The organism is Pectinatus cerevisiiphilus, assembly GCF_004341685.1.
Lineage (GTDB): Bacteria > Bacillota > Negativicutes > Selenomonadales > Selenomonadaceae > Pectinatus > Pectinatus cerevisiiphilus.
In genome coordinates, this window is the sequence record NZ_SMAA01000006.1 from 115,343 (window position 1) to 173,013 (window position 57,671).

The following is a 57,671-nucleotide window of genomic DNA, read 5'->3' on the forward strand; positions in this document are numbered from 1 at the left end:
TTTAGCGGAAAGAAAAAATTATTGGCTGTTTTAGGAACTATGGTAGTAAGCACTATGCTCTTCGCAGGCTGCGGAAGCAGCGATAATCAAGCGGCTTCGAGCGGAGGTGATAAGGCTGCTAGTACACTTGAAGGCAAGGTATCAGCTTCTGGTTCTACGGCATTACTGCCAATGTTAAAACCGGCACAGGAAGCTTTTGAACAAAAGAATGAAAAAGTTACTGTAAACATTGCTGGCGGCGGTTCTTTCACAGGCATGAACCAAGTAGCTGAAGGTGCAGTTGATATAGGAAATTCAGATGTCGACTTACCTGATGAATATAAAGATAAAGGTCTCGTAGACCATAAAGTGGCTGTTGCCCCGTTTGTTCTTATCACAAGCCCTGATAATAAAGTTGCTAATTTGTCTATACAGCAGGCTGCTGACATATTTACCGGTAAAATCACTAACTGGAAAGAAGTCGGCGGGGATGACCAAGCTATTACCATTATCCATCGTGCTAAATCTTCTGGTTCACGTGCTATTATTACAGCTACTATCCTCAAGGGACAGGAATTTACCGATAATGCATCTATTCAGGATTCAAACGGTGCCGTATTAAAAGGTGTAGCAACAACACCTGGTTCTATTGGTTACGTAGATGCAGCTTACGCAGATAAAACCGTAAAAACATTTTCTCTCGATGGCGTTCCTTTCTCTGCACAGGCAGTTATTGATGGCAAATATCCAGTTTTTGGTTATGAACATATGTATACAAAGGGAGAACCTAAAGATGCTGTAAAAGCATTTATTGATTATGTGATGAGTGATGAATTCCAGAATTCACAAGTAGAAAAATTAGGATTCATTCCTGTTAGTAAAATGCAAAAATAATTTATAAGGATAAAAAATATGGAAAAAGGGTTTAATCATCAACGAAAATTAATATATGATCGATATGTGCGGTATTTATTTATCGCTTGTGCAGCATTGATGACCATAATAATTTTTTCCATTATATTTTTTGTCGGTAAACAAGGGCTGATGACTTTTCATGATGTCAGCCCTATTGAATTTTTCTTAACCGATAAATGGGCTCCTTCTATGAATAAATATGGAGCCTTAAGTTTTATATTAGGGTCGGTGGCAGTGACAATGCTGGCTATAATCATAGGAACGCCTATAGGTCTTCTCGGTGCCATTTTTATGTCTAAGATAGCGCCGCAGCGATTGCGGTCTTTAATGCGCCCCGCAGTTGATCTTTATGTGGCTATTCCTTCTGTAGTTTATGGTTATATAGGACTTACCGTGATGATTCCGTTCATACGAAACTTTTTTTCTGTAAGTATGGGATATGGTGTTTTCGTCACGGCAGTAATATTGGCAATCATGATTTTACCGACAATAATCAGTATTAGTGAGGATGCCTTGAACGGTGTGCCCAAAACACTTGAAGAAGCATCGTTAGCTTTGGGCGCCACGTATTGGCAAACCTTGTACAAAGTCGTTGTTCCCTCGGCTGCACCGGGGATATTGACAGCGATAGTTTTGGCAATGGCGAGGGCTATAGGGGAAACAATGGCTGTCCAGATGGTCATAGGCAACACACCACTTTTACCCCTCAGCTTATTTTCACCGACAGCAACTTTAACCAGTGATATTGTCATTGAAATGGGTAATACTCCTTTTGGTTCTGTATGGGGTAATGCGTTGTTCTTGATGGCACTCGTTCTGCTGGTCGTATCATTATTGATGATACTGCTGATAAAACGCATCGGTGCCAGGAGGTATGCATAATGAACGCCAAAGTTGTAAATAAAATGGCTATATGTATATTATGGCTGACAGGTTTCTTTATTTTATTGTTATTATTTACATTTCTCGGGTATATTTTATACAAAGGGTTACCAGTGCTTTCTGCTCACTTTATATCAAGCAAGTCGAGTGATATATCAGCAGGCGGCGGAGTTGGCGGCCAATTTTTCAATTCATTTTATCTGCTTTTCCTATCGCTTCTAATATCGGTGCCGATAGCAGTTGGTGCAGGTATATATTTGGCTGAATACGCAAAGAATAATTTGCTGACAAAGATCATCAGATTGAGTACAGAAAGCTTGGCTACTGTTCCCTCCATCGTATTGGGGCTATTTGGGATGATTATATTTGTCAATAAAATGGGATTGGGTTTTAGTATATTAAGTGGTACGTTTACATTGGTTCTTTTAAATTTACCTCTTTTGGTACGCGTTACAGAAGAATCTATTAAATTAGTACCTAAATCATATCGGGAAGCGAGTCTAGCAATGGGAGCGACGAAATGGCAGACTATTTCTAAGGTGGTTCTGCCATCCGCATTAGCAGGAATCATTACGGGCATCATATTGACAGCAGGACGTGCGCTGGGTGAAACAGCTATTTTGATATTTACCGCAGGTACTACTGTTTCAAGGCATATGTTTGACACTGATGTCATGGCAGCAGGAGAGACTTTAGCAGTTCATATGTGGTATTTGATGTCGGTCGGCCTAGTTCCTGATAGGGATGTCATCGCTAATGGAATCGGCGCACTACTCATAATAGTTATCCTGCTTTTCAATTTGATATTGACTATTCCGCTTAGAATTATTCAAAAACGCACAGGTATTATTAAGTAAATGAGTTTAATGGGTAAAAATTTAGATGGCTGGACTTAAAGGCTGGGCAAGATATTATAAAAGAGCTGGTGTACATCAATAAAATGTGCACCAGCTCTTTTGTAATATCTATACAGTTTGTACGGTATTAAACTTCTGTTACGAATTCAGTAAAGTTATGGGTATCTTTTTCTGCGCCACATTGTACTCCAGTTACATAATCAAACATCTTCTGGGCAAATGGGCCGATTTGATTGTCATTGATGACCATATCTTCACCCTTATAGCCTAAAACACCTACAGGGGAAATTACGGCCGCTGTACCGGAACCAAATACTTCTTCAAGGACTCCTTTTTTGTACGCGTCTTTTATTTCATCTATGGAGATACGACGTTCCGAAACAGGATAGCCCCATTCCTTAGCTACCTGAAGCACTGTACGGCGAGTAATGCCGCTAAGGATACTGCCATCAAGTTCAGGGGTTACTATTTCACCGTTTATCTTAAAGAGAATATTCATGGAACCGACTTCTTCGATGTATTTCCGTTCTACACCGTCCAACCAAAGTGTCTGGTCATAACCTTTTTGATGGGCAACAAGGCCAGCATGTAAGCTTGCCGCATAATTGGCAGGAGTCTTTGCTTCACCAAGTCCGCCCTTAGTTGCCCTTACATAAGTATCTTCTACCATGATGTTTACAGGAGCAAAACCGTGCGCATAATAAGCAGCAACAGGGGATAAAATTATATACATTTTATATGATTTGCCGACGCTCACGCCCAAGAACCCATCATCGGCATAAATGAACGGACGAATATAAAGACTTTGGCCGCGCTTGTTAGGAACCCAGTCCTTTTCAATCGTTATTAATTGTCTAAGTGCATTATGTACAAGCTCAATATCGACTGGGGGAATATCAAGTATACGTGCAGAATTATTTAAACGCTTGAGATGGTCTAGCGGACGAAAAATAACAACTTTATTTCCCTGCCGAAAAGCTTTCATCCCTTCGAAAATTGCCTGCCCGTAATGAATTGTAGCATTAGCTGGACTTATGGAAATATTATTATATGGTATGATTTGCGGATCATGCCAACCTTTTCCTGTAGTATAAGTCATTTCGAACATATGATCTGTAAAATGTGTACCAAAACCAATTTTGGATACGTCCGGTTTTTCTTTTAAAGTAGGGGCTTTCACAAATTTAACAGTAGTCAATATAATTATCTCCTATCATTGTAGAATGAATACATTATACACCCCCCGCTTTTTAAACGCAAGGCAAAAATTTACAAAGTTACATTCGCATAAATAAAGTAAATAACATTATGTGGTATGATATCTAAAATTTATGAGCAATATCTGATAGTATGAAACAGTAAATAAAAAGACACTATGGTTGAAAATGCCTTAGTGTCTTTTCCATGATGTTCTTAAGCGCGTTCGATATAATTACCAGTACGGGTATCTATACGGAGCTTGTCACCGTCATTGACGAAAAGGGGAACACGCACTTCATAGCCTGTTTCAGTTTTTGCCATTTTGGTAGCACCGGTGGCAGTGTCACCTTTAACACTTGGTTCACATTCTACAACGTTCAACACTACGGAATTAGGTAAAGAAATACCAATGATTTTACCTTTATAGGTCTGAAGGCTGATATCCATGTTTTCCTTTAAGAAGTTGAGGGCATTACCAAGTTGTTCTTTACTGAGTTCAGTCTGTTCAAAAGTTTCATTATCCATAAAAGTGTACATTCCGTCACTTTCATATAGATATTGCATTTGATTGGTTTCAAGATGAGCGGCTGGCAATTTTTCATTAGGGTTAAAGGTACGTTCGACCACGGCGCCAGTCTGTATGTTTTTTATTTTTGTACGTACAAAAGCTGCACCTTTTCCTGGTTTGACATGTTGGAAATCGACAATCTGCCATACGCCGTTGTCTATCTCCAGAGTAAGACCTGTGCGAAAATCACTACTTGAAATCATTAAAAATAAACCTCCAAATTAATATTTTGTATTTATTTTATCCACATAAGATACTCTTATCAAAAGGATATTGATAAATAATATCTAGCCGCTTATGCTTCACGCATGTCATATTAACCAGCCAGCCTATTGTATAGCTGCTGAAGCTCTTGGATAACTTTTTCCTTAGATGTAAAATTAATGTAAATCTTTTTTTATTAAAGTTCTATTAGTTCCTTACGGCTTTTTGTCAGAGGTGTGGCACCATTTTCATCAACTAAAGTAGTATCTTCTATGCGCACACCACCAAAATCAGGAACATATATTCCTGGTTCAACAGTTACAAGCATATGCTGCTTTATGATTATATCCTGTGCCATGGGTGAAAGACGGGGTAATTCATGTATTTCCAGTCCGACGCCATGTCCTAAGCCGTGGCCATAATTATTACCATAGCCCATATCTTTTATGAATTTACGCGAAGGGGCATCTATTGTCTTGCCATCGGTATTCGGTTTAATGCTTGCGATGCCTAAAAGCTGCGCTTTGGCAACAATAGCGTAAAGTTCCTTTTGTTTTTCTGAGGCCTTACCTACACAAACAGTGCGGGTAATATCCGAATGATATCCCTTGTAAACAGCACCAAAATCCATTGTAACAAATTCTCCGTCAACAATCAACTTTTCTGTTGCTGTTCCGTGTGGAAGACTGCCTCTTTTTCCCGAAGCCACAATAGTAGTAAACGCAGGTCTTTCACTACCAAGCTTGCGCATGGTATGTTCTAACTCAGCGGCTACATCTATTTCAGAAAGACCGGGTTTAATGTATGCAAGAATATGTTCAAAAGCCTTGTCACTTATGGCAACAGCTTTCTTGATAAGTTCTATTTCTGCTTTTTCCTTTTGGATACGTAATCCATCTAAATTGAGCGGTACGGAAAAATTGACGTTTGGCAGCATTTGGCGTAAAGCGGCATAGGAAGCATACATGAGCGCATTCGTTTCAAAGGCCAAATTTTTTGCCTTTTCTGCTTCAATTAACTCACTAATTTTAGTGAGCAGCCCTTTTTTCTGCTCAACAAGGGGGAATTTGCTTTGCTGCGCGGCCTGTTCCAGATAACGCGAATCGGTGATAAGGTATTCTTTATCTGGAGTTATTACAAGTGCCGAATCATCACCGTAAAAACCGCTGAAATAATGAACATTTTCATTTTTATTTATAACGATGGCATCTGCGTGTTTTTGTGCAAGCAGCTGTCTTAAGCGGAAAAGTCTGTTATTTTCCATTGCTTTCGGCTCCTTTTAATGTAGTAATAATATAATGCAGGGCTGCCGTATAGCTGCCTGCCCCCAAACCGCAGATCTGTCCTACAACAACTGGTGCAATTACCGAATTGTTGCGAAATTCTTCCCGTTTATGGATATTTGATAAATGCACTTCAATTACAGGTGTCTGTACGGAAGCGATAGCATCGCGCAGAGCAATACTGTAATGTGTAAAGGCTCCCGCGTTTAAGATAATATAAGCATAAGCCGACGATTGTTGGATTGCTTCTATTAAGTCGCCTTCATAATTACTTTGCTTAAAGCTGATATCAATACCGGCTTCATCAGCATCTTTTTGTAACAGGCAATTTATATCGTCTAATGTCATTGAGCCGTATATTTCTGGTTCACGTGTGCCTAAAAGATTGAGATTAGGTCCATGCAGAACAAGAATTTTTTTCATTATAAACCACTATCCATTTGTGTATTTTAAGCTACTCTTAATATTTTATATCAAAACCGTTGTCACCGTCTACAATATTTATAGATTTTGTATCTATTCTGGCAACTTTTATAAATACATTTCCCTTTTTTATTTCGGCGAAGAGACTATCCAGTTTTGGTGCATCACCTTGGACTTCCATAGTTACACTACCATCACTCATGTTTTTAACCCAACCAGATAAACCGTATTTTTTCGCGGCAGACTGGACAAAATAACGAAATCCCACACCTTGTACACGGCCATAAGCCTGAGCAAAAAGTCTTTTCATAAAAATTCCTCCTTAATCATAAGAAATTCTACATTATTGGATTTTATTAAAACATTATATGATATCACGCCGCAGTATAGAATATGGTTCTACTGGATGCTCCATCTGCATTTTTATTATTTGCTGTGGATGTGGGGCAGTTTCTATAATTTCGCCGTCTTCGTCTATCATTTTGCCTATTTGCTGGTAGTATGATGGCATATTCGGCTGAAATACTTCGATCTGCTGTCCTGTCTTCATATTATTACGCTGCTCTATTGTGGCAAATCCCGTACGGGAGTTGTAATCTAAAACTACTCCTACAAAATCAGCCGTTTGGGTGTAGGCTGAGGTGTCATATACGTGGCTGTCAGCTCCCGGTGTACCAAAGAGAAATCCTGTAGTGTATTTTCTATGCGATATTTTCCCTAAGTCGCTGCGCCATTTTTCCTGCAAGGTATGCCAGAGGTTTGGTTTTTGGTAATAAGTATCAATAGCTTCCCTATAGGCTTTAACGACACCTGCCACATAATAGACGCTCTTCATGCGGCCTTCGATTTTCAGGCTGTTTACACCGCTTTCGATTACACTGTCCAAATATGGCAAGAGACACATATCCTTTGAGTTGAAAATGTAACTACCCCTGCTGTCCTCTTCTATTGGGTAATATTCACCAGGTCTTTTTTCTTCAACGAGAGAATATTTCCAACGGCATGCTTGTGCACAAGCACCTCGGTTAGAATCGCGGCCAGTCATATAATTACTCATGACGCAACGTCCCGAATAGGAGATACACATGGCACCGTGTACAAACATTTCCAGCTCGACGTCTGTTTTATTGCGGATAGCCTTTGTCTCTTTAAGGGAAAGTTCCCGAGCCAACACTACCCTTTGTGCCCCCATAGAAGCCCATGCATTCACTGCCGCCCAATTTGTCGAGTTGGCCTGCGTGCTTATATGTAATGGGACATTAGGGATTGTTTGGCGTGCTATGGCAAATATGCCCGGGTCAGAGATGAGGATGCCGTCTACGGTTAACTGCTCAAGACTGCGCAAGTAATCGGGGAGATCGTCTAAATCATCATTGTGGGCGAAAATATTGACTGTCACATAAACTTTTTTCCCTCTGCTATGGGCAAATTCCACACCTGCTTGCATTTCCTGTATTGAAAAATTACCGCCGTAAGAGCGCAGGCCAAATTTCTTGCCTCCCAGGTAGACAGCGTCAGCACCATATAAAATAGCCATTTTTAGTTTCTCTAAATTTCCTGCTGGAGCCAATAATTCAACCTTTTTATTCATTTTAAAACTGTTTTTCGGAAACAGCCAATCCATCTCCTTCATAGTAGATTTTAGTAGACCATTGTTTGCTTTCACTTATTTCTTTGATATATTCCCGTAGTCTTTTAACTATTGTTTTATAACGGCGTGGTGGTTTTTCCGGACTTTCTACGTAACCGCGGAAAAGCACATTGTCTGAAACAATAAGTCCATGAGTGGAAATCAATGGTAAAACTGCATGTAAATACCGGGGGTATTGTCCTTTGGCCGCGTCAATAAAAACAAAATCAAATTGACCTGACAATGTTTTTAATGTTTCGGCAGCATCGCCGTTTAGTAGGTGTATATTATTCTGGTAAGGCGATCTGGCCCAAAAAGATTTTGCAGTCTTTATTCTTTCTTCATCTATTTCTAACGTAGTAATGCACGTATCAGAGCAGCTGTTATCTGCCAAAAGCAATGCGGAGTAACCAATGGCTGTCCCTATTTCCAGAATGCGGCTTGGTTTTTTTTCAGCGGCAATCCGACATAAAATTTTGGCCGCTTGGTCACGTATGATAGGGACATGATGTTTCTCAGCATATTCACGCATTTCGCGTAATAAATTTTCCACTTTAAAATCCAATCTGAAATTATTCTATATTATTAATTGTATCAAGATGTTCTGTATATGTCCGGTTATAGTGATTGTGGCCTTGGTTGTCAGCTACAAAGTATAGATAATCGTTTGCCTGCGGATACAAAACAGCTTTTATGGAGGCAAGACCGGGATTATCTACGGCGCTTGGCGGAAGACCATAGTGTATATAAGTATTATAAGGAGAATCTATTTTAGTGTCATCTATAGATATGTTTTCTTTACGTTTACGCATCGCGTACTGAATGGTTGTATCTGATTGCAAGGGCATATTTATATCCAGCCGGTTAAAGAAAACCTGCGCGATAATAGGTCTATCTTCATCAAATTTCGCTTCAGCTTCGACTAGTGATGCCAAGACAATAAGATCGTGGATGGATAAATCCTTTTCTTTTGCCTGTTCACGAAGGTCGTTGTTGAGTTTTTTATCAAATTCACCGGTCATTGTATCTATTATTTTTTTGGCTGGAGAACCCTTGACGAATTCATATGTATCAGGGAAAAGATAGCCTTCTAATTTATATTTTACATTTGGGTCATTATTTTGCATATATTCATAGGGAATATATTTTTGTGCTAAATTTAAAAAATCATGTTTGGTTGTGACCTGTTTTTTTTCAAGGAGGTCAGCTATTTGTTCTACTGTATATCCTTCTGGAATAGTTACTTTGACAATAATATTCTGTGGGCCTTTAAGCAGTTCATCCATTACTTCATCGTTGCTCATGGCAGGATGCAGTACATATTCGCCACCCTTTAGCTCTTTGTCGAGGCCTCTCAATTTGGCGAGTAATTCAAAAAATGTGTCGTGGTATATTATGTCTTTATCTTTTAGTAACTTTGCTATTTCAGCGGTCTGCATACCAGGTTTAATCTCTATGACTATTGGACGGTTATCCTTCGGGGCAATGGAGTGAAAGCCAATAAACACAGCAACTAAAAATAAAAAAAGACTACCCATTATGTACTTTACGGGAATATTAAATAGTTTGTTGTTCTTTATAGTAGAAAAAAGACTGGATAGTTTATTGTCTTTTAGAAAAGAGAAGTTGAAGAAATTGTTGGTTTTAAAATTAAAGAAACTGTTGTTTTTTATAAAAGAAGGGTCAAAATATTTTATATTTTTTATATATGAAAAAATTTTTTGACTGTATTTTTTTATAACTTGCAGGGCATAAGACAAAATCATCCCTCCGTACAAATTAAAGTTACCATTTATTTATGACTAATGGCTATATTATGCTATATAAAACCTTTTTATGCAAATCTTTTATTTTATGCTATAACCGCAATATTAAACATCTTTTCTATATTCATGCGGAATAGTTTCAATAAATCTGCTTCTGGTATTCTTTTTCCCATGTTCACTTATACGGCTCCAGCTTAAATAAAGATTGTTTTTCGCACGGGTTACAGCTACATAAAAGAGTCTTTTTTCTTCTTCCAGGCTGCCCTCTTTTAAAGCTAAGTATGATGGGAATATACCATCCTGCATACCTGCAAGGAAAACATAAGCAAATTCTGACCCTTTAGCTTGATGGACGGTAATTATAGGGATTCGATCAACGGCGGAAATTATGCGATCCATTTCATTGTTGGATAATGCTGTAGTTTTAAGCAGTTTGGCAAGTGCATCCCGCGGATTGGTGCTGGAATCATCATTATATTTGGCTATAAGGTAAAATTCCCTGATACGATTAATTCTTTCTGGCTGCTTATTATAAAATTCTTTTATTTTTGTTACATTCATTATCTTCGCAATAAGCTCATATGGCCTGAGCAGAAAACTATTTTCAATTAGTTCATTTATTTTCACAGCCATCCAGCGAAATTGGTCAATATGTTTTTCTATATATTTTTTCCGTGTTGTCGCTGTAGGTATGATATCTTTTTCTATTATATATTTCAATAAAGCGGCAGTAGCCATAACATCATCCAAAGCATTATGGGTAGGTTTTTCTTCTATAGAGAAATAGTCACTTAAAAAGGAAAGTTTGTGGTTTTGTAAATTAGGATAGAAACGTCTAAACATATCCAGGGTATCATAGCTTGTAGAAAAAGCCGGACCTGGCAGACCCATTCTGGCTGACTGGCTGCGAAGAATACTTATATCATAGCTTACGTTATGGCCGACGATTACAGCTCCAGCAGAGAATTTTCTGAAGGCGGCAAGTACTTTTTCGGGTGCTTCACCGTTTTTTGCCAAGTATTCGTCAGAAAAGCCATGTACATAATAGGATGTGCCTACCTTTTTTTGGGGTTTGAGCAGATGGACAAATTTTTCCTTCATCTTTCCAGTCTGGTCAAGTTTTATTGCGGCGATTTGGATTATTTCATCTTCACTAGTATCTGTGCCTGTACTTTCGACATCAAAGACAATAATTTCTTCTTTTTCTACAGCTTGTAGAAGAAGATGGAATGGATCAGCAGCATCTTCCTGATATGTTCGTTTGTCAATGAAATCAGTCAGGCTGATACCGGCTTTTCTGTATTCGCTGGACTGGATTGCGGATACGGTTTGTGCGCCAATGCCGGCCGCAAATTTTTTTAAAATTCTTTTTAGGCTGCAACTGTCATATTTGTTTAATAATAATTTTAGAAAGGCTGTAACATCTTTTATTTCCTGCCGCCTAAAAAATTTAAATTCATCAACTAATATAAAATCAATCTTTTCTTCAGTAGGCAAATTTTTATTTAGTTCGTTAAAATAATAGCTTAAGCGTTCATTATATTTATTGCTGCGTGTTAATATGCAAATATTTGATAAAGGCTTAGCATTTAACTGTTTTATTTTACTAAAGATCCAGGCAGATTCTTCTTTGGCATTTATTGCTTCTTTTATCGCTATCTTTGTACCTGCATTTTCGTTGACGGCTTTTATTGTGCTTTTATATATTTCCTCTACGCTTTGCCCAAATAAATTTTTCAAGCAGTCGTACGAGGCCTGCAATAAGGTTTTGGTAGCACGGTAGTTTTCGTCAAAGGCGATGGTGACAGGTGCATAGTCCCGCTTATATTTAAGCAGGATGGAATGGGGAGCAGAACCTCTCCATTCATAAATTGTTTGGAAATAATCGCCACAGAGTAAAATATTATTGCCGGTAAATAATTGTGAGAGTATTTCATATTCAAGCTGGCTCGTATCCTGCATTTCGTCTATATTAATGTATTTGTATTTTTGGCGCCATATCTTTTTTATTTGTTCGTTTTGGAAAAATTCATATGTTTTGACGATTAGATCAGTAAAATCCAAGCCATGCATATCGGCCAATTGGTCATTGTATTTTTCTACTATAGTGGCACCATTGGTGCGCATAATCTTTTTTAATTTTTCGTCAGGACAATATTGTGCAGTCACACAGATATTACTTATTTTGGCTGTTTTCTCAGCAAAAAGACGCGTTAAGACATTTTTATAGTCCTTAGCGGCATTGTCTGTAAAATAATCATAAATCGCCCTGTATTGCTTGACTAAATCAATAAAATACTGCAAAGCTTTACTGGCAGATATGTTGTAGACATTTATATCGCGGACGATTTCTAAGCAATCGGTTTCGTCAAAAATAGTAAAATCCGAAAATAAATCTGAATTTTTTTTAGCTTCAGCTTTAATTATATCATAACAGAAACTGTGGAAAGTCTTTATTTTTATACGCAAGGCCTCTTTACCAAGCAGTTTGGTTATACGATCCTTAATTTCACTGCAAGCTTTATTGGTAAAGGTAAGGCAGAGAATTTCTTCGGGCAAGGCTTTCTTTTTATCTATGATGGCAGCTATTCTGTATATGAGGGTGTTGGTTTTTCCTGTACCGGCTGAAGCACTCAGCAATATATTGCGGCTCAGTTCATTTACTACTTGCATTTGTTTGGCGTTTAACACACTGGTATCCATGTAGTCTCCTCTAGGCCTGTCCCTTTGTGGTCGGCAGATTATTTATTATGCAGCTGTGGTTTATTAATTGCACTTCTGGATTTTGTGAAAGCATTTTTATTTATCTAAAGGATAATTATTAGAACAATTAATATAATAATTATAAAACCAAATTTTCATATCGTAAACTGTATTGGAAATCAGCATACAAATAATACCTGTCCTTAAGTGATAAAAAGTGATGCTGTTTATTTCCTTCTACAAAACAAAGAAAGCGAGTGCGGTTGTCTGCAAAGAATGTTTAGAGCATTTTTTTGCAAAAAAATATTCCCAGACTAAACAAATCTGGGAATACGCGTAAATTTTATTTATTCATATTGTAGTTAGAGACTGGGACCGGTACTGAGAATATCATCGGCCATTTCTCCTTTGAATTTCTTGACATTTTTAGCAAATAGTCCTACTAATTTCGCAGCTTGTTTTTTGTAGGCAGCCTTATCTGACCAAGTGTTCGCAGGTTCCAAGACATCTGATGGCACATTAGGACAATAATCTGGTACTGCTACCTTAAAGATAGGATCACTTGTCCATGTCACATTATCAAGCTGGCCTTCTAAGGCTGCTGTAATCATGGCACGTGTGTATTTCAATTTCATTCTGGAACCGATGCCGTATGGACCACCTGTCCAACCGGTATTTACTAAATAAACTTTGGTATCATACTTTTTGATTTTTTGTTCGAGCAGTCTGGCGTATTTTAGTGGGGACAATGGCAGGAATGGTTCACCAAAACCAATGGAGAAAGTAGCTTGTGGTTCGACAATGCCACGTTCTGTACCGGCCACTTTGCTGGTGTAACCCGAAAGGAAATGATACATCGCCTGTTTAGGATTAAGTTTGGAGATAGGTGGTAGTACTCCGAAAGCGTCAGCTGTCAGGAAAATAATGGCTGTAGGATGTCCCGCTATACTTGGATGGATCGCATTAGGAATATATTCCAGCGGATAGGCAACACGGGTATTTTCAGTATACTTTGTGTCGTCGTAATCTTCTTTACGTGTTTTCGGTTCAAGCACCACATTTTCCAAGACGGCACCGTATTTTATAGCGTTGTATATTTCCGGTTCAGTTTCTTCTGACAAATGTATGCATTTAGCATAGCAGCCGCCTTCAATATTGAAAATACCATGTTCACTCCAGCCATGTTCATCATCACCGATTAAACTGCGGTTCGGATCTGCCGACAAGGTTGTTTTTCCTGTTCCACTTAAGCCGAAAAAGATGGCCGTTTTGCCGTCTTTGCCAACATTGGCTGAACAATGCATGGAAAGTATTCCTTTTTGCGGTAAAATAAAGTTCATCACTGAGAAAATTGATTTTTTCATTTCGCCAGAATATTTTGTTCCGCCAATCAGTACCATTTTATAATCAAAATTTATTATAATAAATGCTTCTGAATGAACAGCATCTTTAAGTGGGTTGGCTTTTACACTGGGACAGCAAATCAGGGTAAAGTCTTCAGGTGTAACAGGCGGTTCTTTGGGTCTAATAAATAATTCTTTAAGGAAAAGATGTTGGGCAGCAGATTCTGTTATGCATTTTACTTGAAGTTTGTGTTCTGGGTCAGCGCCTACATAATTATCACTGACATAAAGCTTATGATTTTTGGCGAAGCTTTTCATTTTAGAATACAAATGCTGAAAAGTTTCTTCCGTGCATGGTACGTTATTAGACCAGCTTACAAGGTTATGGACAGAGGGCGTGTCTACGATAAATCTATCTTTAGGAGATCTGCCCGTATACTTTCCGGTATAGATGCAAAGAGCACCGCTCTTCGCTAATATTGCTTCCTTATTTGTTAGTGCTTCTTCATATAGTTCTGGGATACTAAGGTCGTGTAATATCATACGTGCACCAGATAAGATATCCGCAGCCGAAAATTTTTTGTTTTCCATAGGTATAGTCAACTTCTTTCATTAATATGGTATATGTTTCTTCGACTTTTCTTTATATCTATAACTTCTATTTTAAATTTTTATTTCCTGCTAATTTTTTGAATAATTTAGATTAATTTATAGTAACTATTATTATATAGATAGTAATTATTTGTTAGCTCTTTATTCTTTTGTGCAGTCAATAAATGGCTATATTTCCCTAGAATTGACTTTACAATAGTATTTTTATATAATGAATTATATTTGTGTGATTATACAATTTTGGAGGTAGAAAAATTTGAAATACATGAGCGGCAATGAGTTGCGGGAAAAATTCTTGCAATATTTTGCACAAAGAGGTCATTTGCGTTTACCTAGTTTCTCTTTGATACCTGAAAATGATCCTTCTTTGTTAATGATTGGAGCAGGTATGGCTCCATTTAAACCATTTTTTACAGGCAAGATGAAACCACCTCATACGCGCATAACCACTAGTCAGCGCTGTGTCCGGACTGGTGATATAGAAAATGTTGGACGCACTGCCCGTCATCAGACTTATTTTGAAATGCTGGGAAACTTTTCTTTTGGTGATTATTTTAAGAAAGAAGTTATACCGTGGGCTTGGGAATTTCTTACTAAAGAACTTGAGTTACCCGCTGATAAATTGTGGGTGAGTATTTATCCGAAGGATGAAGAAGCTTATAAAATTTGGACAGAAAAAACATCTGTAAATCCTGACCATATTGTTAGAATGGAAGACAATTTTTGGGAAATAGGTACTGGCCCCTGCGGACCTGATTCTGAAATTTATATAGATCTCGGGGAGGAACGTGGCTGTGGTAAACCCGACTGCGCTCCCGGTTGCGACTGTGACCGTTATTTAGAAATATGGAATCTTGTTTTTACCCAGTATGATCGTACTGAAAGCGGTGAATACCGTCCTTTAGTAAAAAAAAATATTGATACAGGCGCAGGTCTGGAACGTTTGGCATCTGTAATTCAAGAAAAACCGACTAATTTTGAAACTGACTTGTTATATCCTATCATTGAATATGCTTCTCGTATTTCGGGTGTAGAATATAATAAGGATAAGAAGACCGATATTTCTTTAAAGGTTATAGCAGATCATGCCCGTAGTATCGCTGTTATGGTCATGGACGGCATCTTGCCTTCAAATGAAGGCAGGGGTTATGTTTTGCGCCGTATTCTGCGGCGGGCTGTGCGGCATGGGCGCATGCTCGGCATTGAAAAAGCTTTTTTGGCAGATGCTGTAGATGTAGTAGCAGAAATTTACAGAGGGGTTTATGATGGTCTCACTGAACGCAAGGATTATATAAAAAAAGTAATTAATATCGAAGAAGAAAGATTTCATCAGACACTTACCCAAGGGATGTCTTTGCTCGATGAAGAAATCCAGCAACTTTCCGCCGCAGGAAAGACAGTACTTGATGGGGAAATAGGTTTTAAACTTTATGATACCTATGGTTTTCCTTATGAATTAACTGATGAAATACTGCATGAAAATGATTTTTCCCTTGATAAAGATGGTTTTGACAAAGCTATGGAAGCGCAAAGGGAACGCGCACGGCAGGCTCGTCAGGAAAATAAGCGTGTAGATATACCTGACTTACGTGAATTAGATGTAGAAAAACTTTCCTGTGATTGTGCAGCCAAAAGTGCTAAGATAGTTTGCATTTGGAAAAATGCACAGGTGACTGATAATCTGCAAGACGGTGATGAAGCAGGCATAATTCTTGATGTCACTCCTTTTTATGCCGAAGGCGGTGGACAAGTCGGCGATTGTGGCGAACTTATTGGTGAAATGGGTAAAGCACATGTCAGCAACACAAAGAAATTACCAAATGGGACAGTGTACCATATTGCATATGTGACCGAAGGAATATTGCATGTTGGAGATACCGTAAAAATCAATATTGACGTAGAGAAAAAACTGGCTTCAGCCCGTAATCATACAGCAACACATTTATTGCAGGCAGCATTGAAGAAAGTTGTTGGCAAACAAGTCAACCAGGCTGGTTCTTCGGTAACACCAGAACATTTGCGTTTTGATTTTTCCAATTTTGAACCTGTTTCCCAAAAACAGCTGGCAGAAGTGGAACAAATCGTCAATGATGAAATATTAAAGGCGCTGCCCGTAAAGATCAGCCATATGAAACAGGAAGAAGCGAAAAAACAAGGCGCAATGGCTTTGTTTGGAGAAAAGTATGGCGATGTTGTACGCGTAGTCACCGTTCCTGATTTCAGTATGGAACTTTGTGGTGGCAGCCATGTTGATAATATAGGGCAAATCGGACTGTTTAAAATCATTGCTGAAAGTGGTGTAGCTGCTGGAATACGGCGTATTGAAGCACTTACGGGTAAAGTAGCTTATGCATACGTGAACGGACAGTTAAAAACTTTAGATGAAGCGGCCGTATTATTAAAAACAGAACCAGCGAGCTTAGTAAATAAAATCGGAAATGTCCTTGACGAAAATAAGGAACTTAAACATCAGCTCCATGAAATAAAAGAAATGCGGACTAAATTGGATTCGCAGAAACTTTTAATGGCAGTCAAGCAGCATGGTGATGTAAATGTAATTACAGGAAAGGCTACAGCAGACACTATGGAAGAGCTGCGCAGTATAGCAGATGTTACATGTGATAAGCTGGAAGATGGTGTTGTTATCCTGGCGGCCATTACAAAGGATAATAAGGTCAGTCTCGTTATAAAAGCTTCAAAGGATGCCGTGAAAAAAGGTATCCATGCAGGAAAAATAATTAAAGAAAGCGCCCAAGTGTTGGGTGGTAATGGCGGTGGACGGCCTAATATGGCGCAAGCCGGCGGTAAGTTTGCAGATAAGCTGCCTGAAGCATTTGATAAAGCCTTAGCAGTATTAGATGCACAGATTAAAAAATAGCGCCGTAGCTTTTTCCTTGAAAGGAATGTGATTTTATATGTCCAAGATGGAAGAAACGATGATGTTCAAATTTGGCGTTGATAAGAATCAAGCCGAAACAGTAATCAAAGAGGTCTGTTCTGCTATGCAGGAAAAAGGATATAACCCGATAAACCAATTAGTCGGTTATTTATTATCTGGTGATCCCGCATATGTGACCAGCCATAAAGATGCTAGAAGCAAGATTCGTGGTATGGAACGGGATGAGCTTTTAGCTGAGCTGGTAAGATTTTATTTAAATAAAAACAAGCCGTAAAAGCGGGAGGATACTATGCGTATCATAGGCCTTGATGTCGGAGATAAAACAATAGGCATAGCTGTCAGTGATGCTTTGATGTTCACTGCACAGGGAATTGAAACAATAAGGCGTGAATCATGGGAAAATGACCTGCGACGCTTACAAGAACTCATAGCAGAGTATGAGATTGAAAGGATAGTCGTGGGACTGCCCCGAAACATGAATGGTACAGAGGGCGAAAGATGCGACATAGTAAGAGAGTTTGCCAAACATCTAAAAGAATCTGTTACTGACAAAGAAATAGTATTTTGGGATGAACGCCTTTCTACAGTAGCTGCAGAACGTTATCTTATTGCGGCTGACGTGAGCAGGGCAAAACGTCGTAAAGTAATTGATAAAATGGCTGCTGTCTTTATATTGCAGGGTTACCTCGACAGTAATCCGCATAAGTTATGATTATAAAAGAGACAGGCTAAATGGTGTTTCCATTTAGCTTGTCTCTTTTATTAGAAGTTATTAAAAACACCTGTAAATCTTTTAATGAAAAGATTTACAGGTGTTTTTTAGTACTAAAATACGATCATTGATCCGTATTTATCTTAGCAGGTTTTGTAAGCAGCTGCTTATTTATCAAAGATATTTTTCAAAGCCTGTTTATTTACATCACGGTTGAGCTGTGCAAGATAAGTAGTCAGTTTGATATTTTTTGGACATACTTGAACACAGTTCTGACTGTTACCGCAGCTTGTGATACCGCCTTTTTCCATTAAGGAATTAAGGCGTTTTTCTTTGTCAAATTTACCAAACGGATGAAGGTTGAACAGATATGCCTGTACAGTTGGTGCAGGGCCGATGAAGTCGGATTGCGGTCCAACATTAGGGCATGCTTCAAGACAGCATCCACAAGTCATACAATGTGCTATTTCATAAGCTGTAGCAGCAGTATAAGGATTTTGGATAGGCGCAGTATTTACTTCCCAGCTTCCGTCGATTTCGATCCAACCCTGTATACGTTTGAGGCTTTCAAACATAACAGAACGGTCAATCTGTAAGTCACGTATTACTGGAAATGTACGGGCAGGAGCAAGATGAATCGGTTGAGGAACATGGTCAACCAGTGTAGCACATGCTTGTCTAGCTTTGCCGTTTATTACCATCATGCAGGCACCGCAAACTTTTTCCAAGCAATTGCATTCCCAAACTACTGGAGTAGTCTTTTTACCGTCTTTGGTTACCGGGTTTTTTTGGATTTCCATTAAAGCCGCGACAACATTTAATGCAGGACGGTATGGTACTAAAAATTCTTCAGTATAAGGTTTGCTGTCAGGACTGTCCTGACGTTCTATAATAAAATGTACTGTTTTCTGTTCTGACATTGTTATTATTTACCTCCCTTAGCAACATCGTAACGACGCGGACGCGGTTTTATCAAGGAGTGGTCAAATTCCCTATAAGTGATTTTCGGTTCATGTGTTTCTGGATCATAAGAAGCAATAGTAGTCTTAAGGAATTTTTCGTCATCACGATTAGGAAATTCTGGTTTATAATGAGCACCGCGGCTTTCATCACGCATACGTGCAGCCTTACAAATAACCATAGCATAAAGAATCATGTTGCGCAGTTGACGAACGAACATGGCTTCTTGGTTAGCCCAATGGCCTTTGTCGTTTACGCCGATGTCACTCCAGCGGGCAAGAATCTTTTTCAATTCACCCATGCAGAAATCAAGTTCTTTGTTGACACGAACAATTGTACAATATCTGTTCATCAAATCGCCTAATTCATGATGCAGCTTATGGGCATTTTCTTTACCATTCATATTGATGATATTTTCAAATTCGTCTACACATTCCTGTTTAGCAGCAGCTAATTGTTCATCAGTTAATTCATCACCGATGTCATCGCTTTCAGACCAGCGAATAGCTTCAGGACCGGAAATGGTACCTGAATATGCAGCTGAAAGAAGTGAATTAGCACCCAAACGGTTTGCACCATGATACTGGTAATCACATTCGCCAGAAGCAAGAAGTGCCGGAATGCTTGTATTATGTTTTGTATCTACCCAGATACCACCCATTGAATAATGGACTGACGGATAAATCTGCATAGGAACTTTACGAGGATCATCGCCAACAAATTCTGAATACATTTCCAGGATACCACCGAGTTTACGTTCGAGGTATTCTGCTGGGATATGGGACAAATCAAGATATACTCTGTTTTCGCCGTTTATGCCCAAGCCCTGATTTACGCAGACATCATAGATGGCACGTGCTGCGATATCACGAGGTACCAGGTTACCATATGCCGGATACATTGTTTCAAGGAAGTACCAAGGTTTACCGTCTTTATATGTCCAAATACGGCCACCTTCGCCACGGCAGGCTTCTGACATAAGACGATTCTTATCAGAACCAGGAATAGCAGTAGGATGGATCTGAATGAATTCACTGTTGCCGATTTCTGCACCCTGCTGATAAACAGCGGATACTGCTGAACCATTGCAAATTGTAGATGCTGTGCAACGACCAAAAATAACACCAGGGCCACCTGTTGCCAAAATGACAGCATCAGCACGAAAAGCTTCAATTTCCATAGAATTCATATTCTGGGCAACAATACCACGACAAACTTTTTTATCATTTTTTATAATTTTAATGAATTCCCAGAATTCATATTTATTTACTTTACCTTTAACTTCCCATTTACGAACTTGTTCATCAAGCGCATAAAGAAGCTGCTGGCCTGTTGTTGAGCCGGCAAATACGGTACGTTTATTTTTTTGTCCACCAAAATTACGAAGATCAAGGGCACCTTCAGCAGTACGGGTAAAAGGAACACCCATACGGTCAAACATTTTTATAAGTTTAGGCGCTGTTTCGCACATGCCTTTTACAGCTGTTTGATCGGCTAAAAAGTCACCGCCGTATACTGTATCATCAAAATGTTCCCAAGTAGTATCGTTTTGGCCTTTTGTATTCATGCAAGCATTAATACCACCCTGTGCGCACAAGGAATGTGAACGCTTTACAGGACAATACGAAAATAATTTTACTTCTCCGCCTGCTTCGCAAATTTTAATAGTTGCCATAAGACCGGATAATCCGCCGCCGACAACAATTATATTCTTTTTACTCACGTAGCTTCTCTCCTTATTTTTAATAAAAACTTAATCAATGCATTTTATATGATGCCATGAATGCAATGGTTGCAAGAGACAATAACACGCATACAAGCATCATTACTCTACCGATAAATGTTTGAATACGCGGACCTTTAGCGATGCCCCATGTCATGCATAAGGTAGTAACACCGTTGCAAAAATGGAATATAGCAGCAATCATGCCAACAAGATAGAGGATAAACCATCCCATATTGTTAAACATTTGATCAAGTAAAGCGTAAGAAATCGGTGTGCCACCGCCTTTAGTGAAAATACGCAGATCAACAACGTGGATAATTAAGAAAACGAAAAGGAAAATAGCTGTCCATCTCTGAAGTGCGAACTGCCAGTTGCGGGCATAACCATATTTTGTAGGATTGTTTCTTGCTTGCAAAGCGATATACAATCCATAAATCATATGGAAAAGGAAAGGAATAGCAAGACCAAAAATTTCGATAACAAGCATGATGTTATGCGGAATCATGGCAATCTTACCAATAGCTTCATTGAATGCTGCCGGTCCTCCGATAGCCTCCGCGTTGGTCAAAACATGTTCTAATAAGAACAATCCCATTGGAACAATCCCGCAAATAGAATGCAGGCGACGAATATAAAATGTTACATGGAACATTATAACCCTCCTATTGTTAATCCCGTTCGGGAAAATTAAAATAAGGAAGCCTCAATAATAATTTTTCGCAGTGAATGCGAATTTATTATTGGAGCTTTCCGAATCTCTAAATTAAAGCTTACGATAAGGTTTTTGACCTATTTCGTAGAAATTATTTCCCTCTGAATCAATAACAACAATAGCAGGGAAATCCACGACAGTAAGTGCAGCAAGTGCTTCTGGACCGAGTTCAGGATAAGCAATTACTTCATATTTTTTTACTGATTTTGCAATGAAAGCAGCAGCACCACCAACTGCGGCAAAATATGTAACACCATTTTTTTTCATTGATTCTATTACTTCTGGAGAACGGGAACCCTTACCGATCATACCCTTAATGCCCTGTTCAAGCATTGTCGGTGTATAAGCATCCATACGGCCTGCTGTTGTAGGACCGCATGAACCGATAGGATCACCTGGTTTTGCCGGTGTAGGGCCAAGATAATATACAATCTGATTATGCCAGTCAATAGGAAGTTTTTCTCCCTTTGCTAAAGTTTCTGTCATTACTTTATGCGCAGCATCACGAGCACTATAAATAGTCCCGCTTATTAAGACGCTGTCACCAGCTCTAAGTTTACGGGATCTTTCTTCTGTCAAAGGTGTCGTAATACGAATTTTTTCAGCCATTATTAACGTTCCTCCCCAATTATTATAATACGCGTTTACTGTGACGTGTCGCATGGCAGCAAATTGTTACAGCAACAGGTAAACCAGCTATATGAGTAGGTCCCCATTCAATGTTAACGGCAAGTGCAGATGTTGTACCACCCAATTGCGGGCCAATACCGGTTTTGTTTACCAAGTCCAAAAGTTCTTTTTCAAGTGCCGCATATTTGGGATGAGCGTTGCGGACAGTAAGTGGACGCAGTAAAGCCCGTTTGGAATAATAAGCAGCCTTATCCATCGTACCGCCAATTCCTACCCCAATAACCATTGGTGGGCACGGATTGCAGCTTGCGTGCAAAATGATTTCCATAACAGCTTTTTTAACACCTTCGACACCATCTGCGGGAACAAGCATTTTTATGCCAGATTTATTTTCACTGCCGAAACCTTTAGGTTCGATTTCGATTTTTAATTTATCACCCGGTACTACTTCTGTATAGATAATTGCTGGGGTATTGTTTTGGGTATTCTTTCTATCAAACAGTGGTTCAGCAACTACTGATTTTCTCAAATATCCTTCTGTATAGCCTTTGGCAACTCCTGCATTGATGGCATCGTTAAGACCGCCGCCTTCAATGTGAAGATCCTGTCCAACTTCAACAAAAACGATTGTCATGCCTGTATCCTGACAAATAGGACGATCTTCAGTTTTGGCAATTTCAGCATTTTTGATGATTTGGTCCAGAACATCCCGGCCTACAGGAGATTCTTCAGTTTCTCTACCTTTCTTTAATGCTTCATAAACATCTTCAGGCAAATAGTAAGCAGCTTCTTTACACATCTGTGCAACTTCTTGTGTAATTTGTTCTACCTGTATAGTACGCATATAAACCCTCCTAGAATATAATGTCCCCAATGAAGTAAATGTTATCACATTTTTAAAATGCTTTCAAGCCTTTAACGGCAAGTAATTGCAGATTATAAAAGGTGAAACGGATTCATTTTCTCTTTTACAATATTTATAAACTGTCTGATCAGTTATAAATTTAAAATATTGTTAGATTGTATACCTGTTTACTTGGAATAAATTTTTATCTACAGAAAAATTTATAATTGCAAAACTGCCTTCTTTGCCATCGCGTGGTAAAGAAACACTACCAGGGTTTAAAAATAATCTGCCTTCTTGGTATTCTTCAAGATAGATATGACTGTGCCCAAAGATAATTATATCTGCGCAATTTTTTTGCGCCAACTCACGTAAATAATCTATACCCCATTTTACCTGATACTTATGCCCATGCGTGAGCCAAATCTTTTTTCCTTCTACCATGAAAAATTCGTCTTCTGCAACCTCAGTATTATTCCAGTCACCATTGCCAGCCACTTTCATAACAGGAACAGACGTAATTTTTTCCAGATATACGGCATCTTGTACATAATCTCCTGCATGCAGCCATAAATCTACATGTGGAGCTTTTTCCACGGCTTTTTTCACAGCAATGGTGTTGCCATGGCTGTCGCTCATAACACCCATTATCATGACAGATATTCAGCAAGTAATTTTTTCATCTTTTTTACTGCCTTTCCCCTATGGCTTATTACGTTCTTTTCTGCCAGAGAAATTTCTGCCATACTCTTTTGTCCGCCACAAACATAAAAATAGGGATCATAGCCGAAACCGTTATCACCTCTCGGCTGGATTTTGATTATTCCCTCACATGTTCCTTCACTTTGCAATATTTCACCGTTTACATCAAAAAAAGCAAGAACACATTTATAGCGCGCAGGTGATGAAGAAGAACCTGTTTTTTTCATTTCATTAAGTAATTTATTATTATTTTCTGCATCGCTGGCATGTGTGCCAGCAAATCTGGCTGAATAAATACCAGGCTGTTTGTCAAGTACATCTACTTCTAAACCAGAATCATCAGCAAGACAAGCCATTCCTGTGAGCCTTGCATAAAATGCTGCCTTTATACGTGCGTTTTCTGCAAAAGTTTGGCCGCTTTCGACGGCACTTGGTAATTCACCAAATTCAGAAAGTGCCCTAACGATTATAGGAAGTCCGTCAAATGCCGCTTCCATCTCTTTTACTTTTCCCTTGTTTTTTGTAGCGATAATAATTGTTTTCATTATTTATGGCTCTCTGCCTATCCTCCATCCAAGTCTGTTTCCTAAAATATTTTTTTGGTATGAAATTAATTTATTGATACCATTTTCAGCTTTTTCCAGCAGGGCATTGAGTTGCTGCCTGGAGAAAGGATGTTCTTCCCCTGTACCTTGTATTTCCACAAACTCACCATTGCCCGTCATGACAACATTCATATCAACGACTGCATGACTATCTTCCGCATAACAGAGATCTAAAATTACATCATCTTTATTTATTACGCCTACACTGGTAGCAGCTAAAAAATCTTTTACGGGAAATATACAGTGTGGATCGTAAATACTTTCCATGGCATCGACAAGTGCGATAAAAGCGCCCGTAATAGCGGCAGTGCGTGTACCACCGTCTGCCTGAATGACGTCGCAGTCAATAATTATGTTTTTTTCACCGAGTGCTTTTAAATCCATTATACTGCGTAAGCTTCTGCCGATAAGGCGTTGTATTTCCTGTGTACGGCCGCTTATTCTGCCGCGTACGGATTCTCTGGCCACCCGTGTTTGCGTAGAACCGGGAAGAAGTGAATATTCGGCTGACAGCCAGCCTGTTCCTGTGCCCTTTAGAAATTTAGGGACTTGTTGTATTATTGAAGCTGAACAAATGACCTTTGTATCACCTAGTTCGATCAAAACGGAACCAGCTGGATTTTTCAAATAGTGTCTTGTAATTTTTACATGGCGAAGCTCATTTTCACTTCGCCCGTCAAATCTTTCCATGAAGAGCCCCCTAGAATTTTTAAATAAAGTTCAAACAATTGTAAAAAGAGTTATTTCTGGTGGGCAGCCCAGCCTGAATGGGAACCAGCTGCCAGCGCCTGTACTTACATAACCGTAGGAGCCATTATTGACAAACATACCTCTTACGTATTTAAAGCCTGGAAAAAGTGGATAGCCAAAGAGGCCGAATTGTCCGCCATGTGTATGGCCGGTGAGTGCTAAATTTATATTATTAGCAAAAGCATTGTCAATAAAATCAGAGTGGTGTGCCAATAATATTTTGAGTGAATCCTGCGGTACACCAACAAGTGCCTTTTCCATATATTCTGTGCCCAATTGTGTAAAATGGGTACGGTCACGTGGATAATCAACGCCAATCAAGGTCAATTTATCTTTACCATTTTCTATAGTAATGTTTTGATTTTCGAGAACATGAATATCTGTCTTTGCCAGGCTATTTCTGATAACATCCATGTTGCGCATATATTCATGATTTCCCCAGCAATAATAAATACCATGTTTAAAACTATTACAATACTGGCCAATAAGGGCAATGGATTTTTCGTTTGTATTATCGTCATCGAAAATATCACCAGTAACAGCCAATATATCAGGTTCCAATGCAACCAGCCGTTCCATCGTTGTTTTTAATTTGGCAAGGGAGAAATAACTGCCCATGTGGACATCTGTCAAATGCGCTATCTTTAGGCCCTTCCATGTACTAGCCGCAGCTATGGGGATATTATATTTATTCAATATAATATGATTTTTTTCTATGAAACTGCCATATAAAACAATTCCTTCAACAGGAATAAGAGCTGATTTCATTAAAAAATTTCGCCTTGATTTGTTGACAGGTTTGGTAATAAAAGCAGCATACAATCTGCTGATACCATTGAAGATCAGCATGGCAGCGGTAAAAAATAATTCAGATACAAATATTATTATAATAAGCTGCTGAAATGCTGACCAGGTAGCTGTCTCATTTTGTATGAACTTACTGAAAAAAAGCAGTAGCAATAAAAAAACATTAAAAAGGAAAATTTTTAAGCAGATATGCCTTTTGATAAATTTGGGAAAAAGCTGCCTAAAAAATATGGCAAACAATATAGAAGCGATAATTAACGTAGAAAATACACAGGTTAAAAAGATTGTAAACATACAGCTTCTCCCCTCTCTGATTTGGACGTTTCCGGACAAATAGACGAATGAAAATTACAATTGAGCCAGCCTTTAATTGTATTATAATTATTTGGTCAGTGCGCATAATTTTCTTGTACTGTAAATGCTTTTAGGTTAAACAGCATAACAATTTATTATAACACAAAATATGTAAATTACGAAAGAAAAGCGTCGGACAAATTGTTCTTTTGCCACGACGCTTTTCTTACTTTTGCTGATATTGTTTAAAATTTTTAATTATGACGATTGGTGTTTTCTGTGAAGCATTGCCAAAAGGATTATTAAGTAACAACTTGGCTACCTTGTCACCATCTACATTTTTGGTAATGCCGACGATGCGTGATCTTTTCAAATCATTGACATCGGCGATAACTGCACCAAAACACTTAAGTCTTTCCTTAAGCCTTTTTACAACTTCATTCGGTTCATCAGGACCGTAAACTATACATTTATCAAAAGGAGGCATAGTGCCCGTAACATCATCGATAAGTGCGGCTTGTTCACCACCCCATTTATAAAAACAACCACTCTTGCCAAATAACTTAGCTATAAAACCGAAAAATAAGGCGGATGCCACTTTCCATTTTCCCTCAACATCCATTAATGACTGCATGCCGTGTGGACTGGCCAAACTGCCATAATCTGGAATAAAGCGGCAACAGAAAAGAGCGGTTTTGGATATTTTCAAATCTTCCGGTCTCACAAATCTTCCCTGCGTTATAGCCACGACACTTTCCGCTACAGAGATAACATCATTTTCTGTGATTTTCCCTTTCGTGTAATTTTCTATAGTATCAATAATATCATCTTTTTCCGTCAGTATTCTTGTCGGAACAGAGATTATTTCCACTTCGCTCATTAGTATCAATCCTCCATAGTAATATCAGTTGATAAGTTCTATGTTCAATAAAGAAGCAATTTCTTTTGCTGGCAGGACAAGACGCTTTTTCGACAAAGAAGCTTCATGGCGCGCCGTATGCTGATAAACAACATCAACAGGGATATCAACTGTATGCTCTAGAGTTTTCTTTATATCACCAGCGTTTCTGTCTGTAAGTTCGATTTTTATTACTATTTCAATTTTCTCATGTTTTTGGATTAATACTGCCTCGAAATAATCGTCATCACGTGGCACTCCCGCTAGCTGGGCCTTTCCTCTAACTTCAACTTTATCAAATTGTTCATATGGTAATTGTGAACGTACAAAACAGTCCATTATTGTAGCACATTGTTTGCCTATATTTGCCACCTCAAATGTAGTAGTAAATATAACGCGGCTTTTTTCTGCTTCCGCCAAAACGAAAGGCGTATGTTTCTCAAGATAAAATTTTATATCAGCATCACCGATTCTTTTCCAGGACAGATAAATTAAACCGATGATAATGATTAAAGCAACTAAAATGATGCCTAAAATTTGCATTGATTTACCTCCAAAATCAATTAAACCTATCTAAATCTATATTATTAATAAATGGGTTATCTATGCCCATGACGATCTTTACCATATGGGCAGCATGGTCAGGTGCAGACGAGAAAAAAAACTCCATGCGGCCCCCGGTTTTAGCAGGATTCAGCATGTTGTTTTTTTGCATGACACTTACAGCTTTTTCTATAGTGCTAACGGCAGGATCAATTAATTTTATACCGACTTCAATATGTTTAGAGAGAATGTCCTTGATAATAGGATAATGCGTGCAGCCCAAAATCAGTGATTCGATATTTTTACCAGTGAAATTTTGCATATAATATGCTGCTGCGTTTTCTAAAATAAGATCATTGATATGCCCGCTTTCAATGAGGGTAACAAATTGGGGACAGGCAACTGCGTAGATTTTTATGTCCTTATCAATCTTCGCCGCCATATCAGCATGGAATCTTTTTTTTACCGTAGCTTCAGTTGCTATGACGCCAATTGTCTTATGGGGAGAAAGTGATGCCGCTTCAGCTACTGCTGTACTCATAGGAACTAAAGGATAAACAGTGTTGCCGATAGCTTTCTCATATCCCCATGAAGTCATAGTATTGCAGGCAAAAATAGCCAGCTTCACTTTTTTTGTTGTAAAGAAATTTAAAAACTGGCCCATAAATTTTATTATTTCTTGTGGTTCACGGGGACCGTACGGCATACGTTTCATATCGCCCACATAAAGGATGTTTTCACCTGGTAAAATTTTATGCAGCTGCCTTGCGACAGTCAAACCACCTGAACCGGAATCAAATACACCAATTGGTGCGTGAGATTGCATTTAATCCTCTCCCTAACATTAGTATGATTTTTACTTCAATGCTTGCTGTAATTTAATGTAATATTTATCGGGCAAGCGGGTAATTTTTCCACTTGCTTTATGGGTGAAAACATTTTGCGTATAACCTTTTACCAAAAGCGTATTGTCTTTATTTCGAATGATTTCGTAATTAAATTCCATTTTAGCTTTTGTGAGAGCGACAGGAAGTGTTTTGATAGATAATATATCATCATAGTGACCAGCTGATATATATTTTGCCCTTACATTTGTTATAGGGAACACATATCCATCATCCATCATTTCTGTAAGAGTTATACCAGCTTTACGTAAAAAATCAACGCGGCCTATTTCAAACCATTTTATATAATTGGCATGATGTACAACTGCCATAGCATCCGTATCAAAAAAGTTGACGCGATGAGTAATTGTCGTTATCATCTTGATTCCCTCCCTTACCATTTAAAAATATAATAGTCTGAAGTAAGGTAAATACAAAATACATTTCTCTATATCAATATCACATATTATACAGAAAGAAAAGCTATTTATCTTTTACATTGAAAAACCGATATGACAAAGTCATACCGGCTTTTCACAACTTTAAGCTAAAACACGCGCCAGACGGACAAGTTCCGGATCAAGCGTTTTAGTATTATTGACTGAATCAAATAAGTCAATGCTGACGACCTTGCCGGAGTTAAAACCAAATACTACATTAGAAACACCAGAAATGACGGCAAGTGCTGCCCGTTCACCGAGAATACTGGCCTTTAGCCTGTCTTCAACACTTGGTGAGCCACCTCTTTGGATATGTCCCAAAACAGATACGCGTGTATCAATTCCAGTTTTTGTTCCAATTTGTTTACCAATTTCAATACCGCTTCCGGCACCTTCAGCAACAACAATTATGCTGTAACGGCGGCCAGAGGTATAGGATTTCTTTAGGTCTTGGCACATCTGGTCAATATTGAATTTTGCTTCCGGCACCAAGATATATTCGGCGCCTCCGGCTATACCAGACATCATAGCCAACCAACCGGATTTGCGGCCCATAACTTCTATAACAATTATGCGGCGATGTGATGATGCCGTATCACGAAGCTTGTTTATAGCATCAAGAATGGTATTCACTGCTGTGTCAGCACCAATTGTATAATCAGTTCCCCAAACATCGTTGTCAATAGTTCCAGGAAGACCGACAATAGGCATTCCACCAAGCTTGCTCAGTAGTGCACCGCCTGTAAGACTGCCATCCCCGCCTATTATGACTAATCCTTCGATATTATGGCTTTTTAAATTTGCCAATGCCTTTTTGCGCCCTGCTTCTGTTCTAAACTCATCGCTTCGCGCAGTTCCAAGGAAAGTGCCGCCACGTTGTATGATATCACTAACACTGCGGGAAGTAAGTTCATGGATGTCATCTTCAATCATTCCCTGATAGCCATTATAAATTCCCCATACTTTAACACCCTCAAAAACGGCAGTACGAACAACCGCTCTGGTTGCTGCATTCATTCCCGGACTGTCACCGCCACTGGTCAATACCGCAATGGATTTTAACATTTTCCCACTCTCCCATCAATTATTAATAAAGACATAATAAGCAAATATAATAGCTTCTCTTGAACTGAAGCTAGTTTCCCTGAAACCAGACTCTATTATTTTAGATAATTACAAAGCAAAAGTAAAGTATTTTTTCAAAAAGCGGCCTAGTACCCACCTTAGAGTTTCTCCTGTTGAACCTTTATTTCATCGGGTTCTTCACTTAATTCGGTGCCAATTTTTACAAGGACACGTATAATACGTATATTTTCTACTTCTTCGACAAAGAAAGCATTGACACCAAATGTGGTTTTTTGGCCTACGCGAGGCGGTGTATCAACTCGTGTAGCTAACCAGCCGCCAACAGTATCGATGTTTTCGGCATCTATTTTTACCTGTAGAATATCATCAAGTTCTGTGAGCAGCATTCGCCCGTCTACAGAATAAAGACGATCTCCCCTTTTTTCTATGAAAGGGCGTTCTTCATCAAATTCGTCTTGTATTTCACCGACGATTTCTTCAATTATATCTTCTATTGTTACCATGCCTGCTGTTCCGCCATATTCGTCAACGACAATGGCCAATTGTACGCGATGCTGTTGCATGGTATGCAATAAATTGCTGATCGGCATTGTTTCCGGTACAAAGGGGACAGGACGTATAAAGGATAACAGCTCAGGCTTTTTGCCAATATATAAAGAACGAAGTAAGTCTTTAATATGCAGAAAACCAACTATGTTATCCTTATCTTCTCTACAGATAGGATAACGTGTTAAATGCTGTTCCAACGCAGTTTTTATATTTACGTCCGCTGAATCTTCGAGATAAAGGCAAATCATATCGGTACGCGGAATCATTATTTCACGTACATTCCTATCAGCGAAATCAAATACATTATCAACAAAAGTCAGTTCCGTTTTATCAATATAACCGTGTTTATGGCTTTCTTCCATCAAAATACGTATTTCGTCTTCTGTGTGTGCCACATCCTCTTCAGCTGCCGGTTCAAACCCCAGACGTCTTATAACCCAGTTGGCTACATGGTTCAAAAGCCATACAGCGGGGTACATGACCCTGTGAAAAATAAACATTGGTAACGCTATTCCCATTATTACCGGTTCTACTTTATGGATAGCCATTGATTTTGGTGCCAATTCACCTAAAATAATATGAAACGCAGTTATAAGGATAAAGCCTACTAAAAGCGAAACTGAATGACTGATAGTCGGACTGAGGTTAAATAACTTTAAAAGAGGTTCTAACAGCGCAGAAACTGTCGGTTCCCCCACCCAGCCAAGACCAAGGGAAGCAAGCGTTATTCCCAGCTGTGTAACGGACAGGGAAGCATCCATATGGTCTGTCAGCATTTTTGCGTAACGAGCCCGTTTGTTCCCTTGTTGAATTAAAATGTCCAATTTTGTTGCTCTGACTTTTACTATAGCAAATTCGGCAGCAACAAAAAATCCATTCATAAATATTAAAAGAAAGACCAGTAAAAACTTCAGGAAAATAGAAAAAATATCCAATAAGTACCTGCGTGCGCAGGTATTCACCTCCAAAATTATATGCTGAATATGCCAATATACACCTTCTTATATAGTTCAAAACAGAAAGTGGAAAATCCTGCTTATAATAAAATCAATTCCCTAATGCAGGTTTTTTATTTATATCGTCAAAATTAGCAGTACAGTGCGGATAGTTGGAACAGCCCCAAAAATAACCATTCTTACCGCGTATTCTCCGTAATTTTCCTTCTTTACAATGTGGGCATAAATAAATTTTGTCCTGACTGTTTCCTTTTTGCACAGTAATTTCTTTTTCCCGTAAAATCAGGTCTTGGGCTGAGATCATACCAGTAGAAATTGCCTTCTTTTGTCTTGTCTCATGCGCGGTAAAATCAGGTTCATTGTTTTTGTCATTGCAGGTCATATGGCAACGTGGATAATTGGAGCAACCCCAAAACGCACCGTTTTTCCCGTTGCGTTTAACAAGAATACCTTTTTTACACTGCGGGCAGACATATTTTCCCTCCACCGGCATTATAACATCGTAAGCCTTTTGGCAAAGCAGTGAAGTAAATTTTTCCTGTCTTATTAAAAACTCTTCAAGAGTGCCTTCACCTTTTGCCATGCTGTTCAAATATTCTTCCCACACTGCCGTGAAATCAGGGTAGAGCAGTTCATCTGGAAGGACATCTACCAGCATGTATGCACTTGGTGTAGGTATAAGGTATTTCTTTTTACCATGCGCAGATAAAAATTTTCGTTTTATTAAGTCATCTATGATAGAGGCACGTGTTGCTTCTGTTCCTATTCCGTATATGGCGCGAAGCTTTTTTTTCGTCGCTTCATTTTTTACATATTTGTGTATTTCTTTCATACCGGCAAGCAGTGTTGACGGGGTAAAACGCACTGGTGGCTTAGTTGCTTTCTTTTCAGATATACCTTTTAAATAAGTTACAATGTCGTTTTTACGCATTGCCGGAAGCGAAATCTTTTCGTCATCCTTTTCATCATTACCGTTTTTGTTTTCGGCAGTATAAAGGATTTTCCAGCCATGCTGTTTTTCTACGCGACCTGTTGTCTGAAATATTTCGTCGCTAAAATTAACTGATAGTTTCGTCTGTTCATATATGTGCAGTGGATAAAATTGGGCGATATAACATTGGGCAAGCAGAAAATAAATATTTTTTTCCACATCAGTCAATGAAGTAAATTTTACCTTGACTTGTGTAGGAATAATCGCATGATGCGCAGAAATTTTTTTATCATTCCATGCCTTGCTTTTTATTTTAGTATCAGCATTACCAGCCCATTCTTGCAGCCTTTTTTCACCACACAGCTGCAAATTATGCAGAATAGTTTTTGCATCGGCAAATTGGTTAAGCGGCAAGTATTCACAATCAGAACGTGGATATGTCGTTAATTTTCTTTCGTAAAGATTTTGTACAGTGTCGAGGACTTGCTGCGGCTCGTAGCCAAAACGTTTTCCTGCGAGCACCTGCAAAGCAGAAAGAGAAAAGGGCAGGCATTGTCCTTCCTTTTTTTCTGTTTTGCTATAGGTGCTTACAAAAGCTTTTTTGTCCGTTTTAGCAAATTTATCCAGAAGGTTTTTAGCTACTACTGCATCGACAAGCCTGCCTTCATGATCAAGCCCCGGCTGCATATCTTTAGCTTTCCATGTTCCCCAGAAATCCCCATTTTGATGTTCAAACTGAGCCTTCAATGTATAATAATCAACTGGTTTGAAATCAGCTAATTCACGTTCGCGGCGAACTACCAAGGCAAGTGTAGGTGTCTTTACACGGCCAACAGGAAGAACTAATCTACTATGGCCTGCCCTGCGGGCAGCTAAAGTATAGGCACGCGAAAGGTTCATGCCTATCAGCCAATCTGCTCTAGCCCTTGCCAATGCAGATTTTTTTAAAGGAAGAAAGTCTGTGTTATTATGAAGTGAAGCATTAGCTTTTTTTATACTTTTTTCATCAAGGGCATTTAATAAAATACGCTTGACTGGTTTTTTATTATTGACATAATCTAATATCTCATCGATTAGCAACTGTCCTTCGCGGTCAGGGTCGCCTGCATGGACTATTTCGTCGGCTTTTTCAATAAGTGATTTTATTATATTAAACTGTTTTTGGCACGCGGCATCAATGATCATCTGCCATTTTTCCGGGATGATTGGTAGGTCTTGTGCCTTCCAGATTTTATATTTAGTATTGTATTCATTAGGCTCAGCCTGTCGTAAAATATGGCCAAAAGCCCAAGTGACTATACCGTCTGCCGTTTCCAAGTAACCGTCATGTTTTTTTAGCGGACCTTTTAGACATTTAGCAATTTCATTACCCATACTGGGTTTTTCCGCTATATATAAACGCAAATATTAACCTCCTAGTTCATTAAGAAAATAATTTTCCTATAGATATAATTATTAGAACAAGCACTGCTATGGGAATTATAGCCATAACAATTAATATCAAAGGAGCTTTTTCTATTATCAGGTCGGCTTTATCGCAACATGTACTTTTGACGTCTTTTGGTAAAAGACCGATTACAACAGTCAGTACGGCTGATCCCAAAACAGCGTCATCTAAAAAACCGGCAATAGGGATACTATCTGGTATAAAATCGATAGGGCTCACAATGTATAAAATGACAAAAAGGATAAGCCCCTTTTGATATTTTGGTGTAGATTTACTAAATATTGCCAGTAACAACACTAATAAATTGTAACCACATTTTTTAAAAATAAAGGGGAATCTAGTTTTTCCTCTTCCCAGCATAATGCATCATCACCCCACAATGGAAAAACCTTATAATACGAGAATTTATTTATAGCTTTTGAAAAACCTTTTAGTAAATTCATCAGGATTTTGGGAAATTTGGATATCTGACTCAAACAAACGGTCCCAAGGGAAGTCTATCTTCACAGAGTTGATGCCTAAGAACGGCATATGTTTTTCTAAAAAGATTTGCACCATTTCTTCTGCATCAGTTTGTGCAGGTCCAGTTTTATCGCCTAGTGAAAGTTTTGTTCCTCTGCCTGGAAATATGTTGAGCATTCTGGCAATTGTCTGGCGTACATTGGCCTGGTAAACCCAGTCGTCAACATAGCGTGTCACCAAAAGTTGATTTTTATTTTCAGGACTCATACGCAGTGACAACAGACCTTGGGCAACGGCCCATCCCGTACTATTAGTAGCTGTGTTCCAACCAGCATACGAGTTGAGTCTGAACAAAAGATCTTTTTTCAGCAACGTATCCATAAGCGCATTATCTGCACCATTAGAGAAAGCTATATCGCCAATGGCAACAGGTATTTTAGCATTTAAATAATTTTGAACCATATTTATAAAGGAATTGGTGTTTGCACGCGGATAAGCAGAATTGACATCTTCACTTGCTTCATAAGTTGTACCACTGACATTGGTATTTACCAGTAAAATCATTGAAGCACCTTTTATTGAACTGGTAGGGCGTCCGCCTACAAGAGAAATCTCTGAGCGAACTGAATTATCAATAGGTTCATCTGAATAAGAAGGAATCGTCGCTCCACCGTAACCATCAGCATAAGCGATCGCGACAAATGGTGCGCTGCTGTAAATTTTGTTTATAGCACGCGTTATGAGCAGCAAACCCATTTCGTCTACGCCCGGGGCAATAAGAAACTTATCTGAAGATAAGCCTTGTGCCACATTGCTAAGCATAACACGTTCATTATGAGTTTGTGAAAGAGGAGCATTGTCATCGCAGCCAATTACAAGATAGTTGATGATGTTATTACGGGTTAGTTCAATTAAAGACTTATTGGCATCAAAATTCTTACGTCTTCTTGACATCCAATCATCCATTACGTTGCGAGGTATATTTTGACGAAATTGCAACATTTGTTTTTCTTCATTGTTTGTAAGACCTTGCGAAATGTCTTTATCAAGTAATGCTGTATATTGGAAGATACTATCACCATAAGTCTGATAATATGATGGTTCTTCTGTTCCTGAAGCTGCAGCATTTTTGGGCGTACGCATTATGGAAGAAAAAACGTATATAGGAAGATTTGGATAACTCTTATGGATAGAAGCAAAATGGTCGGTTCTTTTTAAAACGGTGTTTCTATCAATATCATGCTTGCGGGATGTTACTAAACTTCCGTATAGAAACGCATCAGAGGAAATTACCGCTGCATCAGCATCGCGGGCATTGTCTATTACCCATTGGTAGAGTCCATCAGGATCACCAGGTGCTGTGCGGTTGCCTAAGAGTTGTTCAGGTGGTACTTTTACAACTACGCCCGCCTTTTCGGCCACTGCCGCAGTCTGTTTGTCGGAGATTGGTCGATTATCATGCGGTACATATAATATAACTTTGGCCTTTACTTTTTTAGCTGCTGCCGGTGTACTCTGCAGATTTAATACAAATAAAGCGAGCATAACCGCCGCCAGTATCTTTTTCCAGTAGGGATATTTCAATACTGATAAATAATAATCCAAAAAATCCACCTCAATACTATATTCTTTCAAGTAACTAGAATACCATAAAATATGTTAAAAATAAATCAATTGCTTAAAATTTGACACGATAAGCATGTATATATGCAAACTTATACGCTTGTATTTATTAAATCTTTAACAAATATTTTGTTTAGAAAAAATATTTATTTGGAAAATTATTTTATTGAGAAATACAAAAGATATTTGACAATACTTTTTTTACATGATATAGTATATACATTATTTAAGTAGGAGCCACCGCTTCTCACCTGATGATGTGTAGTCAACCGGGTTTAATATTTTGCAGAGAAGAAGGTGGCAGTGTGCCGCCTTTTTTTATTGTCATATGTTATATATTTTAGTTGTAGAGGTGATTAGATATTAGTAAAGATACTTTAAGAATTAATGGAGAAATCCGCGTAAGAGAAGTACGTGTGACTGATGTAACTGGCAACCAGCTGGGCATAATGTCTATAAAAGATGCTCTGGCACGTGCTGAAGAAGCTCATCTTGATTTAGTTGAAGTAGCACCGAAGGGTAAGCCACCGGTATGCCGAATAATGGATTTTGGTAAATACCGTTATGAGCAGCAAAAACGTGATAAAGAAACCCGTAAGAAGCAAAAAGTCATAACGATAAAAGAGGTAAAGCTTCGTCCTAACATCGAACAGCATGATTTCGATGTGAAAGCCAAAAATGCTTTACGTTTTATAAATGATGGTAATAAGGTCAAGGTCACGATTATGTTTCGCGGCAGAGAATTGTCGCATCCAGAACTTGGCCGTGAATTGCTGCTTAAAGTGGCTGACACGCTTTCCGAGTCTGTTACAGTGGAACGCATGCCGAAACTTGAAGGCAAAAATATGATCATGATTATAGCACCAAAGCAGATTAAGGGAGGAAATTAATAATGCCAAAAATGAAAACACGCCGTGCGGCAGCAAAACGTTTCACTGCGACCGGTACAGGCGAATATAAACGCAATAAATCTTTTAAAAGCCATATATTGGAAAAAAAGTCACCTAAACGCAAACGCAATCTTAGAAAAGCTGCCATCATTACATCAGCTGACCATAGACGCGTTCGCAGAATGCTTCCATATGCTTAATAGAAAATTTCGGGAGGAATATAGATGCCAAGAGTAAAAACAGGCGTTACGGCGCATGCACGTCATAAAAAAATCTTAAAGTTAGCCAAAGGATATAAAGGGTCAAAAAGTAAGCAGTTTAAAAAAGCAAATGAAACTGTAATGAAAGCCTTGTATTATGCAAGAAGAGATCGTCGCGCCAAAAAAGGTAATTTCCGTAAATTGTGGATTGCTCGTATTAATGCAGCTTCCCGCATCAATGGTATTTCCTATAGCCGTTTAATTTATGGGCTTACTAAAGCAAATGTTGAAGTAAACCGCAAAATGCTTGCCGATTTAGCGATTAATGATGCTGCGGCATTTACAAAATTGGTTGCTGTTGCAAAAGAAAATCAGTAAAATAATATTGAATGAGAAAGCTGTACATAATTTGAATTATGGCAGCTTTTTTTATAAGATTTAAATAAGAGGTGTGTGAGTTTATGACATTGATAAATGAAAATTATTTAAAATTGCAGGGAAGCTATTTATTTGCTGAAATAGCGCGTAGAGTCAGTGCTTTTAAAAAAGAAAATCCATCAGCTGATGTAATCAGTCTAGGGATAGGTGATGTCACACAACCATTGGCACCGACAGTGATCGACGCACTGCATAAAGCTGTAGACGAGATGGCTGATGCTAAAACTTTTCGCGGATACGGCCCGGAACAGGGGTATGCTTTTTTACGTGAAGCCATTGTACGGACAATATATGCCCCACGCGGTGCCCAGATAGCTGCTGATGAAATCTTTGTGAGCGATGGAGCCAAAAGTGATTGTGGTAACATTCAGGAAATTTTTGGTAACGATAATATCATAGCGATAACAGACCCTGTTTATCCGGTATACTTGGATACGAATGTCATGGCAGGAAGAACTGGTTTTTACAAGGAAGCCACTGGCATTTTTGAAAAAGTGGTATATATGCCATGTACGGCAGAAAATGATTTTGTTCCAGAATTTCCTAAAGAACATGTTGATATGATCTATATATGTTGTCCTAATAATCCTACTGGTACTACTTTGTCTAAGAAACAGCTGGCGGAATGGGTGCAATACGCAAAAACAAACAATGCTATTATTTTGTATGATGCTGCTTATTCTTATTATATTACCCAAAGTGATGTACCGAGAACTATTTATGAAATCGACGGAGCACGTGATGTTGCTATAGAATTTAGGTCTTTTTCCAAAACTGCTGGTTTTACAGGAATGCGTTGCGGTTATACGGTCATTCCTAAAACTGTGTTTGGTTATACTAAGAGTGGTAAGAAACAGGCACTTAACCCTCTATGGAACCGCCGCCATACTACAAAATTCAATGGTACAGCTTATATTGTCCAACGCGCAGCTGAAGCAGTATTGAGTCCTGAAGGACAAAAACAAATAATGGAAACCATTAATTATTATATGGATAATGCCTTGACGATACGCAAAGGGCTCGATGATGTAGGTATAAAATATTTTGGCGGGATTAATGCACCTTATATTTGGTTGAAAGCACCAAATGGAATGAAATCATGGGAATTTTTTGACAAGCTTCTGCATGAAGCAAATATTGTTGGTACTCCCGGTGCAGGTTTTGGCCCTTCGGGTGAAGGTTATTTCCGTCTTACTGCTTTTGGCGATAAGGAAAATACCTTAAAAGCCGTAAATCGTATTAAAACAAATTTGAAAATTTGAGCTGATAAAATGGACAGTCTGTTATTTCAGGCTGTCCAGCAATAACCTATTTATTAGTAAGCTTTTGTACTATTTTTATCATAGAAGCTATCTTTAAACTTTATAGTTCAGAGATTGTTAAAACTTGTATAGTTTGTAGCAGTCTTTTTTTTGTATGCTAAACAATATTAGTTGATAAATAAAAGCTTGTATCAATAAACAAATTATTGCTTCGATGAGCAAACTATTGCTATAATAAGCAATGACCTTTTATATTGGAATATGGTCTATTTGCACACTTTATATGAAAATCAAAAAATACTTTGTATTATATAATGTTTTTTGGTAAAATAATTAGTTGATAGTACTATTCATGGTAGATTACTCAGAGAAAGGGGCTTATATTATGGGTAAAAAAATTACCATTGATGATTTGACGAAAAAATTGCAAAGCCCTCATCATAAAATTACACCGCAGCGAAAAGTTGTTTTACAGGTTTTTGTAGAAAACCCTGGAGAACATTTAAGTGCGGAAGACGTTCATTATATTTTACGCGATAAAGGCTATGACATCGGTTTGGCTACAGTTTATCGCAGCCTTGAACTCTTATCGGAACTTACAATTTTGCAAAAGAATGATTTTGGTGACGGTTGCCGCCGCTATGAATTAAATACAGCTAATCCTGATGCACATCGACATCATCATTTGATTTGTTTGAAATGTGGTAAAGTGGCTGAATTTGCCGATGACTTATTAGAAGATCTTGAAGTTGATATAATGGAAAAAAGCAAGTTTAAGATAATTGACCATCAAGTCACTTTTTATGGATACTGTCATAAATGTCAGGAAAAAGGTTGATTGTAAATAAACTCGTAATCAACAGTGAGAAGGAAATTGTCCATAAAATTATAAAAGAGATTTTCCTTCTGTTTAAAATACGGATAACATCAGATAATCCAGCTGATTACGATATGATAGAAATATCTAATTATGTAAAAAATGATGCTGCTTTAACGGTCATTACAGAACTTCGCCTGCTAAAAAATAGTGAAGAAAAATTACGGCAAAGGACTGGCACTGCCAATCAGGACGAGAATCCCCGTGCTTCAGAAAACCGCTTGATAAAGCTCAATTTATATTATCTACTGACAGAAGAATTTGGTCAGGTTAATGCACCGTGGGGAATATTGCATGGTGTCCGTCCGTCGAAGATTGTGCACCGTTATATCAGTAGTGGAATGAGTCGAGAAAATATTATTAAAAGGCTGGCCGCTGATTATGCTGTGTCTGCGGAAAAAGCAATATTGCTGACAGACACTTCATATCGTCAGCTACCTATGCTTGCGTCTTCTGATCGGAATACCATAAGTATTTATATAGGTATTCCTTTTTGTCTGACACGCTGTTTGTATTGTTCTTTTCCGTCTAATATACTGCCTGCTGATAATGTTATTGAGTCTTTTATGAAGGCACTTTATAAGGAAGTACTATCTTTAAAAGAAATTATAAATATTTATAATTTGAAAGTACAAAATATTTATATTGGCGGCGGTACACCGACTAGTTTGCCAGAAAAATATTTTGCGCGGCTTTTAAAATATGTAAAGGATCTTCGTACCGATGACACCATAGAGTATACAGTGGAAGCGGGGCGCCCTGACTCAATAACAGCGGGAAAAATCGCTTTGATGCTAAAGCATGCTGTTACAAGACTGAGTGTAAATCCCCAAACAATGCAGGAAAAAACTTTACAGCTCATTGGTCGCAAACATACTCCCCAAGCTATCATAGACGTCTATAATAGCATACGGCGAGCCGGTAAAGTAAAAATAAACATGGATATTATTTTGGGCTTACCGGGAGAATCTGTTGCTGATGTACATGATACGGTAAGTAAAATCGTCAAGCTGAATCCCGATGATATAACAGTCCATGCTTTAGCTATAAAAAAAGGCTCAAATTTAAAAGATTGTTTAGCCTCTGTCCATCTACCCGATGATGAAACTGCTTGTGAAATGGCAAGGGAAACGGAAAGTCTGTTATTACAGGCAGGGTATTCGCCTTATTATTTATACAGGCAAGGGTATATGAGCGGACAACTTGAAAATACTGGCTATTGCCACCCCGGAGCGGCCAGTACCTATAATATCCAAATAATGAGTGAACGGCAGACTATCTTAGGAATAGGTGGTAATGCATCAACTAAGATAGTAGCACCTTCATGCGCATATCTAAAAACTTTATTCAATCCAAAAGATTTGAGAACCTACCTGCAAAGTGTTGACCGCTATATTGGTCGACGCGTTTCTTTAATGCAGGAAGTTTATGGAAAATAGGGAGAGATACTTATGCTTACAACTGTCCCACGTGGGACTAAAGATATATTGCCTGATACCATACATGAGTGGCTGTATTTGGAAAACAAAATACGTACGCTTTGTGCATTGTATGGATTTAATGAAATCAGGACACCTATCTTTGAACATACAGAACTATTTATGCGCGGCATAGGAGAAACTACTGATGTAGTAGAAAAAGAAATGTATACATTTCCCGATAGAGGGGGACGCAGTATCACATTACGCCCGGAAAATACGGCTTCGGTTGTAAGGGCTTATCTGCAAAATAAATTATATGCCAATGGCAGTATTAATAAATTTTTCTATATCGGTTCAATGTTTCGCTATGATAAACCGCAAGCTGGCAGGTACCGCGAGTTCCATCAATTTGGCGTGGAAGCCATTGGTGAACAAAGTCCACTGATTGATGCCGAAGTAATAAGCCTGGGGGATGCTTTATTAAAGGGATTGGGTTTAAAAGATATTCTTTTGAAAATAAATTCAGTAGGTTGTCCTAAATGCCGCCCTGTTTATAGAGAAAAATTACAGGCTTTCTTTAAAGATAAATTTGCTGAATTATGTAAGGACTGCCAGTCACGTTATACGCGTAATCCTTTGCGCATACTTGATTGTAAAAACCCGCATTGTAAGGAATTGGCTGAGGGTGCCCCTGAAATCACGGACTATTTATGTGATGATTGTGCCAGTCATTTCAGTGAACTCCAGGAATCATTGACAAACTTAGGAATTGATTTTGTCCTTGATTCACATTTAGTACGCGGCCTTGACTATTATACAAAAACTGCTTTCGAATTTAAATATCTACCGTTAGGAGCACAAAGTGCTATTTTGGGTGGCGGTCGTTATGACGGCCTTATTGAAGAATGCGGTGGTGATTCTACACCGGCGGTTGGTTTTGCTACCGGTTTAGAACGTGTATTATTGGCTCTTGAAACACAAAAACTTTTGCCTGTACAGAATTCTGCCTGCGATGTATTTATTATCGCTTTAGGAAAAAAGGCAGAACAAGCTGCAATTAAAATTCTTCAGCAGCTACGCAGCAATAATTTATCTGCACTTATGGATTATGCAGGGCGCAGTATGAAATCTCAAATGAAACAAGCCAATAAAAATGGTGCAAAATATGCTGTTATCATTGGTGATAATGAATTAGCCACGGCAAATGCAATTGTACGTAATATGAAAGATAGTGAACAGATGGCAGTGCCTTTTGCTGCATTAATAGATAAGATTATTTTTGAGGTGAATAAACAATAATGGAAACATTAGAAGGTATGTCCCGCACACATCATTGCGGTAAAATTAGCAAAGATGATACGGGCAAGGAAGTTGTAGTATGCGGCTGGGTGTCACGACGCCGTGATCATGGCGGACTTATTTTTGTTGATTTACGTGACAGATCCGGTCTTGTACAAACTGTCTTCGCTGAAGATAAGATGGGAGAACAGGCTTTTCCTAAAGCTGAATCATTACGCTCTGAATATGTCATAGCAGTACGTGGCCGCGTGTCACTACGCTCGGCTGAAACCATTAATCCGCATATGCCGACAGGTGAAGTGGAAATTTACTGTGAAGAACTTCGCATATTAAATACTGCCCAAACGCCTCCATTCTATATTCAGGACAATATAGATGTTGACGAAACATTACGCTTAAAATACAGATATCTTGATCTGCGTCGTCCTGAAATGCAAAAAAATATTATTTTGCGTCATCGCGTTACTAAAATTATGCGTGATTATTTTGATAGAAACGGTTTTTTGGAAATTGAAACACCGATGCTCACTAAAAGCACACCAGAAGGTGCTCGTGACTTTCTTGTTCCCAGTCGCTTGAATCCTGGTAAATTTTATGCGCTACCTCAGTCACCGCAGATTTTTAAGCAGATTCTTATGCTGGCCGGTTACGAAAAATATTTTCAAATAGTCCGCTGTTTCCGTGATGAAGATTTGCGTGCAGATCGTCAACCAGAATTTACGCAGCTGGATATAGAAATGTCATTTATAGATCAGGAATATATATTAAACACTATGGAAAATATGGTCATCGAACTTTTTGATAAGGCCATTGCTTCTAAAGTTACTGGCCCGTTCTTGCGCATGACATGGCAGGATGCAATGGACCGGTTCGGCTCCGATAAGCCTGATTTACGCTTTGGCATGGAACTGATGGATATCTCCGAATATGTACGTGGTTCTGAATTTAAGGTATTTGAATCAGTTCTGAAAAATGGTGGACAAGTTAAAGTCATTAATGTTGAAGGTTATGCAAATATTCCCCGTCGTGAACTTGATGGCCTTGTTGAATATGTCAAAAATTATGGAGCTAAAGGTCTTGCATGGATCCAATATACTGATTCTGAAATAAAATCACCGTTTAAGAAATTTTATTCGGAAGAAACATTTAATAAAATTAAAGAAGCTACTGGTGCTAAAACCGGCGATTTACTGTTGGTAGTAGCTGATAAACCTTTAGTTGTTGCACAGGCTTTAGGTGAACTTCGTCTTGAAATGGGACGCCGTAGAAATCTTATCGATCCCGATAAATTGTCTTTCCTGTGGGTAGTAAACTTCCCAATGTTTGAATACGAAGAAGAAGAAAAGCGCTGGAAAGCTATGCATCATCCCTTTACAGCACCTTGTGATGAAGATGTCCAATATCTTATGTCAGACCCGGGACGTGTAAAAGCAAAAGCGTATGATATGGTTTTGAACGGCACTGAAATAGGTGGCGGCAGCCTTCGTATTTACAATAGCGATCTCCAAGAAAAAGTATTTGAAGCTATTGGCCTTACACCTGAACAGGCACGTGCAAAATTTGGCTTTATGCTTGACGCTTTCAAGTATGGAACTCCACCTCATGGCGGTATTGCCTTTGGACTTGATCGTTTGGTCATGATTATGGCTAAACGTAAATCTATCCGTGACGTAATTGCTTTTCCGAAAACACAAAGTGCTTCTTGCTTGATGACACAGGCACCTTCTGATGTTGACAATAAACAGTTACGTGACCTTTCCATCAAGACGACTGTAGCAAAAAAACATAAAGAAGATTAAGACGCGGCATATTGCTGCAAATAGAGGGCATGATACGCAATTTGTATTATGCCCTCTACTGTTTATTTAAATCCTTTTTCTATTATATGGTGATGAAATGAATTTTAGAGAAAATATCCAATATATAAAAGGCGTCGGCCCCAAGAAAGCACAGGCTTTAAAAAAAATTGGCATAGGAAATATATACAATCTTTTGACATATTATCCCAAGCGGTATAGTGACCAAAGTGAAATAACGGCAATAAATGCAATTGAACCTGATGCGACAGTCAATATAAAAGGTTCAATCTTAAATGTACAGGAAAAAACATCACATAGGGGAATGAAAATAATTACAGTCATATTGCATGACGGTACTGGGACGACACAAGTCATATGGTTTAACCAGCCTTTCCTAAAGAGATCTTTAAAACCTGGGATGTCTTTATTTGTGAGAGGAAAAACAGGTTATGCTTATAATGGCTATGGTCAACTATGCATTAAACAAGTTATTTCCTATTTTTTACTTGACGATACGAATAATAACCAATGTCAATTTCTCCCCTTATATACGCTCCCTGACATGATAAAGCCTAAATTTTATCGCAGTGTATTAGAAAATGTATTGTCCACCCTTGATAATATACCTTGCGCTCTAGATAGATCAATAATAGCAGCATATCATCTTCTATCAAAAACAGATGCCTTACGCAAAATTCACTTTCCGCAGACTAAAAATGACATAAAAGAATCACGAGAAATGCTTATTTTTGAAGAACTTTTTATGATACAATGCGGACTCATTTATATGCGTAAAATAAACAGTCAAAATAAACAAGGTATTCGCTGTCTACCCAATAGCAATCTTGTGAAAAAAATCTATAAGGCACTGCCTTTTAAATTGACAGATGACCAAGAAAAAGTATGGAATGAAATATGTCTTGATATGCAATCAACAAGACCTATGCAACGCCTTTTACAAGGTGATGTAGGTTCCGGTAAAACCGTAATTGCTGTTATGGCATTGGTTAAAGCAGTGGAAAATGGCTGGCAAGGTGCGTTGATGGCACCAACTGAAGTGCTGGCAAAACAACATTTTGACAATTTTAATAAATTACTCAACCCTTTTGGTATAAAAGTTGGTCTTTTGATTGGCAGCCTTTCTGCAAAAGAACATAATGAAGCATTGCAATATATTAAAAATGGCGAATGGCAGATAATAATCGGCACCCATGCGCTCATTCAGGATAAGGTACAGTTTGCTAAGCTTGGTTTAGTAATTACGGATGAACAGCATCGCTTTGGTGTTGCCCAAAGGGCCCGTCTCGAAACTAAAGCTGAACAAACACCAGATGTATTGGTTATGACAGCTACACCTATACCGCGGACGATGACGTTGACAGTATATGGAGATCTGGATGTGTCTGTAATACACCAGCTTCCACCAGGGCGTAAAAACATACGCACTTTTTTGCGTACTAAAAATGCTCGTGAAAAAGTTTATCAATTTGTATTGGCACAAATAAAAGCAGGCAGGCAAGCATATGTTGTTTGTCCTTTAATAGAGCTTTCTGAAAATGTCGGTGCTGCATCAGCTGAAGCAATATTTGAAGAATTACGTACGGGCATTTTTAAAGATGTTAATTGTGCTTTACTGCATGGTAAATTATCTGCAAAGGAAAAAGGTAAAATAATGCAGGACTTTTTTACTAATAAGGTTAATTTACTCATAAGCACTACAGTCATTGAAGTAGGGGTGAATGTTCCCAATGCTTCTATCATGGTAGTAGAAGGTGCAGAGCGCTTTGGCCTTGCCCAACTGCATCAGCTTAGAGGCCGTGTTGGCAGAGGATCATATAAATCCTATTGTATATTATTATCTGATAGTAAAAGCAGTAAAACTAAGGAAAGACTTTCCCTTATGGAAAAAATAAGCGATGGTTTTGTGCTGGCTGAAGCGGATTTACGTCTTCGTGGACCAGGACAATTTTTTGGGGCAATGCAGCACGGTTTACCTGATCTAAAAATTGCAGATGTGCTCAATGATACAGATATTTTGTTAGCTGCTAGAAAAGAAGCTGAAAAATGGTGTGTGAAGAAAAAAAGTATGCGAGAGATTATAGAAACTATAAACTTGCAATATGAAGATAATTTCTTTAAAATAACAGATGTTTAAAGTTTAACAGATGACGCTAGTAATAAATACTCATTATTTATTACTAGATAATGAAACAAATAAATGTTATTTTATAATATATAAATAAAAGTGAGTAATTGAATCACATTAATCTTAAATAGTTTTTAATATTAATTATTAAAAACTATAAAATACTAAATAATACATTGCAGTAAACATTTTTATGTGGTGATAATATTTGTATATTGCCATATGACTATTTTAAAAGGAAAATCATTATATTACATATAAATATACAAAAAGAATATAAAACGGCCTTAAAATGGATGTTAGAAAGCCAATTTTAAGAAGGAAATCATTTTATTTTCACTAAAATAATAGGATAAATGCGTAAAAAGAAAAAATATGTTATAATTATTTTCGAGGTTAAGTCTGTCACTACACGACTGACTATTTTATTATTTTTTCAGCACGTCCTAAGTGCCTTTTTTTCTAAGTCCTACTTCATAAAAAATAGGACTTAGAAAAATGATTATGCTTATTTAATACCAGAAAAGAGGTTTATAATGAAACCTAACGGGAAATTAGCTGCTGCTACTGAGAATTTTATGGCTATCCCTAATTTTGTGCCTAAATATGAGATAAATGCCAACAGTTTTGTCTTGAATTATAAGAGGTTTTTAGAACGTTATCTCTCACACGGTGAACCATCAGAAGATACTTTACGCAACTATTATTCATCAATAGATAGCTATATAGACTGGTGCCATTATAATAAACGACAACCACTTGAAATAACGGAATATGAGTTTACCTATTATCGTGATGTCCTAATTCGCTTAAAAATGAAAAAGAGCAGCATAAAAAGCAAGCTTAACGCTATTAAACAATTTTATAATACAGCTGTAAAATTGGGATTAATTAAGGTTAATCCGGCTAAAGATGTTGGTGTAAAGGCATATGAGCCCAAAGATATATCACCGCTTAAATTTCTGAGAATCGAGCAGTTAGAACATCTGCTTTCTATTATTCCCGATGATGAAGAACACGTTGAAAACATTAGGGATAAGGTCATGATAATGCTAATGGCGCTTGAAGGATTGCGTACCATAGAGGTGTATAGAATGTCTGTTGCCGATATTGATTGGCGGGTAAAAACCATATATATCCATGGTAAGGGACATAATGATTTCATATATCCCCGTAGTGATGTCCTCAAATATTTGCATAAGTACATAAAACTCCGCTATTTCAACAAAATGAAAATTGATGCGCTGGGAGAACCTGTTTTCACCGCAGTGGGAAACCGCAATAGAGGCGGCAGGATAGATAGACGCAATATACGGCGCAGCATAGACGCATGGTTAGATACCGCAGGGTATAAAAAAGCTGGGATTAGCTGCCATATGCTTCGCCATACTTGTGGTACTTTGTTGTATAGTAAAACTAAAGATTTACAAATTGTCAAACAAGTATTACGGCATAGCGATATAAATATAACTAGTAAATATGCACATGTATTTGATAAAATGGATAATAGATATACTTCAATAATAAATATAGAAAAAGATTAGCTGTTAAATTACACTTATTATTTTTACATTATAAGTTTGCAATAAAATAACAATGCTTATTAATATTTACTATTTGAATCAGTAATTATAGTTTGGATAGTAAATATTAATAGGAAATAATTATCTAAAAATGTTTTGAATTGCAATATGAAAAAGTGTGTCTAAGAAACAATTCTGAAAATTATTTTAACGGTTTTATATATTATGATTGCTAACCTGCGTAGCAGGTTATTTTTTTTATACAAAAACTGTTATGCAAAACGAAAAGCATAACAGTTTTCGAAAAAAGCTATTCTATTTGCCGATCTATATTAAGATAATAATCAAGGCTGTATCTACCTGGTCCAATAAATAAAGCTGCTAAAAAACTAAAACCGTCTTCTAATGATTGGGACGATTTAGAGAGACCTTTGTTTTGCAGCATTTGACTGCTGAATGCTACTAAGAGGTTACAGAAAAGTAAGATTGCTGCCAGGCGATAAAATAAGCCTAAAAATATCAATAATCCACCAATGCATTCAGTGAAAGCAGATAAAAATCCCCATAGGACAGGTGCGAAGGTTATACCGTAAACTGACATAACCTGACCAATAGCAAGCCATTTTTCCGGACCACCGCTCAATTTAGGAAATCCATGCCACATAAACATTATACCTAGCACAATACGAAAAATTAATAAACCGCAATTCTTTTTTGTTGAAACAAAATAATAAATGTCATTTAAAAGATTACTCATTTTAATATCTCTCCTTTATAAAATAATACCTGCTATTAAGACTAATGCGATATCGTAAAAATAATGACTGTATCATTTTATAATACATGAGAATATTTTTTTATATTATCAATTATGCAGGCACTTAAAGTTATTCGCTATGAAAAGATATTTACCTGCATATATTTTTAAACAAAAACGCCCGTATAAATACTAATCAAATTAAGGAAATTAGTATTTATGGGCGTTTTAAAATTGGCTATTATATTTATTTTCAAAATTAACAGATATTTATTATTTGCAATTATTTTTAATGATATATTATCACCCCTGTAAAAATTCAGAACCAATCGGATGAAAAGCATGGACGCAATTAGTGCATTCCTTGCAATCAAAACGATGTTCACATTCTTGTTTATAGCGAATCGTTTTTCTTGGTTCCATTTGTTGATAATAGCGTATAACATTCACCTTTTTTTGTAAATTCAGACAAAACGGTTTTTCTTTCTTAAATTCTAACCTTGTCATATGTACCACTTCTTTCTTTTTTCTGTATGATAAATATTTCGACAAACTTGCAATCATTCCTGCTAAAAAAAACTTTTTTATAAATATTTTTAAGTTTATTATAAATATTTCTTATCATTAATAAATACTCATTATTGTATTTTAAATCCCTATAAATAATATAAATGAGTTCTTATTTTAATTGTTTTTCAAATAAGAACTCATTATTAACTAGCTAATTCCAGAGTGTTGCAAAATATATAAATAACTTATTTCCTTAGATGACGAAAAGCTTTTTGCGCTATATCATGACGAAAATGCATATTGTTAAAATTGATTAAAGCAACTTTTTTGTATGTATTTTCTATAGCTTCTTTTATATCTTCACCAGTTGCTACAACATCTAATACCCTGCCACCATTTGTAAATATTTTCCCATTTTTTTCCATTGTTCCTGCATGGAAGACAAGGGCACCTGCTGCATTTGCTTCATCGATGCCGTTTATAAGCTCACCCTTCTTATACTGGTGAGGATACCCCCCTGATGCCAGGACGACACAAACAGCAGCTTTTTTGTCCCAGATAATATTTTGCTTTTGCAGTGTACCATCAGTGCAGGATAACATTATTTCAATTAGATCACTTTTTAATAATGGCAGAATAACTTGTGTTTCAGGATCACCAAAACGGGCGTTAAATTCTATGACTTTTGGTCCCGCTGCTGTTATCATTAATCCAGCATAAAGACAGCCTTGGTATTTTCTGTTTTCTTTTCGCATGGCGGCTATGATAGGTTCTAAAACTTCTTTTTGTACTTTCTTCATCATAGCATCATCAACTACAGGCGCCGGCGCGTATGTACCCATGCCACCGGTATTTGGACCCTTATCACCATCAAAGACACGCTTATGGTCTTGTGCGGCAAGCATCGGGATTATTGTGTCACCATCTGTAAATGCCAATACCGATGCTTCTTCGCCTGCAAGAAATTCTTCAACTACGACGCAATCACCGGCACTGCCGAAGGCTTTATCACACATAATTTCATCTATGGCATCCAGTGCTTGTTGGACTGTTTCTGCCACGATGACACCTTTGCCAGCGGCTAACCCATCCGCTTTGACAACTATGGGAGCTCCTTCTTTTTTTATATATTCCTTAGCTGTCGCTGCATCATGAAAAATTTCATATTTAGCAGTGGGAATAGCATATTTTTTCATTATTTTTTTGGAAAATGATTTTGAACCTTCCAACTGTGCTGCTGCCATAGTAGGTCCGAATGTAGGTATGCCAATTTTTTGCAAAGCATCTACCAGACCATTCATTAAAGGTACTTCAGGGCCGATAACAACTAATCCTATATTATTTTTTTTCGCAAAGTCAGCAATTTTATTATTATCACTGATATCAATATCACTGACACATTCAGCAATGTCCTTCATTCCTGGGTTGCCAGGAAGAACATATATTTTCCCTGCCTTACTGCTTTGTGCTAGTTTCCATACGAGCGTGTGTTCCCGTCCACCTGAACCAATTACTAATACGTCCACATTATTCCTCCTATGCATTGTCAAAAGCGCACTTAATTTTTAAGTGCGCTTCTTATTTATAATTCGTTTAATGGATAATTATCCTGTAAGTTCAGTAAATGCTTAAGCGTTACAGTTAAAATAATATCTTTTATTTGCCTGTCTTTTATCTTTAAGCTTTTCTTTTTTATATTCATTTTTCCATTTTTTGCAACAAGTAATTTTGAATGCAATCATCGTATTCAGCAGTATGTTTAAATGCTTCCTGTGCCAGTTTCATTCTAAAATCGTCAGGTACTTCACCCTTTTTCAACATGGCAGCGATTTCTGCATAATGGTCTGGGTTAACAACGACCGTTACATATTTAAAATTTTTAGCAGCCGCTCTAATCATTGCAGGGCCGCCTATATCTATATTTTCAATGGCTTCGTTTAAAGAAACATTTGGTTTGGCAATTGTTTGTTTAAATGGATATAAATTAACTACTACTAGATCTATACCTGTAATGTGATGTTCTTGCATAGCTTTTTGATGTTCAGGATTGTCGCGCACAGCTAATATACCGCCATGGATATACGGATTTAATGTTTTTACACGTCCATCCATAATTTCAGGGAAACCGGTGACATCACTTACGTATAGTACAGGTATACCTGCTGCTTTCAAGGCTTTCATCGTTCCACCTGTTGAAACGATCTCTACCCCTGCTTCATGAAGTGCCTTAGCAAGATCAATAATGCCCGTTTTATCGGATACGCTGATAAGTGCTCTTTTTATTTTCAAAAAAATCCCCCACCTGTATTTATTCTTTTACTAATACTCTGCGGCCTGTTATTTTGAGCTTTCCCTTTAAATACAATTCAACAGCTTTCGGATAAATGATATGTTCTTGCTGCAATACCCGTGCTGCCAGTGATTCTTCCGTATCATCATCGAGTACAGGAACTGCGGCTTGGATGATGATAGGACCACTATCGGTACCTTCATCGACAAAATGGACAGTACAACCTGATATTTTGACACCGTAGGCAAGAACGTCCCGATGGGCATGAGCGCCAGTAAAAGACGGTAAAAGGGCAGGGTGGATATTTAATATGTGATTTTTATATTCTTTTATAAACAAAGGGCTCAAAATGCGCATAAAACCTGCCAGAATTATATGTTCAACATTGTGTTTCCGTAATACGGAAAGCAATTTTTTTTCAAAATCTTCTCTCGTACCATACTTTTTACGATCAATACATATATTGGGAATACCAGCTTTAGCTGCGCGTTCAAGTGCACCTGCCTGCGGTTTATCTGTTATAACAATGCCTATTTCAGCAGAAAACTGGCCGTTATTTAGGGCATTCATTATTGATTGAAGGTTGGTACCACGTCCTGAAGCCAAAACACCTAAGACAGGTTTATTCATCGAATACCCCGCCTTTTATGGTTACATTTCTGTCTCCCGAGACGATGGTTCCTATTACATAAGAAGATTCATTTTGGGCTGTAAGCTGTTTTTGTATCTTTTCTACATCTTTAGCAGCAGCTACTATTATCATACCTATTCCCATGTTGAAGGTACGGTACATTTCTGTCCATGCGACATTTCCCCACTTTTGCAGAAGGGAGAAAATAGCGGGCATCTGCCATGCGGATGCATCGATTAAGGCACCACATTTTTCTGGTAAAATACGCGGTATATTATCATAAAAACCGCCGCCTGTGACATGTACCATAGCATGTAAATCAAAGTTGGCAATGAGCGGCAGACAGCTTTTAGGATAAAGTTTTGTCGGTTTTAATAATTCCGTTGCTAATTCTGTTCCTAGTTCCTGTATATATTCATTACCTTTAAAGCCCATATGTTCGAAACATATTTTTCTAACTAATGAGTAACCATTGGAATGGAGACCTGTTGAAGGCAGGCCAATAAGAACATCGCCTGGAGCTACTTTTTTACCGGTAATTATTTTTGATTTTTCTACGGCACCTACAGTAAAACCGCCGATATCATATTCACCATCAGCATAAAAACCAGCCATTTCCGCAGTTTCTCCGCCTATTAGAGAACAACCGGATTCCTTGCAGGCATTGGCAATACCTTTAACAATAGCTGCTACTTTTTCTGGTTCAAGCTTACCAACAGCCAAGTAATCTAAAAAGAAAAGTGGTTCTGCACCTTGGACAAGCACATCATTGACACACATGGCCACAGCATCCTGGCCGATTGTATCATGTTTATCAAACATGAAGGCGAGTTTTAACTTGGTACCGACTCCGTCTGTTCCAGATACTAGTATAGGTTCTTTATATTTAGCTGTGTTTAGAGCAAATAAACCACCAAATCCGCCCAAATCACCAAGGACTTCTGGACGGTACGTAGCTTTTACACTGTCTTTTATAAGTGATACCGAATAATTTCCGGCATCTATATCAACTCCGGCATCACGGTATGTCAGACTGACTTTTTCTTTTTCAGACATCTTATCCCCCATATAATGAATAAAGAATTCCGTGCCAACTATAGCTGACACGGAATCCGTATTCATTTTTTCAAATGTTCAAATACATATTTATCGGCACCAACTGTATCGTTTTTAGGCGACTCAACAGGATAATAATTATTGAAGCAAGCACAGCACATATCATCACTGCTAGCTGATTGGATGCTTGCCTTCAAACCTTCCAATGACAGGAAATGCAAAGCATCAGCTTTTATATATTCGCGTATTTCCTCTACTGTCTTTGTTGCCGCAATCAATTCTTTACGGACAGAAGTATCTATCCCATAATAGCAGGGATAACCTATCGGTGGGGAACTAACGCACATGCGAATAGACTTCGCCCCTGCTTTACGCAGCATGCGTACAATTTTCCCACTAGTAGTGCCTCTAACAATAGAATCATCTACCATTATTATGTCCTTATCCTTAACCACGGAAACGATAGGGTTAAGTTTTAATTTAACCGCAATATCCCGTTTCTTTTGCGTAGGCTGGATGAAAGTACGGCCGATATATCTATTTTTTATGAGCCCTTCTACAAAAGGAATTCCCGATTCATAAGCAAAACCCGTAGCTGCGGTAGTTCCCGAATCCGGTACGGATATTACAATATCACCTTTAAATTTTGATTCTCTGGCGAGGATGCGTCCCATCATGAAACGGGCTTCATGTACACTCTGTCCGTCTATAATACTGTCCGGACGGGCAAAATATATATATTCAAAGATGCATGCAGCCTTTTTTTCGACTGTAGCAAATTTATAAGACTTCAAGCCATGTTTATCAATTACGACCATTTCACCTGGTTCAACATCACGCACATAATGTACGCCAGCGACAGAAAGTGCACATGATTCAGAAGATAAAACCCATGTGTCCCCAGCCCGGCCTATACATAAAGGTCTAAAACCATGCGGATCACGAGCGCCTATTAATTTATCCTCTGTCATAATTGTAAGGCAATAGGCACCTTCAATTTTTTTCATGCTTTCTATAATCTTATCTTCTATAGAAGCTGCCTTGGAACGGGCGATAAGATTGACAAAGACTTCAGAGTCTATGGAAGTTTGAAAAATATTTCCTTGCTCTTCCATTTCCCGACGTATTTGTGCAGCATTGGTAAGATTGCCATTATGCGCTAAGCTGATCTTACCTCCGGCATAATTGACCATTAACGGCTGCGTGTTAGCCAGCAGACTGGAGCCGGTAGTTGAATAACGAACGTGACCGACAGCAATGTATTGGTTATCCATATGGGGAATCTGGTGACGGAAAACTTCATTTACCAGTCCCATACCGCGGGAAACATCCATCCATGCACCATCGGTTACAGCGATACCAGCGCTTTCCTGACCGCGATGCTGTAAGGCATAAAGCCCTAGATAAGTCATCATTGAAACATCTTCAGTATGCGAGTACGCGCCGAAAATGCCGCATTCTTCATGCCACTTGCTTGATGCGGAAATATCAGCCATCTATTTATTTCTCTCCTATGTTGAACTCTATGTTAAACTTGTTTACCAGTTAGACGGTGCAGAATTTCTTTATAAGCATCTTCGACATGTCCCAAATCTCTGCGGAAACGGTCCTTGTCAAGCTTTTCATGAGTTGTGCTGTCCCAGAAACGACAGTTATCAGGAGAAATTTCATCACCTAAAAGTACTTTTCCATGATAGCGGCCAAATTCAAGTTTGAAATCGATGAGATCTATATTTTTAGTTTTTAAATAATCAGTCATAATTGAGTTGATCTTCAAACCAGCTTTTTCAATCTGTGCCAGTTCGTCTTCTGTTGCCCAGTTCATTGCTTTAATGTGGAATTTATTGACCATAGGGTCGTTTAGTTCATCACATTTGTAATAATATTCAAGTATAGGGGTAGACATCTTTGTGCCTTCTTTAAGACCGAGGCGTTTGGCAAGACTTCCTGCTGCTACGTTACGAAGCACTACTTCTAAAGGAATTATGTCAAGTTTTTTCACGATCATTTCTCTGTCACTAGGCATATTGATGTAGTGGTGTTCGATGCCTTGTTTGGCAAGCATATCAAAGAAAAATGCGGAAATTTTGTTGTTTAAAACGCCCTTCCCAACTATTGTGCCTTTTTTGGCACCGTTGCCGGCAGTAGCATCGTCCTTGTAATAAACAAGAAGTTCATCAGGATTATCTGTGGTATAGACAGTCTTAGCTTTACCTTCATATAACTTTTTTTTACTCATAATAACTCCCCCTGTAATAATCTTATTGTAATTCGCTAGCGACTTTAGCTGCCTTAGCTTCCACTTCTTTAGCCATCTGTAGACGGTAATCAGAAAGTTTTTGGCGCAAAACAGGATCACTTAATGCGAAAATTTCTACTGCGAAAATGGCAGCGTTTTTAGCACCATTTATCGCCATGGTAGCAACAGGAATACCCGAAGGCATCTGTACCGTACTTAAAAGAGCATCCATTCCGTTTAATGCAGTTGCATTTATGGGAACACCAATTACAGGAAGTGTTGTATAAGAAGCTATAACGCCTCCTAGATGAGCCGCTGCACCAGCTGCAGAAATAAAAGCCCCAATGCCGCGTTCCTGAGCCGTAGAGACAAATTCACGTACTCTGGATGGAGTGCGATGAGCTGAAGCTACAATAACTTCTGTCTCAACATTGAAATCATGCAATAATTTAATTGCTGGTTTCAAGACTGGTAAATCTGAATCGCTGCCCATTACAACAGCCACTTTCATGAGATCTCCTCCTAGAAATAATATTACTACCTTTCAATAATAGCAAAACAGACAGAAAACTGCAATATAATATAACAGTTTCCTTGTATTTTAAATATTATTTTCACTGGCTTTAATAATATGTTAGAATAATATTTAAGTTAATTGAACTTTAATGCAATTATTTTTATGCCTATTTAGGTAAAAATGCAAGGATTGATTTTTTTATGGGCAAATGGTAATATTTTTTGCTATAACATCTATACACAATGAGAGATTGTGTTGTATAATGTAACAACTGCTACACTTAGCGATGCATTCATCGATGCAGGTCTTTCGCTAAATTAAGTGATTTAGGGGGATAATAATGGCATTGATTGTAAAGAAATTTGGCGGCAGCTCTGTAGGCACTACAGAGAAGATAATGAATGTCGCCAAGCGTATAGTTAACGAAAAAGGAAAAGATGATAAGGTAGTTGTTGTAGTGTCCGCAATGGGAAACACTACCGACGAATTAATAGAGTTGGCTAACAAAATTGACAGTAATCCGTATAAATATACGCGAGAAATGGACATGCTGCTCACTACAGGTGAACAAGTATCCATATCACTTTTAACTATGGCCTTTAAGTCATTAGGAGAAAAAGCTGTATCATTGACCGGTTCTCTTGCAGGGATAAAGACCAATGCAGTCCACACAAAAGGGAAAATTTTGGATATAAAACCGCAGCGTGTTTTGGATGAACTCGATAAAGGTAATATTGTCATTGTCGCTGGTTTCCAAGGATGCGATCAGTTGGGCGACCCTGTAACTTTAGGACGTGGCGGTTCTGATACTTCTGCTGTCGCTCTGGCCGGCGCTTTGCATGCGGATTCTTGTGAAATATATACCGATGTTGAAGGTATTTATTCAGCAGATCCCCGAATAGTCAAGAATGCCCGTAAAATGAAAGAGATAACTTACTACGAAATGCTCGAAATGGCTCGGCTTGGCTCTGGTGTCATGCAGCCGCGTTCTGTTGAAGTCGGCCAATTAATGAATATTCCTATTCATGTTAGATCTACCTTTACCAATAAACCCGGTACAATAATTAGGGAGGAATATACGATGGAAGAAAAAGGGTTCGTAATAAGAGGCGTAAGCCATGATGATAAAGTAGCTAAAATAGCCGTATTGGGAGTTCCTAATAATCCCGGTATTGCCTATTCCATTTTCTCGGCCCTGGCAGAAAAAAGTATTGATGTTGATATGATAGTACAAAGTATCCGTAATATTGAAAAAAATGTCACTGATATGGTGTTTACCGTAGCTTCCGAAGATCTCAGTACTGCTAAGGAAGTAGTGGATAAAGCAGCTGGTGACCTCAACGCAATTGGTGTATTGATTGAAAAAGATGTAGCCAAGGTTTCCATTGTCGGCGTAGGCATGTTGGGCAGCCCTGGCATTGCGGCTAGAATGTTTGGCGCATTGTCGAAAGCGGGAATCAATATAGACGTCATAAGTACATCAGAAATAAGTATTTCCTGCCTTATCAAGAGTTCTTCTTTGAAAGAAGCCGTAAATATAATCCATAATGAATTTTTCCCAGAAGGCTGAGAAAGGATCAAACATGAAATACACCAGCACCAGGAGTAAGAATGACCATATTGATGCCGCTCAAGCAATTATAAAGGGAATAGCCGCTGATGGTGGTTTGTTCGTCCCTGATGAGATTCCCCAGATAGATAATGCATTTTTGATGGAGCTCTTATCATCTTCGTATCAGGAACGTGCTTCCAAAATATTGTCCTTATATTTACCTGATTATACTGATGCAGAAATAAGTCATTGCGTGCAAGCTGCATATACTAATAAAAAATTTGATACACCCGCCATAGCACCGCTTACGAAGCTAGCAGACGGAAAATATATACTGGAGCTTTGGCATGGCCCGACCAGTGCGTTTAAGGATATGGCTCTGCAATTACTGCCCCAGCTCATGTCAACGGCTTTGCAAAAAACGAAGCAGAAAAATGAC

Annotated in this window: 55 protein-coding genes (2 of these 55 running past the window's edge); 18 read left to right on the forward strand and 37 right to left on the reverse strand. The window is 38.1% G+C overall.

Features of this window, described 5'->3' with window-relative positions; translation table 11 throughout:
• The 3 genes in view from EDC37_RS05515 to pstA are tightly spaced (at most 18 nt apart) and all read left to right on the forward strand, a layout consistent with a single transcriptional unit that may run on beyond the window.
• Nucleotides 1-873: the 3' portion of a phosphate ABC transporter substrate-binding protein gene (locus tag EDC37_RS05515; protein ID WP_132548756.1), read on the forward strand. The gene continues 6 nt to the left of window position 1, outside the view; only the last 873 of its 879 coding nucleotides appear in the window; the start codon falls outside the window, past its left edge; the stop codon is at nucleotides 871-873.
• A gap of 18 nt (nucleotides 874-891) precedes the next feature.
• Entirely contained in the window at nucleotides 892-1,776 is an 885-nt protein-coding gene (gene pstC / locus EDC37_RS05520; RefSeq protein WP_132548758.1) for a phosphate ABC transporter permease subunit PstC, read from the forward strand.
• The gene (gene pstA, locus EDC37_RS05525; protein WP_132548760.1) at nucleotides 1,776-2,633 is read left to right on the forward strand and encodes a phosphate ABC transporter permease PstA; all 858 of its coding nucleotides are present in this window, start codon (nucleotides 1,776-1,778) and stop codon (nucleotides 2,631-2,633) included. Before pstC ends, pstA begins: the two co-directional genes overlap by 1 nt.
• Nucleotides 2,634-2,760: 127 nt before the next feature.
• Here the strand turns inward: pstA and EDC37_RS05530 are convergent, their stop codons facing one another.
• The 10 genes from EDC37_RS05530 to pckA all read right to left on the reverse strand — a co-directional run bounded on the left by EDC37_RS05530 (nucleotide 2,761) and on the right by pckA (nucleotide 14,344).
• Nucleotides 2,761-3,831 (reverse strand): branched-chain amino acid aminotransferase, encoded by a 1,071-nt coding sequence (locus EDC37_RS05530; protein WP_132548762.1) that lies wholly within the window; start codon nucleotides 3,829-3,831, stop codon nucleotides 2,761-2,763.
• 215 nt (nucleotides 3,832-4,046) lie between these two features.
• Nucleotides 4,047-4,604: an elongation factor P gene (gene efp / locus EDC37_RS05535; RefSeq protein ID WP_132548764.1), complete on the reverse strand. Its 558-nt coding sequence runs from the start codon at nucleotides 4,602-4,604 to the stop codon at nucleotides 4,047-4,049.
• 197 nt (nucleotides 4,605-4,801) lie between these two features.
• Nucleotides 4,802-5,869 (reverse strand): M24 family metallopeptidase, encoded by a 1,068-nt coding sequence (locus tag EDC37_RS05540; RefSeq protein WP_132548766.1) that lies wholly within the window; start codon nucleotides 5,867-5,869, stop codon nucleotides 4,802-4,804.
• Nucleotides 5,859-6,311 carry a type II 3-dehydroquinate dehydratase gene (aroQ, locus tag EDC37_RS05545; RefSeq protein ID WP_132548768.1) on the reverse strand — a complete coding sequence of 151 codons (453 nt, stop codon included), beginning with the start codon at nucleotides 6,309-6,311 and terminating at the stop codon, nucleotides 5,859-5,861. The genes EDC37_RS05540 and aroQ overlap by 11 nt, the downstream gene beginning before the upstream one ends.
• Nucleotides 6,312-6,348: 37 nt before the next feature.
• A complete protein-coding gene (locus tag EDC37_RS05550; RefSeq protein WP_132548770.1) occupies nucleotides 6,349-6,621 on the reverse strand; it encodes an acylphosphatase in 273 nt (90 codons plus the stop codon).
• A 54-nt stretch (nucleotides 6,622-6,675) separates the two neighbouring features.
• Complete coding sequence (locus tag EDC37_RS05555; RefSeq protein WP_132548772.1) at nucleotides 6,676-7,902, reverse strand: peptidase U32 family protein; 1,227 nt, start codon at nucleotides 7,900-7,902, stop codon at nucleotides 6,676-6,678.
• Between the two features lies 1 nt (nucleotide 7,903).
• Complete coding sequence (locus EDC37_RS05560) at nucleotides 7,904-8,494, reverse strand: O-methyltransferase (protein ID WP_132548774.1); 591 nt, start codon at nucleotides 8,492-8,494, stop codon at nucleotides 7,904-7,906.
• A 19-nt stretch (nucleotides 8,495-8,513) separates the two neighbouring features.
• Nucleotides 8,514-9,701, reverse strand: a complete 1,188-nt coding sequence (gene mltG, locus EDC37_RS05565; RefSeq protein WP_165874466.1) for an endolytic transglycosylase MltG — start codon at nucleotides 9,699-9,701, stop codon at nucleotides 8,514-8,516.
• Between the two features lie 111 nt (nucleotides 9,702-9,812).
• On the reverse strand, nucleotides 9,813-12,410 hold the full coding sequence (locus EDC37_RS05570) for a 3'-5' exonuclease (protein ID WP_132548778.1): 2,598 nt from the start codon (nucleotides 12,408-12,410) through the stop codon (nucleotides 9,813-9,815).
• A gap of 362 nt (nucleotides 12,411-12,772) precedes the next feature.
• Nucleotides 12,773-14,344: a phosphoenolpyruvate carboxykinase (ATP) gene (pckA, locus tag EDC37_RS05575; protein WP_132548780.1), complete on the reverse strand. Its 1,572-nt coding sequence runs from the start codon at nucleotides 14,342-14,344 to the stop codon at nucleotides 12,773-12,775.
• Nucleotides 14,345-14,621: 277 nt separating this feature from the next.
• Here pckA and alaS point away from each other — a divergent pair, with 277 nt between their 5' ends.
• From alaS to ruvX, 3 genes are read left to right on the forward strand one after another with little or no spacing between them, the layout of a single operon-like run.
• Nucleotides 14,622-17,243 (forward strand): alanine--tRNA ligase, encoded by a 2,622-nt coding sequence (alaS, locus tag EDC37_RS05580; protein WP_132548782.1) that lies wholly within the window; start codon nucleotides 14,622-14,624, stop codon nucleotides 17,241-17,243.
• A 37-nt stretch (nucleotides 17,244-17,280) separates the two neighbouring features.
• Entirely contained in the window at nucleotides 17,281-17,538 is a 258-nt protein-coding gene (locus tag EDC37_RS05585; RefSeq protein WP_196589772.1) for an IreB family regulatory phosphoprotein, read from the forward strand.
• Between the two features lie 15 nt (nucleotides 17,539-17,553).
• Nucleotides 17,554-17,976 carry a Holliday junction resolvase RuvX gene (ruvX, locus tag EDC37_RS05590; RefSeq protein ID WP_132548784.1) on the forward strand — a complete coding sequence of 141 codons (423 nt, stop codon included), beginning with the start codon at nucleotides 17,554-17,556 and terminating at the stop codon, nucleotides 17,974-17,976.
• Nucleotides 17,977-18,143: 167 nt separating this feature from the next.
• Here the strand turns inward: ruvX and sdhB are convergent, their stop codons facing one another.
• The 18 genes from sdhB to EDC37_RS05680 form a co-directional block, all read right to left on the reverse strand.
• A complete protein-coding gene (gene sdhB, locus EDC37_RS05595; RefSeq protein ID WP_132548786.1) occupies nucleotides 18,144-18,896 on the reverse strand; it encodes a succinate dehydrogenase iron-sulfur subunit in 753 nt (250 codons plus the stop codon).
• 5 nt (nucleotides 18,897-18,901) lie between these two features.
• Nucleotides 18,902-20,659, reverse strand: a complete 1,758-nt coding sequence (gene sdhA / locus EDC37_RS05600) for a succinate dehydrogenase flavoprotein subunit (protein WP_132548788.1) — start codon at nucleotides 20,657-20,659, stop codon at nucleotides 18,902-18,904.
• A gap of 34 nt (nucleotides 20,660-20,693) precedes the next feature.
• Complete coding sequence (locus EDC37_RS05605) at nucleotides 20,694-21,314, reverse strand: succinate dehydrogenase/fumarate reductase transmembrane subunit (RefSeq protein WP_132548790.1); 621 nt, start codon at nucleotides 21,312-21,314, stop codon at nucleotides 20,694-20,696.
• Between the two features lie 111 nt (nucleotides 21,315-21,425).
• Nucleotides 21,426-21,983, reverse strand: coding sequence for a Fe-S-containing hydro-lyase (locus EDC37_RS05610; RefSeq protein ID WP_132548792.1), 558 nt, complete (start codon nucleotides 21,981-21,983; stop codon nucleotides 21,426-21,428).
• Nucleotides 21,984-22,005: 22 nt separating this feature from the next.
• Nucleotides 22,006-22,848 (reverse strand): fumarate hydratase, encoded by an 843-nt coding sequence (locus EDC37_RS05615; protein WP_132548794.1) that lies wholly within the window; start codon nucleotides 22,846-22,848, stop codon nucleotides 22,006-22,008.
• Between the two features lie 171 nt (nucleotides 22,849-23,019).
• Nucleotides 23,020-23,502, reverse strand: coding sequence for a metallophosphoesterase (locus EDC37_RS05620; RefSeq protein WP_132548796.1), 483 nt, complete (start codon nucleotides 23,500-23,502; stop codon nucleotides 23,020-23,022).
• On the reverse strand, nucleotides 23,499-24,095 hold the full coding sequence (locus tag EDC37_RS05625) for an XTP/dITP diphosphatase (RefSeq protein WP_132548798.1): 597 nt from the start codon (nucleotides 24,093-24,095) through the stop codon (nucleotides 23,499-23,501). The genes EDC37_RS05620 and EDC37_RS05625 overlap by 4 nt, the downstream gene beginning before the upstream one ends.
• A gap of 3 nt (nucleotides 24,096-24,098) precedes the next feature.
• Nucleotides 24,099-24,845: a ribonuclease PH gene (rph, locus tag EDC37_RS05630; protein WP_132548800.1), complete on the reverse strand. Its 747-nt coding sequence runs from the start codon at nucleotides 24,843-24,845 to the stop codon at nucleotides 24,099-24,101.
• A gap of 30 nt (nucleotides 24,846-24,875) precedes the next feature.
• Nucleotides 24,876-25,673 carry a metallophosphoesterase gene (locus tag EDC37_RS05635; protein WP_165874467.1) on the reverse strand — a complete coding sequence of 266 codons (798 nt, stop codon included), beginning with the start codon at nucleotides 25,671-25,673 and terminating at the stop codon, nucleotides 24,876-24,878.
• A gap of 559 nt (nucleotides 25,674-26,232) precedes the next feature.
• Nucleotides 26,233-26,886, reverse strand: coding sequence for a coenzyme F420-0:L-glutamate ligase (locus EDC37_RS05640; protein WP_132548804.1), 654 nt, complete (start codon nucleotides 26,884-26,886; stop codon nucleotides 26,233-26,235).
• Between the two features lie 24 nt (nucleotides 26,887-26,910).
• Nucleotides 26,911-27,447 (reverse strand): hypothetical protein, encoded by a 537-nt coding sequence (locus tag EDC37_RS05645; protein ID WP_132548806.1) that lies wholly within the window; start codon nucleotides 27,445-27,447, stop codon nucleotides 26,911-26,913.
• A gap of 16 nt (nucleotides 27,448-27,463) precedes the next feature.
• Nucleotides 27,464-28,273 carry a glutamate racemase gene (murI, locus tag EDC37_RS05650; protein ID WP_132548808.1) on the reverse strand — a complete coding sequence of 270 codons (810 nt, stop codon included), beginning with the start codon at nucleotides 28,271-28,273 and terminating at the stop codon, nucleotides 27,464-27,466.
• A 30-nt stretch (nucleotides 28,274-28,303) separates the two neighbouring features.
• Nucleotides 28,304-28,711, reverse strand: coding sequence for an acyl-CoA thioesterase (locus EDC37_RS05655; protein WP_132548810.1), 408 nt, complete (start codon nucleotides 28,709-28,711; stop codon nucleotides 28,304-28,306).
• Between the two features lie 162 nt (nucleotides 28,712-28,873).
• A complete protein-coding gene (gene pfkA, locus EDC37_RS05660; RefSeq protein WP_132548812.1) occupies nucleotides 28,874-29,836 on the reverse strand; it encodes a 6-phosphofructokinase in 963 nt (320 codons plus the stop codon).
• A gap of 158 nt (nucleotides 29,837-29,994) precedes the next feature.
• Entirely contained in the window at nucleotides 29,995-31,341 is a 1,347-nt protein-coding gene (locus EDC37_RS05665; protein WP_132548814.1) for a hemolysin family protein, read from the reverse strand.
• A 112-nt stretch (nucleotides 31,342-31,453) separates the two neighbouring features.
• Nucleotides 31,454-33,697, reverse strand: a complete 2,244-nt coding sequence (locus EDC37_RS05670) for a DNA topoisomerase 3 (RefSeq protein WP_132548816.1) — start codon at nucleotides 33,695-33,697, stop codon at nucleotides 31,454-31,456.
• A 19-nt stretch (nucleotides 33,698-33,716) separates the two neighbouring features.
• Nucleotides 33,717-34,100, reverse strand: a complete 384-nt coding sequence (locus EDC37_RS05675; RefSeq protein WP_132548818.1) for a YkvA family protein — start codon at nucleotides 34,098-34,100, stop codon at nucleotides 33,717-33,719.
• 45 nt (nucleotides 34,101-34,145) lie between these two features.
• Nucleotides 34,146-35,807, reverse strand: a complete 1,662-nt coding sequence (locus EDC37_RS05680) for a DUF4127 family protein (RefSeq protein ID WP_132548820.1) — start codon at nucleotides 35,805-35,807, stop codon at nucleotides 34,146-34,148.
• A 434-nt stretch (nucleotides 35,808-36,241) separates the two neighbouring features.
• Here EDC37_RS05680 and infC point away from each other — a divergent pair, with 434 nt between their 5' ends.
• From infC to EDC37_RS05730, 10 genes are all read left to right on the forward strand, one after another.
• Nucleotides 36,242-36,715, forward strand: a complete 474-nt coding sequence (gene infC / locus EDC37_RS05685; RefSeq protein ID WP_414153132.1) for a translation initiation factor IF-3 — start codon at nucleotides 36,242-36,244, stop codon at nucleotides 36,713-36,715.
• 2 nt (nucleotides 36,716-36,717) lie between these two features.
• Entirely contained in the window at nucleotides 36,718-36,915 is a 198-nt protein-coding gene (gene rpmI / locus EDC37_RS05690; protein WP_132548824.1) for a 50S ribosomal protein L35, read from the forward strand.
• Nucleotides 36,916-36,939: 24 nt separating this feature from the next.
• Nucleotides 36,940-37,293 (forward strand): 50S ribosomal protein L20, encoded by a 354-nt coding sequence (gene rplT, locus EDC37_RS05695; protein ID WP_132548826.1) that lies wholly within the window; start codon nucleotides 36,940-36,942, stop codon nucleotides 37,291-37,293.
• Nucleotides 37,294-37,376: 83 nt separating this feature from the next.
• Entirely contained in the window at nucleotides 37,377-38,615 is a 1,239-nt protein-coding gene (locus EDC37_RS05700) for an LL-diaminopimelate aminotransferase (protein ID WP_132548828.1), read from the forward strand.
• A 385-nt stretch (nucleotides 38,616-39,000) separates the two neighbouring features.
• Entirely contained in the window at nucleotides 39,001-39,453 is a 453-nt protein-coding gene (locus EDC37_RS05705) for a Fur family transcriptional regulator (RefSeq protein WP_132548830.1), read from the forward strand.
• On the forward strand, nucleotides 39,435-40,931 hold the full coding sequence (hemZ, locus tag EDC37_RS05710) for a coproporphyrinogen dehydrogenase HemZ (RefSeq protein ID WP_196589849.1): 1,497 nt from the start codon (nucleotides 39,435-39,437) through the stop codon (nucleotides 40,929-40,931). Before EDC37_RS05705 ends, hemZ begins: the two co-directional genes overlap by 19 nt.
• A gap of 12 nt (nucleotides 40,932-40,943) precedes the next feature.
• Nucleotides 40,944-42,212 carry a histidine--tRNA ligase gene (gene hisS, locus EDC37_RS05715; protein WP_132548832.1) on the forward strand — a complete coding sequence of 423 codons (1,269 nt, stop codon included), beginning with the start codon at nucleotides 40,944-40,946 and terminating at the stop codon, nucleotides 42,210-42,212.
• Nucleotides 42,212-44,011 (forward strand): aspartate--tRNA ligase, encoded by a 1,800-nt coding sequence (gene aspS, locus EDC37_RS05720; RefSeq protein WP_132548834.1) that lies wholly within the window; start codon nucleotides 42,212-42,214, stop codon nucleotides 44,009-44,011. The genes hisS and aspS overlap by 1 nt, the downstream gene beginning before the upstream one ends.
• A 97-nt stretch (nucleotides 44,012-44,108) precedes the next feature.
• Nucleotides 44,109-46,166 (forward strand): ATP-dependent DNA helicase RecG, encoded by a 2,058-nt coding sequence (gene recG, locus EDC37_RS05725; RefSeq protein ID WP_132548836.1) that lies wholly within the window; start codon nucleotides 44,109-44,111, stop codon nucleotides 46,164-46,166.
• A 527-nt stretch (nucleotides 46,167-46,693) separates the two neighbouring features.
• Nucleotides 46,694-47,701 (forward strand): tyrosine-type recombinase/integrase, encoded by a 1,008-nt coding sequence (locus tag EDC37_RS05730; RefSeq protein WP_231040049.1) that lies wholly within the window; start codon nucleotides 46,694-46,696, stop codon nucleotides 47,699-47,701.
• A gap of 289 nt (nucleotides 47,702-47,990) precedes the next feature.
• On the opposite strand, the gene EDC37_RS05735 is transcribed toward EDC37_RS05730, so the two are convergent.
• From EDC37_RS05735 to purE, 9 genes are all read right to left on the reverse strand, one after another.
• Nucleotides 47,991-48,437: a DoxX family protein gene (locus EDC37_RS05735; RefSeq protein WP_132548838.1), complete on the reverse strand. Its 447-nt coding sequence runs from the start codon at nucleotides 48,435-48,437 to the stop codon at nucleotides 47,991-47,993.
• 303 nt (nucleotides 48,438-48,740) lie between these two features.
• The gene (locus tag EDC37_RS05740) at nucleotides 48,741-48,944 is read right to left on the reverse strand and encodes a hypothetical protein (RefSeq protein WP_132548840.1); all 204 of its coding nucleotides are present in this window, start codon (nucleotides 48,942-48,944) and stop codon (nucleotides 48,741-48,743) included.
• Between the two features lie 248 nt (nucleotides 48,945-49,192).
• Nucleotides 49,193-50,473 (reverse strand): phosphoribosylamine--glycine ligase, encoded by a 1,281-nt coding sequence (purD, locus tag EDC37_RS05745; RefSeq protein ID WP_132548842.1) that lies wholly within the window; start codon nucleotides 50,471-50,473, stop codon nucleotides 49,193-49,195.
• Nucleotides 50,474-50,645: 172 nt separating this feature from the next.
• The gene (locus EDC37_RS05750; RefSeq protein WP_132548844.1) at nucleotides 50,646-51,236 is read right to left on the reverse strand and encodes an IMP cyclohydrolase; all 591 of its coding nucleotides are present in this window, start codon (nucleotides 51,234-51,236) and stop codon (nucleotides 50,646-50,648) included.
• Between the two features lie 19 nt (nucleotides 51,237-51,255).
• Complete coding sequence (gene purN, locus EDC37_RS05755; RefSeq protein ID WP_132548846.1) at nucleotides 51,256-51,867, reverse strand: phosphoribosylglycinamide formyltransferase; 612 nt, start codon at nucleotides 51,865-51,867, stop codon at nucleotides 51,256-51,258.
• Nucleotides 51,860-52,924, reverse strand: a complete 1,065-nt coding sequence (purM, locus tag EDC37_RS05760; RefSeq protein ID WP_132548848.1) for a phosphoribosylformylglycinamidine cyclo-ligase — start codon at nucleotides 52,922-52,924, stop codon at nucleotides 51,860-51,862. Before purM ends, purN begins: the two co-directional genes overlap by 8 nt.
• Nucleotides 52,925-52,986: 62 nt before the next feature.
• Nucleotides 52,987-54,420: an amidophosphoribosyltransferase gene (gene purF, locus EDC37_RS05765; protein WP_132548850.1), complete on the reverse strand. Its 1,434-nt coding sequence runs from the start codon at nucleotides 54,418-54,420 to the stop codon at nucleotides 52,987-52,989.
• A gap of 32 nt (nucleotides 54,421-54,452) precedes the next feature.
• The gene (gene purC, locus EDC37_RS05770) at nucleotides 54,453-55,163 is read right to left on the reverse strand and encodes a phosphoribosylaminoimidazolesuccinocarboxamide synthase (RefSeq protein ID WP_132548852.1); all 711 of its coding nucleotides are present in this window, start codon (nucleotides 55,161-55,163) and stop codon (nucleotides 54,453-54,455) included.
• Between the two features lie 22 nt (nucleotides 55,164-55,185).
• Nucleotides 55,186-55,674 (reverse strand): 5-(carboxyamino)imidazole ribonucleotide mutase, encoded by a 489-nt coding sequence (gene purE / locus EDC37_RS05775; protein WP_132548854.1) that lies wholly within the window; start codon nucleotides 55,672-55,674, stop codon nucleotides 55,186-55,188.
• A 346-nt stretch (nucleotides 55,675-56,020) separates the two neighbouring features.
• Between purE and EDC37_RS05780 the strand changes: the two genes are divergently transcribed.
• The gene (locus tag EDC37_RS05780) at nucleotides 56,021-57,250 is read left to right on the forward strand and encodes an aspartate kinase (RefSeq protein WP_132548856.1); all 1,230 of its coding nucleotides are present in this window, start codon (nucleotides 56,021-56,023) and stop codon (nucleotides 57,248-57,250) included.
• Between the two features lie 13 nt (nucleotides 57,251-57,263).
• Nucleotides 57,264-57,671 carry the beginning of a threonine synthase gene (gene thrC / locus EDC37_RS05785; protein WP_132548858.1) on the forward strand. 1,089 nt of this gene lie beyond the right edge of the window, so only the first 408 of its 1,497 coding nucleotides appear in the window; its start codon is at nucleotides 57,264-57,266; its stop codon lies off the right edge, out of view.

Excerpts from the sequence above, each read along its gene's own strand:
- pstC (WP_132548758.1), top strand. The coding sequence starts at position 892 with ATGGAAAAAGGGTTTAATCATCAACGAAAATTAATATATGATCGATAT.
- pstA (WP_132548760.1), top strand. The coding sequence starts at position 1,776 with ATGAACGCCAAAGTTGTAAATAAAATGGCTATATGTATATTATGGCTG.
- efp (WP_132548764.1), bottom strand. The coding sequence starts at position 4,604 with ATGATTTCAAGTAGTGATTTTCGCACAGGTCTTACTCTGGAGATAGAC.
- EDC37_RS05540 (WP_132548766.1), bottom strand. The coding sequence starts at position 5,869 with ATGGAAAATAACAGACTTTTCCGCTTAAGACAGCTGCTTGCACAAAAA.
- aroQ (WP_132548768.1), bottom strand. The coding sequence starts at position 6,311 with ATGAAAAAAATTCTTGTTCTGCATGGACCTAATCTCAATCTTTTAGGC.
- EDC37_RS05550 (WP_132548770.1), bottom strand. The coding sequence starts at position 6,621 with ATGAAAAGACTTTTTGCTCAGGCTTATGGCCGTGTACAAGGTGTGGGA.
- EDC37_RS05555 (WP_132548772.1), bottom strand. The coding sequence starts at position 7,902 with ATGAATAAAAAGGTTGAATTATTGGCTCCAGCAGGAAATTTAGAGAAA.
- EDC37_RS05570 (WP_132548778.1), bottom strand. The coding sequence starts at position 12,410 with ATGGATACCAGTGTGTTAAACGCCAAACAAATGCAAGTAGTAAATGAA.
- pckA (WP_132548780.1), bottom strand. The coding sequence starts at position 14,344 with ATGGAAAACAAAAAATTTTCGGCTGCGGATATCTTATCTGGTGCACGT.
- EDC37_RS05585 (WP_196589772.1), top strand. The coding sequence starts at position 17,281 with ATGTCCAAGATGGAAGAAACGATGATGTTCAAATTTGGCGTTGATAAG.
- ruvX (WP_132548784.1), top strand. The coding sequence starts at position 17,554 with ATGCGTATCATAGGCCTTGATGTCGGAGATAAAACAATAGGCATAGCT.
- sdhB (WP_132548786.1), bottom strand. The coding sequence starts at position 18,896 with ATGTCAGAACAGAAAACAGTACATTTTATTATAGAACGTCAGGACAGT.
- EDC37_RS05605 (WP_132548790.1), bottom strand. The coding sequence starts at position 21,314 with ATGTTCCATGTAACATTTTATATTCGTCGCCTGCATTCTATTTGCGGG.
- EDC37_RS05610 (WP_132548792.1), bottom strand. The coding sequence starts at position 21,983 with ATGGCTGAAAAAATTCGTATTACGACACCTTTGACAGAAGAAAGATCC.
- EDC37_RS05615 (WP_132548794.1), bottom strand. The coding sequence starts at position 22,848 with ATGCGTACTATACAGGTAGAACAAATTACACAAGAAGTTGCACAGATG.
- EDC37_RS05620 (WP_132548796.1), bottom strand. The coding sequence starts at position 23,502 with ATGATAATGGGTGTTATGAGCGACAGCCATGGCAACACCATTGCTGTG.
- EDC37_RS05625 (WP_132548798.1), bottom strand. The coding sequence starts at position 24,095 with ATGAAAACAATTATTATCGCTACAAAAAACAAGGGAAAAGTAAAAGAG.
- rph (WP_132548800.1), bottom strand. The coding sequence starts at position 24,845 with ATGGAAAGATTTGACGGGCGAAGTGAAAATGAGCTTCGCCATGTAAAA.
- EDC37_RS05635 (WP_165874467.1), bottom strand. The coding sequence starts at position 25,673 with ATGAAATCAGCTCTTATTCCTGTTGAAGGAATTGTTTTATATGGCAGT.
- EDC37_RS05640 (WP_132548804.1), bottom strand. The coding sequence starts at position 26,886 with ATGAGCGAAGTGGAAATAATCTCTGTTCCGACAAGAATACTGACGGAA.
- EDC37_RS05645 (WP_132548806.1), bottom strand. The coding sequence starts at position 27,447 with ATGCAAATTTTAGGCATCATTTTAGTTGCTTTAATCATTATCATCGGT.
- murI (WP_132548808.1), bottom strand. The coding sequence starts at position 28,273 with ATGCAATCTCACGCACCAATTGGTGTATTTGATTCCGGTTCAGGTGGT.
- EDC37_RS05655 (WP_132548810.1), bottom strand. The coding sequence starts at position 28,711 with ATGATAACGACAATTACTCATCGCGTCAACTTTTTTGATACGGATGCT.
- pfkA (WP_132548812.1), bottom strand. The coding sequence starts at position 29,836 with ATGTTAAAATCCATTGCGGTATTGACCAGTGGCGGTGACAGTCCGGGA.
- EDC37_RS05675 (WP_132548818.1), bottom strand. The coding sequence starts at position 34,100 with ATGCTGGGAAGAGGAAAAACTAGATTCCCCTTTATTTTTAAAAAATGT.
- rpmI (WP_132548824.1), top strand. The coding sequence starts at position 36,718 with ATGCCAAAAATGAAAACACGCCGTGCGGCAGCAAAACGTTTCACTGCG.
- rplT (WP_132548826.1), top strand. The coding sequence starts at position 36,940 with ATGCCAAGAGTAAAAACAGGCGTTACGGCGCATGCACGTCATAAAAAA.
- EDC37_RS05700 (WP_132548828.1), top strand. The coding sequence starts at position 37,377 with ATGACATTGATAAATGAAAATTATTTAAAATTGCAGGGAAGCTATTTA.
- EDC37_RS05705 (WP_132548830.1), top strand. The coding sequence starts at position 39,001 with ATGGGTAAAAAAATTACCATTGATGATTTGACGAAAAAATTGCAAAGC.
- hemZ (WP_196589849.1), top strand. The coding sequence starts at position 39,435 with ATGTCAGGAAAAAGGTTGATTGTAAATAAACTCGTAATCAACAGTGAG.
- hisS (WP_132548832.1), top strand. The coding sequence starts at position 40,944 with ATGCTTACAACTGTCCCACGTGGGACTAAAGATATATTGCCTGATACC.
- aspS (WP_132548834.1), top strand. The coding sequence starts at position 42,212 with ATGGAAACATTAGAAGGTATGTCCCGCACACATCATTGCGGTAAAATT.
- recG (WP_132548836.1), top strand. The coding sequence starts at position 44,109 with ATGAATTTTAGAGAAAATATCCAATATATAAAAGGCGTCGGCCCCAAG.
- EDC37_RS05730 (WP_231040049.1), top strand. The coding sequence starts at position 46,694 with ATGAAACCTAACGGGAAATTAGCTGCTGCTACTGAGAATTTTATGGCT.
- EDC37_RS05735 (WP_132548838.1), bottom strand. The coding sequence starts at position 48,437 with ATGAGTAATCTTTTAAATGACATTTATTATTTTGTTTCAACAAAAAAG.
- EDC37_RS05740 (WP_132548840.1), bottom strand. The coding sequence starts at position 48,944 with ATGACAAGGTTAGAATTTAAGAAAGAAAAACCGTTTTGTCTGAATTTA.
- purN (WP_132548846.1), bottom strand. The coding sequence starts at position 51,867 with ATGAATAAACCTGTCTTAGGTGTTTTGGCTTCAGGACGTGGTACCAAC.
- purM (WP_132548848.1), bottom strand. The coding sequence starts at position 52,924 with ATGTCTGAAAAAGAAAAAGTCAGTCTGACATACCGTGATGCCGGAGTT.
- purF (WP_132548850.1), bottom strand. The coding sequence starts at position 54,420 with ATGGCTGATATTTCCGCATCAAGCAAGTGGCATGAAGAATGCGGCATT.
- purC (WP_132548852.1), bottom strand. The coding sequence starts at position 55,163 with ATGAGTAAAAAAAAGTTATATGAAGGTAAAGCTAAGACTGTCTATACC.
- purE (WP_132548854.1), bottom strand. The coding sequence starts at position 55,674 with ATGAAAGTGGCTGTTGTAATGGGCAGCGATTCAGATTTACCAGTCTTG.
- EDC37_RS05780 (WP_132548856.1), top strand. The coding sequence starts at position 56,021 with ATGGCATTGATTGTAAAGAAATTTGGCGGCAGCTCTGTAGGCACTACA.